47 protein-coding genes and 1 tRNA gene (2 of these 48 running past the window's edge) are annotated in these 57,671 nt (G+C 61.1%); 30 read left to right on the top strand and 18 right to left on the bottom strand.

Annotated features, from left to right (window positions below):
* Positions 1 to 1,399 carry the 5' portion of a nucleoside hydrolase-like domain-containing protein gene (locus DW732_RS00970; RefSeq protein ID WP_117735659.1) on the bottom strand. The gene continues 119 nt to the left of window position 1, outside the view, so only the first 1,399 of its 1,518 coding nucleotides appear in the window; its start codon is at positions 1,397 to 1,399; its stop codon lies beyond the left edge, outside the window.
* 264 nt (positions 1,400 to 1,663) lie between these two features.
* Positions 1,664 to 3,001: a prolyl oligopeptidase family serine peptidase gene (locus DW732_RS00965; protein ID WP_118098187.1), complete on the bottom strand. Its 1,338-nt coding sequence runs from the start codon at positions 2,999 to 3,001 to the stop codon at positions 1,664 to 1,666.
* 484 nt (positions 3,002 to 3,485) lie between these two features.
* Here DW732_RS00965 and DW732_RS00960 point away from each other — a divergent pair, with 484 nt between their 5' ends.
* Both DW732_RS00960 and DW732_RS00955 read left to right on the top strand, forming a co-directional pair.
* Entirely contained in the window at positions 3,486 to 4,913 is a 1,428-nt protein-coding gene (locus DW732_RS00960; RefSeq protein ID WP_118098185.1) for a PTS transporter subunit EIIC, read from the top strand.
* A 226-nt stretch (positions 4,914 to 5,139) separates the two neighbouring features.
* Entirely contained in the window at positions 5,140 to 6,453 is a 1,314-nt protein-coding gene (locus DW732_RS00955) for a DUF4038 domain-containing protein (RefSeq protein ID WP_118098183.1), read from the top strand.
* 151 nt (positions 6,454 to 6,604) lie between these two features.
* Here the strand turns inward: DW732_RS00955 and DW732_RS00950 are convergent, their stop codons facing one another.
* Together DW732_RS00950 and DW732_RS00945 are read right to left on the bottom strand one after the other, a co-directional pair.
* Complete coding sequence (locus DW732_RS00950; protein WP_118098181.1) at positions 6,605 to 7,459, bottom strand: MurR/RpiR family transcriptional regulator; 855 nt, start codon at positions 7,457 to 7,459, stop codon at positions 6,605 to 6,607.
* 89 nt (positions 7,460 to 7,548) lie between these two features.
* Entirely contained in the window at positions 7,549 to 10,164 is a 2,616-nt protein-coding gene (locus DW732_RS00945; RefSeq protein ID WP_158567306.1) for a glycosyl hydrolase, read from the bottom strand.
* Positions 10,165 to 10,261: 97 nt separating this feature from the next.
* Here DW732_RS00945 and DW732_RS09740 point away from each other — a divergent pair, with 97 nt between their 5' ends.
* From DW732_RS09740 to DW732_RS00920, 4 genes are all read left to right on the top strand, one after another.
* Complete coding sequence (locus DW732_RS09740) at positions 10,262 to 11,290, top strand: AraC family transcriptional regulator (RefSeq protein ID WP_158567305.1); 1,029 nt, start codon at positions 10,262 to 10,264, stop codon at positions 11,288 to 11,290.
* A gap of 248 nt (positions 11,291 to 11,538) precedes the next feature.
* Positions 11,539 to 12,978: a glycoside hydrolase family 1 protein gene (locus tag DW732_RS00930; RefSeq protein WP_118098176.1), complete on the top strand. Its 1,440-nt coding sequence runs from the start codon at positions 11,539 to 11,541 to the stop codon at positions 12,976 to 12,978.
* A gap of 140 nt (positions 12,979 to 13,118) precedes the next feature.
* Entirely contained in the window at positions 13,119 to 13,655 is a 537-nt protein-coding gene (locus tag DW732_RS00925; protein ID WP_117735368.1) for a PTS glucose transporter subunit IIA, read from the top strand.
* Between the two features lie 236 nt (positions 13,656 to 13,891).
* Positions 13,892 to 14,449, top strand: coding sequence for a hypothetical protein (locus DW732_RS00920; protein ID WP_118098174.1), 558 nt, complete (start codon positions 13,892 to 13,894; stop codon positions 14,447 to 14,449).
* Between the two features lie 490 nt (positions 14,450 to 14,939).
* Here DW732_RS00920 and DW732_RS00915 read toward each other — a convergent pair whose 3' ends face one another.
* The 8 genes from DW732_RS00915 to trxA form a co-directional block, all read right to left on the bottom strand.
* Complete coding sequence (locus DW732_RS00915; protein WP_118098172.1) at positions 14,940 to 15,608, bottom strand: HAD family hydrolase; 669 nt, start codon at positions 15,606 to 15,608, stop codon at positions 14,940 to 14,942.
* A 105-nt stretch (positions 15,609 to 15,713) separates the two neighbouring features.
* A complete protein-coding gene (hypE, locus tag DW732_RS00910) occupies positions 15,714 to 16,748 on the bottom strand; it encodes a hydrogenase expression/formation protein HypE (protein ID WP_118098170.1) in 1,035 nt (344 codons plus the stop codon).
* A 49-nt stretch (positions 16,749 to 16,797) separates the two neighbouring features.
* Positions 16,798 to 17,910 carry a hydrogenase formation protein HypD gene (gene hypD / locus DW732_RS00905; RefSeq protein WP_118098168.1) on the bottom strand — a complete coding sequence of 371 codons (1,113 nt, stop codon included), beginning with the start codon at positions 17,908 to 17,910 and terminating at the stop codon, positions 16,798 to 16,800.
* A complete protein-coding gene (locus tag DW732_RS00900; protein ID WP_117637955.1) occupies positions 17,910 to 18,170 on the bottom strand; it encodes a HypC/HybG/HupF family hydrogenase formation chaperone in 261 nt (86 codons plus the stop codon). Before DW732_RS00900 ends, hypD begins: the two co-directional genes overlap by 1 nt.
* Before the next feature lie 131 nt (positions 18,171 to 18,301).
* Entirely contained in the window at positions 18,302 to 20,986 is a 2,685-nt protein-coding gene (gene hypF / locus DW732_RS00895) for a carbamoyltransferase HypF (RefSeq protein WP_118098166.1), read from the bottom strand.
* A 103-nt stretch (positions 20,987 to 21,089) separates the two neighbouring features.
* On the bottom strand, positions 21,090 to 21,602 hold the full coding sequence (gene nikR, locus DW732_RS00890) for a nickel-responsive transcriptional regulator NikR (RefSeq protein WP_233539312.1): 513 nt from the start codon (positions 21,600 to 21,602) through the stop codon (positions 21,090 to 21,092).
* Position 21,603: 1 nt separating this feature from the next.
* A complete protein-coding gene (locus DW732_RS00885; protein ID WP_118098164.1) occupies positions 21,604 to 21,852 on the bottom strand; it encodes a hypothetical protein in 249 nt (82 codons plus the stop codon).
* 220 nt (positions 21,853 to 22,072) lie between these two features.
* Complete coding sequence (gene trxA, locus DW732_RS00880) at positions 22,073 to 22,393, bottom strand: thioredoxin (RefSeq protein WP_117742919.1); 321 nt, start codon at positions 22,391 to 22,393, stop codon at positions 22,073 to 22,075.
* A 136-nt stretch (positions 22,394 to 22,529) separates the two neighbouring features.
* Here trxA and DW732_RS00875 point away from each other — a divergent pair, with 136 nt between their 5' ends.
* The 5 genes from DW732_RS00875 to DW732_RS00860 all read left to right on the top strand — a co-directional run bounded on the left by DW732_RS00875 (position 22,530) and on the right by DW732_RS00860 (position 27,130).
* The gene (locus tag DW732_RS00875; RefSeq protein ID WP_117735376.1) at positions 22,530 to 23,105 is read left to right on the top strand and encodes a hypothetical protein; all 576 of its coding nucleotides are present in this window, start codon (positions 22,530 to 22,532) and stop codon (positions 23,103 to 23,105) included.
* 158 nt (positions 23,106 to 23,263) lie between these two features.
* The gene (gene nadA, locus DW732_RS00870) at positions 23,264 to 24,289 is read left to right on the top strand and encodes a quinolinate synthase NadA (RefSeq protein WP_118098162.1); all 1,026 of its coding nucleotides are present in this window, start codon (positions 23,264 to 23,266) and stop codon (positions 24,287 to 24,289) included.
* 28 nt (positions 24,290 to 24,317) lie between these two features.
* Positions 24,318 to 25,721: an FAD-binding protein gene (locus tag DW732_RS09940; RefSeq protein ID WP_199569672.1), complete on the top strand. Its 1,404-nt coding sequence runs from the start codon at positions 24,318 to 24,320 to the stop codon at positions 25,719 to 25,721.
* Between the two features lie 3 nt (positions 25,722 to 25,724).
* Entirely contained in the window at positions 25,725 to 26,585 is an 861-nt protein-coding gene (nadC, locus tag DW732_RS09935) for a carboxylating nicotinate-nucleotide diphosphorylase (RefSeq protein ID WP_117793939.1), read from the top strand.
* A complete protein-coding gene (locus DW732_RS00860; protein ID WP_118098160.1) occupies positions 26,585 to 27,130 on the top strand; it encodes a transcription repressor NadR in 546 nt (181 codons plus the stop codon). The genes nadC and DW732_RS00860 overlap by 1 nt, the downstream gene beginning before the upstream one ends.
* Positions 27,131 to 27,372: 242 nt before the next feature.
* Here DW732_RS00860 and DW732_RS00855 read toward each other — a convergent pair whose 3' ends face one another.
* On the bottom strand, positions 27,373 to 27,558 hold the full coding sequence (locus DW732_RS00855) for a DUF362 domain-containing protein (protein ID WP_006235216.1): 186 nt from the start codon (positions 27,556 to 27,558) through the stop codon (positions 27,373 to 27,375).
* A 506-nt stretch (positions 27,559 to 28,064) separates the two neighbouring features.
* On the opposite strand from DW732_RS00855, the gene dnaK reads away from it, so the two are divergent.
* The 6 genes from dnaK (at position 28,065) to tnpA (ending at position 35,716) form a co-directional block, all read left to right on the top strand.
* Positions 28,065 to 29,954, top strand: coding sequence for a molecular chaperone DnaK (gene dnaK / locus DW732_RS00850; RefSeq protein WP_117793941.1), 1,890 nt, complete (start codon positions 28,065 to 28,067; stop codon positions 29,952 to 29,954).
* 2 nt (positions 29,955 to 29,956) lie between these two features.
* Entirely contained in the window at positions 29,957 to 30,799 is an 843-nt protein-coding gene (locus tag DW732_RS00845) for a nucleotide exchange factor GrpE (RefSeq protein ID WP_118098158.1), read from the top strand.
* A gap of 107 nt (positions 30,800 to 30,906) precedes the next feature.
* Positions 30,907 to 31,872 (top strand): DnaJ C-terminal domain-containing protein, encoded by a 966-nt coding sequence (locus tag DW732_RS00840; protein ID WP_118098157.1) that lies wholly within the window; start codon positions 30,907 to 30,909, stop codon positions 31,870 to 31,872.
* Between the two features lie 71 nt (positions 31,873 to 31,943).
* Positions 31,944 to 32,360 (top strand): heat shock protein transcriptional repressor HspR, encoded by a 417-nt coding sequence (locus tag DW732_RS00835; protein WP_055250809.1) that lies wholly within the window; start codon positions 31,944 to 31,946, stop codon positions 32,358 to 32,360.
* Between the two features lie 333 nt (positions 32,361 to 32,693).
* Entirely contained in the window at positions 32,694 to 34,994 is a 2,301-nt protein-coding gene (locus DW732_RS00830) for a hydratase (RefSeq protein ID WP_118098155.1), read from the top strand.
* A 251-nt stretch (positions 34,995 to 35,245) separates the two neighbouring features.
* Positions 35,246 to 35,716, top strand: a complete 471-nt coding sequence (gene tnpA / locus DW732_RS00825) for an IS200/IS605 family transposase (protein WP_118098153.1) — start codon at positions 35,246 to 35,248, stop codon at positions 35,714 to 35,716.
* 314 nt (positions 35,717 to 36,030) lie between these two features.
* On the opposite strand, the gene DW732_RS00820 is transcribed toward tnpA, so the two are convergent.
* Positions 36,031 to 36,699 carry a hypothetical protein gene (locus DW732_RS00820; RefSeq protein ID WP_118098151.1) on the bottom strand — a complete coding sequence of 223 codons (669 nt, stop codon included), beginning with the start codon at positions 36,697 to 36,699 and terminating at the stop codon, positions 36,031 to 36,033.
* A 232-nt stretch (positions 36,700 to 36,931) separates the two neighbouring features.
* On the opposite strand from DW732_RS00820, the gene DW732_RS00815 reads away from it, so the two are divergent.
* From DW732_RS00815 to DW732_RS00790, 6 genes are all read left to right on the top strand, one after another.
* Positions 36,932 to 37,603, top strand: a complete 672-nt coding sequence (locus DW732_RS00815) for a hypothetical protein (RefSeq protein WP_147326618.1) — start codon at positions 36,932 to 36,934, stop codon at positions 37,601 to 37,603.
* A 130-nt stretch (positions 37,604 to 37,733) separates the two neighbouring features.
* Positions 37,734 to 38,258: a TetR/AcrR family transcriptional regulator gene (locus tag DW732_RS00810; protein ID WP_233505208.1), complete on the top strand. Its 525-nt coding sequence runs from the start codon at positions 37,734 to 37,736 to the stop codon at positions 38,256 to 38,258.
* A gap of 249 nt (positions 38,259 to 38,507) precedes the next feature.
* Positions 38,508 to 40,379: an oleate hydratase gene (locus DW732_RS00805; protein WP_117735387.1), complete on the top strand. Its 1,872-nt coding sequence runs from the start codon at positions 38,508 to 38,510 to the stop codon at positions 40,377 to 40,379.
* 442 nt (positions 40,380 to 40,821) lie between these two features.
* A complete protein-coding gene (clpB, locus tag DW732_RS00800; protein WP_118098148.1) occupies positions 40,822 to 43,449 on the top strand; it encodes an ATP-dependent chaperone ClpB in 2,628 nt (875 codons plus the stop codon).
* A 133-nt stretch (positions 43,450 to 43,582) separates the two neighbouring features.
* Positions 43,583 to 43,777 (top strand): hypothetical protein, encoded by a 195-nt coding sequence (locus DW732_RS00795; protein WP_233539310.1) that lies wholly within the window; start codon positions 43,583 to 43,585, stop codon positions 43,775 to 43,777.
* Positions 43,778 to 43,935: 158 nt separating this feature from the next.
* Positions 43,936 to 45,288 (top strand): ATP-binding protein, encoded by a 1,353-nt coding sequence (locus DW732_RS00790; RefSeq protein WP_118098146.1) that lies wholly within the window; start codon positions 43,936 to 43,938, stop codon positions 45,286 to 45,288.
* 73 nt (positions 45,289 to 45,361) lie between these two features.
* Here the strand turns inward: DW732_RS00790 and DW732_RS00785 are convergent, their stop codons facing one another.
* From DW732_RS00785 to DW732_RS00775, 3 genes are all read right to left on the bottom strand, one after another.
* Positions 45,362 to 46,858, bottom strand: coding sequence for a hypothetical protein (locus DW732_RS00785; RefSeq protein WP_118098144.1), 1,497 nt, complete (start codon positions 46,856 to 46,858; stop codon positions 45,362 to 45,364).
* A 241-nt stretch (positions 46,859 to 47,099) separates the two neighbouring features.
* Positions 47,100 to 48,107, bottom strand: a complete 1,008-nt coding sequence (locus DW732_RS00780; RefSeq protein WP_117735391.1) for a DUF5692 family protein — start codon at positions 48,105 to 48,107, stop codon at positions 47,100 to 47,102.
* Between the two features lie 63 nt (positions 48,108 to 48,170).
* Complete coding sequence (locus DW732_RS00775) at positions 48,171 to 48,833, bottom strand: TetR/AcrR family transcriptional regulator (RefSeq protein WP_117735392.1); 663 nt, start codon at positions 48,831 to 48,833, stop codon at positions 48,171 to 48,173.
* A gap of 189 nt (positions 48,834 to 49,022) precedes the next feature.
* Here DW732_RS00775 and DW732_RS00770 point away from each other — a divergent pair, with 189 nt between their 5' ends.
* The 7 genes from DW732_RS00770 (at position 49,023) to DW732_RS00740 (ending at position 56,164) form a co-directional block, all read left to right on the top strand.
* Entirely contained in the window at positions 49,023 to 51,800 is a 2,778-nt protein-coding gene (locus DW732_RS00770) for an FAD-dependent oxidoreductase (protein ID WP_199569670.1), read from the top strand.
* Between the two features lie 89 nt (positions 51,801 to 51,889).
* Positions 51,890 to 52,318, top strand: coding sequence for a hydrogenase maturation nickel metallochaperone HypA (locus tag DW732_RS00765; protein ID WP_117735393.1), 429 nt, complete (start codon positions 51,890 to 51,892; stop codon positions 52,316 to 52,318).
* Between the two features lie 373 nt (positions 52,319 to 52,691).
* The gene (locus DW732_RS00760) at positions 52,692 to 53,681 is read left to right on the top strand and encodes a PTS sugar transporter subunit IIB (protein WP_117735394.1); all 990 of its coding nucleotides are present in this window, start codon (positions 52,692 to 52,694) and stop codon (positions 53,679 to 53,681) included.
* An 18-nt stretch (positions 53,682 to 53,699) separates the two neighbouring features.
* Entirely contained in the window at positions 53,700 to 54,518 is an 819-nt protein-coding gene (locus DW732_RS00755; RefSeq protein WP_117735395.1) for a PTS mannose/fructose/sorbose transporter subunit IIC, read from the top strand.
* Between the two features lie 16 nt (positions 54,519 to 54,534).
* The gene (locus DW732_RS00750) at positions 54,535 to 55,455 is read left to right on the top strand and encodes a PTS system mannose/fructose/sorbose family transporter subunit IID (RefSeq protein WP_117735396.1); all 921 of its coding nucleotides are present in this window, start codon (positions 54,535 to 54,537) and stop codon (positions 55,453 to 55,455) included.
* 120 nt (positions 55,456 to 55,575) lie between these two features.
* Positions 55,576 to 55,974, top strand: coding sequence for a DUF956 family protein (locus DW732_RS00745; RefSeq protein ID WP_117735463.1), 399 nt, complete (start codon positions 55,576 to 55,578; stop codon positions 55,972 to 55,974).
* 114 nt (positions 55,975 to 56,088) lie between these two features.
* A tRNA-Arg gene (locus tag DW732_RS00740) sits at positions 56,089 to 56,164 on the top strand.
* 535 nt (positions 56,165 to 56,699) lie between these two features.
* Here the strand turns inward: DW732_RS00740 and pknB are convergent.
* On the bottom strand, positions 56,700 to 57,671 hold the final stretch of the coding sequence (pknB, locus tag DW732_RS00735; protein ID WP_117735397.1) for a Stk1 family PASTA domain-containing Ser/Thr kinase. Its footprint extends 990 nt past the window's final position; 972 of the gene's 1,962 nt are visible here — the last part of the coding sequence; its start codon lies beyond the right edge, outside the window; the stop codon is at positions 56,700 to 56,702.

The following is a 57,671-nucleotide window of genomic DNA, read 5'->3' as shown; positions in this document are numbered from 1 at the left end:
CGGCGTCCACCGTGCATTCCTGCCACAGCGACAGATTTTGGGAACCTGCATAGCTCGACGGGTCCACGGCGACATCCCAATGTGCGTCGAAGCCCCGGCCGTCGGGGTCGACGATGGTCGCCGCCAGGGCGACGCGCTCGCCGGTTGCGGCGCTGCGGTCGGCCGTGACCTCGACAACGTGTGCCGGATGCGAGCAGGCCGCCGGATCGTGGGCGCACCATTGCGCGCGGGCGGCAAAGTCCTCCTGATAGGCACGCAGATAGGGATTGGGATTGTCGTCTGCGGGTGTGCTGATGTCGGCAAGGCCGGCGGGCGCGTTCGCGTCTGCATCGGGATGTCCATCAAGAAACATGCGGCCGAGCAGCGTGTCGAAGTCGCGGTCGTCGATGCCGCGCAGGCCAAACGGCAGCAGCGGAATATAGGTCATACTGTCGCCTTCGGCCATAAAGTCGCCGCGCTCAAACTGCATCGCGGGCATGCCTTCCAGGCCCCAATCCAGACGGGCATGCTTGCCAAACTGAAAGCGCTCGGGCTCGTTTTCGTAAACCTTGCCATCGCCATAGAGCATATAGCGCGCCATGAGGGGGCCGTTGCCCTGCGTGAGATTTTGCTCAGGCCAAGGAGCCTTAAACAGCGGCAGTGTATCGGGCTGAGCGATCTTGGCGTCGACATAGCCGCCATACATATAGGGAACACGCCAAAAGATGAGGTCGGGAAAGAGCTCGCGTCCATGGTCGAGCCATGAGTTGTCCTGCCCCACGCCATCGGCCACGCCCAGCACGCGCACCTTCTGATAGACCCGCTGCTGCACGGCGGGCCACTCGGGCGTGCTCTGCCACTGCTCGACGATGGACATGAGCGCACGAACGATGGTGTTCATACCACCCCAGGAAAGGAGCCACAGCGTGCGCGGGTCGTCGTCCATAATGGCGCGGGCGATGACGCGCGAACCAGGCGTCTCCTCGCGAACGTCGCCCTCAAAGGCAACGTTGCCCACATAGGTACGCTCGATCATTTCCGCTGGCGTGGGGAAGGACGGCTCGTCGGCGGCCTGCGCGTTGGCGTTCAGCGTGGGCCAAGCGTCCGAATACTCATTGCTCCAAAGGCTTTCGATCCAGCCCTCGGGGAAGGGACGGTACTCCATGAGCGAGCCGGCCTCGGGATCGGGCTCATGCGGAACGACATCCCAGGTATAAGAGCGCACACCTTTGGTGCGCCAATGCGCATTCACCTCGCCCAGCGTATGGACGCCGTCGCCAAGAAAGTGATACTGCGAAGCCGTGTACACCACAGCCTGCACATCGAGCACATTGAGATACAGAGCCAAATGAACCAAAGAGTTCATATCATCGACTTCCATATCGGTAGTAACAATCACCCGAGTCAAATCATGAGACATAAGAACAGCTCCAACCAAGAATCTTTCAGCCAGTTACGCGCAAGGCAAGACGGGACCCACGCCCCCATCGCCACCGACCCGGCGGCCCACCGGAAGCGCCCGGCCAGCGTTTCGAACAACGTTAACTTAGGGGGTCCTGACCTTTAGTTTTGTAAACATTCCGCAGCGCGGGCCCGTTTATCCGATGCTCCGGAGGAGCAGGATGAACGGGCCCATGCGCGAGGACGTTTACAAAACTAAAGGTCAGGACCCCCGATGGGATGGCTATCTCGAAACCCTGGCCGACCACTCCCAGCAGCCCACCGGCTCGCCGTCGATGAGTACGTTGCCCCCGTCGAAGTCTTGATAACACAGGTCGTTGAACTGGTGGATCCACACGCCGTGATTGAACGTCTTCTTGGGCGAGCCGTCGGCCTCGCGGTACACGCCGGTCAGGTCCTCGACATGGCTAAAGTAGGTGAGGTGCACGTTGGCGTCGGCATCACGCAGGCGCGCCGTGAGCGGCAGCACCGTCTGCTGCGGGCACACGAGCTCGTCGCCCTTGGAGTGCGTAAACCACAGCGGCGTCTTGGAGAGTGCGGCCACGTCCTCGTCCGTGGCGTTGTACCACGGCGCGCAGCAGGGAAGGCCCGCGGCGAAGAAATCGGGGTAGTCGGCGCACAGGCGCAGGGTCATAAAGCCGCCGTTGGAAAGGCCGGCGACCACGATGCGATCGGTGTCGATGCGGTCGGCATGCTCGGCGACAAACTCGTCGATGAGCGCCTTGAGCACGGGGGAGTAGATGCTCTGGTTGGAGCGACCGAGCTGCTCGACGCCGTCGTCCATCCAAAACGTGGGCGACTGCGGCACGAGCACCCAGGCAAAGCCGCCAAAGTAGCGCTGGATCTGCTTTTGCGAGAGCGCTGTCACGCGATTGCCGGTGTAGGCACGCGTCGCGCCCTCGCCCTGTGTGGTGCCCTTGCCCTCGCCGGCGCCGTGCAGGTACACGATCAGCGGCGCCTTCTCGACGGCGGGCGTGTCCTTGGGCGCAAACGGGTTGAAGAGCGCGGAGTCAGCGGGCTCAAAGCTCGGCTCAAAATAGCCGTACTCGAGCGCGATGCCGTCGACGGGCGTCTGCTGCACGGCGTTATGCCAGCCCTTGAGCGCGGGGCAGATGTCGCCGCGGCTGCGATCGAAGACGAGGCCCGCGGTGGGGTCGTCGCCGTCTTCGCCCGGGAGCGCCACAAGCTGCGTCACGCGCAGACGGTTCTTTATATAGCGCGAACCCAGCACGCCACCCTCGATCTCTTTGGTGAGACGCACCTCGGGCGTCTCGAGCGCTACGTGTGTGCCCTTGGGCAGGCGCTGGCCGTTCTCATCACAGGGGTAGGTGGCGAGGACCGGCACGTAGCCCACGGAGGGCGCTGCGTGATCGGTGCCGTGCTCCTTGCGCATCAGGACCTCGCCCGTGCGCTCATGGCGGGCACAGTAGATATTGAACGTGTGCTCGTTCACGTCGTTGGCGCGCACGGTACAGGGCAGGTCGAGTACGACCTTGCTGATCCAGGGGCCAAAATCGCCCAGCGTGGTGACGGTTGCGTAGGTACACGATTTGAGTTCCATGAGCTACTCCTTTGTGCCGCAAGTACTAAACAAAAGCGGCAATACAGACTAAACATGTTTAGTTTAATGCAGAATTGTAGAATGAGCAGATGAACTCGGTAAACGGTAAAACTGAACACGCAATGAACTACTAAACATACGTTTACTATTAACTAGCAGGACTTTTTGTTGAGGATCTAGCTCGTTACAAAGGTGTTTATCAAAATAAAAGCCCACGTAAATAGCCATATATCAATATCTGGTCAAATAGACGATCTTCTACCGTCTAAATACGCTTACCCCCGAATTCCTACCGTTCACCGGACTTCAGACGGCAAAATTGCCACAAATTGGGCACTCCGTGTAAACTAAAGCCCGTAAACGTTCAGTAAACAAATTGTTTACCGCAACGTTAAAGCCCGGGCCGCCGTAAGGGGTTATAGCGGTAAGGGTCCATGCAAGTCGCGGCGTTAGGTACGCCGCATAATTATTGGGGAGGGGTCCCATGGCAGTAGATAACAAACAGATTGCCACCGATGTCCTCGAGCTCGTGGGCGGCGCGGAGAACGTTACCGTCGCCACCAACTGCATGACGCGCTTGCGTCTGACGCTCAAGGACAACAGCAAGGCCGACGTGGAGAAGATCAAGAAGGTCAAGGGTGTTCTGGGTTGCCAGTTCGCCGGCAGTCAGCTCCAGGTCATCATCGGCCAGAACGTGCCGAAGGTGCTCACCGAGTTCGTCGCCATCTCCGGCGTCAAGCAGGGTGCCGCCGTTGACGAGAATCTCGATGCTCCCAAGGAGAAGTTCGAGCTCAAGAACCTGCCCAACATCATCCTCGACTATCTGTCGGGCTCCATGACCCAGCTGATCCCGCTGCTCATGGCCGGCGGTCTGTTCCGCACCATCGCGGCTGTCCTTGGCCCCACCATGCTTGGTGTGCTCTCGGCCGACGACCCGACCTACACCTTCCTCTACACCACGCTGTACGAGGCAACGTTCACGTTTATCCCCATCTATCTGGGCTATGCTGCGGCTAAGAAGCTCGGCGCCAGCCCCGTGCTCGGCATGCTCCTCGGCGGCGCTCTCATGGCCCCGTCCGTGGTGACGGCCGCTACGCAGGAGGGTGGCGGAATCATCTCCGTCTACGGCATCCAGATCGCTGCCGCCAACTATCAGCAGTCCGTCCTGCCGATCATCCTCTCGGTGCCGGTGCTCTACTTCATCGAGAAGTTCTTTAAGAAGGTCATGCCCGACGTGCTCTCCACGGTCTTCACGCCGTTCTGCACCATGATCGTCACGATCCCCATCGCTTTCATCGTCCTCGCTCCGATCGGCAACGAGCTCGGCAGCCTCATCGCCAACATTCTTTTCGGGCTTGCTGACCTTGGCGGCATCGGTATCCTGATCGTGATGGCCATCCTCGGCGCCTTCTGGCAGCTCTTCGTGGTCTGCGGTATGCACATGCCCGTTATCCTGCTCGCTCAGGTGCAGATCATCGCTGCTGGCTACGATCCCTTCGTCTTCGTTTCCACCAACTGCGCTATGGCCGCTGTCTGGGGCTGCGCCTTCGGTGCCTTCCTCAAGATGAAGAACGCTGACGAGAAGAGTCTTGCCCTGGGCTACGTCATCTCCGCCATCGCCGGCGGCGTCACCGAGCCCGCGCTCTTCGGTATCCTCATGCGCTTCCGCCGCACCATGCTCGGCATGTTCATCGGCGGTGCCATCGGCGCTGTGTTCTCGGGCCTCATGGGCGTCACCTATTACCTCGCAGGCGGTGCCTCCAACTTCCTGGTCTTCACCAACTACCTGCAGGGTGGCCAGATGAACACCGTCTGGGCTATCGTCGGTATGGCAATCTCCTTTGCTATTGCCGCTGCCGTCGTCTTTGTCACCGGCTTCTCCAAGGAGGAGCTCGCCGAGATGGAGGCCTAGTCGCCCCAGCCTTGGTCTAAATAAGACCCCCTACACGACAGGGCTCCGCTTGGCATAAGCCCGGCGGGGCCTTCCTGTAGACTTTTTAGGAGAGACGTAAGGGCCCTGTGCTTCGCGTGCGTTCAATTTGAGCTGAGCAACTGCAGCCGCAGACCCTACTGTGATAATGCGGCAGGCGACTTCTTTACCTCCCTCCTAGCAAGTCTCCCCAAGAGAAAGGTGCCATATGAGCTTGGGAAAACTGACCGTCAATACCCGTGAGGACGGGTTCCTCTGCGGCGGCAAACCATTCTTTTGGTTTGCCGATACGTGCTGGAGCGCCTTTACGAGCATCACCGAGGACGATTGGGATTACTACCTCACCCGCCGTGCCGAGCAGGGCATGAACGTACTGCAGATCAACACCCTTCCGCAGTGGGACCGCTGCCTGCCCGACCTGGGCATTTGGCCCTATGCGAGCGAGGACGGCGTGCACTTTGATTGGAGTGCACCCAACCAGGAGTACTGGGGCCGCGCCCGCCGCATGTGCCAGGCAGCCGTGGAGCACGGCATTCGCCCGGCGCTCGTGCTCATGTGGTGCAACTACGTGCCCGGTACCTGGGGCTCCGTGATCGCCGAGCGCCTGGGTGCCGAGGTCATGCCGCGCGAGGAGGTTCGCGCCCACGTTGCCCGCGTCGTCGAGAACCTGGGCGAGTTCGACCCCGTCTACGTGGTGACAGGCGACACCGACTTTAAGACCGACGAGGCTATCGCCTATTACGGGGACGCACTCGACGAGGTCACCAAGCTGGCTCCCGAGTCCTTGCACACCATGCATATCAACCGTGGCAACCGCGCCCTGCCCGAGCAGTTTGCCGATCGCTTGGACTTCTACATGTTCCAGCCCGGCCACAACTATAGCGGTCAGGAGGAAGCTTGGAAGCTGCCCGAGGATTTTCGCGCGCAGTATCCCAAAAAGCCGATGGTCAATTCCGAGCCCTGCTACGAGCAAATGGGCGCGAGCCGCAACGTGTACTGGCGTTTTACCGCGCAGGATTGTCGCGCGAGTGTTTGGTCGAGCATTCTGGCCGGTGCCAGTGCCGGCATTACCTACGGTGCGCACGGCGTGTGGAACTGGCAGACCTCTCAGAGCCGTGGCAGCGTCCTTGGCGAGGGCTTTGACATGCCGTTCCGCTGGCAAGAGTGCCTGCAGTTTGCGGGCGTGTGGGACTTTGGCCTGATCGAGCACGTGCTGCGCGGCCTGGGTGCCACGAGCGCGGATGGGGCGGTAGCTGTTGAACCCGCGCAGGAGCTGCTCGACGATGCACGCGAAGCCATCCGTGTGGCGCGCGTGGGCGAACGCGTGGTGGTCTATCTGCCGAGGACCACGGCCGTCAAGCTCAAACTCGAGGGCGGCGCCACCGCCTGGAATGCTGTGGCGTTTGACCTGGAGAATAAACGCGTGGCCAACCTGCCGGTTATGTCCGTCGACGATGCCGTGCGCGTGGCCCAGCATCCCTTCGAGCACGATGCACTCCTGGTGGTCTCGCCCGCTCAGTAGCGCGCGGTTCCAACGCGACCAGCGGCAAAAGGGCCCGAGTAACGACTACAGAATGAGGGTGGATAATCTCCCGTTTTTGGCCTGTGCGCAGGCTCAGAGTGGGAGATTATCCACCCTCGTCATTTAAGTGTCCAAAAATCCACGCTCGTCGCTACTTGAGTCCGGGCAGGCGGGTGTAGGGGAACGAGCGCTCGAGGAACTCGGAGCAGCGGGCGTAATCTTTGGCAAAGTAGCTGCTGTAGAGCGAATCGAGCACGTATTGCACGGCGATGTGACTGGCAAACTGCGTGATGCGGTGGCTCAGGCTCTCGATATCGCTCACGGTGAGATAGGCGGCAAAGCCGGGGTGAATGCGGGCACAGTATGGCGTGCCGATGACGATGACCGGGACATGTCGACTGCAGAGGATCGGCAAGATCTCCTTGAGGTTGGGGGCAAGGCCGCTGTAGGAGATGACGATCGCCGCATGGTCGGGGCCCGAGGCGAGCGCCGTGCGCACTTGGGCCTCGATATTGTCGTAGCACGTCGAGTTCTTACCGGCGGAAAGCAGGCGATCGCGGAACATTCCCGCCGGATACAGGTTGTGCGAGCCCGTGTAGATGTCCACGGTGCCGGCGCGTAAGACGAGCTTGGCGGCGTAATCGAGCTGTGCCGGGTCGAGGATCTCGCGCGTCTCGGAAAGCGTGGTCTCGTACAGTCGCGCCATGCGCTCGGAGATCTCCTGGGCGCTGGAGGTCGCATCAAAGGGAAAGTTGATATCCACCTCGGGGGCGGAGTCTGCGCGCGAGACTGCGCGCATCAGCTCGACCTTGAGTTCTTTGAAGCCCTCGAGGCCGAGCTTTTTGCAAAAGCGGTGGATGCTCGCAACGGAGACATTGGCCTGGCGCGCAAATTCCTTAATGGAGAGCCCGCGGACGTCCTCGCCCATGGCGAGAACCGTTTGCCCGAGTTGCTGCTCGGTGGGGGTGAGCTCCTTGCCTTGGGTGATTTTGCGCTTGATGTCCATATGACTCCTATACGTTCGTATCGCGATGTATCAATCATAGCGGTAAACAAAACGCCGGGGAGCAAGCCGGGCGTTGTTGTGTGGGGCCGTTAGCCAAGCAGGCGGACGGGGCCGAGCAGGCCACTGGGCTCGGAGGGTTCGGTGAGGGCGAAGATGTCGGGGATGGCGTGGTCGAGGGTGTTGATCACATCGATTGTGAGCGTGTGCTCGCCGGCGGCAAGGGTGCCGAGCTCAAAGTGGTAGGGCGGACAGATGCGGCAGCCCAGATTAGCGCCGTTAAGCGCGACCGTGGCGGTCTCAAAGACCTCGCCCAGGTCGAGCGCGGCGCCGGCGAGGTTCTCAGCAACGGCAAAGCTTGCCTGGTAGCGGAAAGTGCCTGCCTTGCCGGGGAATTCGGCGCAGGAAAGATCGTGCAGGTCGCCAAGCTCGACGGCCTCGCCAAAGACCAGGTGCGTGGCATCGGCGCCGGGCGCGGCAAAGGAGACGTTCCAGGGGCCGTCAACGCGCGTGACCTCACGCTCGGCATCGGAGCCTCCGCGCTCGTCGGCAGCGGGCGCCTCGGTCCCGAGCACCACAATGCAGCTCTCGTAGGGCGCGAGCTCAAGCGTGCCGTCAAAGGCGACGGGTGCGCTGCCGTTGAGCAAATCGAGGCGCACGCCGTGCACGGGCGCGCCGTCAGCGAGCTCAACATGCGTGTGAATGCCCTGCTTGGGATGCTCGTTTACCAGCATGAGGTAGCTCTCGTCGGCGCGGTCGTAGCGAAGCGCGCGCAGCCACGGCTGCGGATCGGTGCACGCCACGGTCTGTATGCCGGCTGCGGCGAGCACGCTCGCAAGCTCGGAAGTGGCAACAACGCGCACGCCTGCAAGCTCGTTGGCCTCCACAGGGGCAAAGCCCGCGCGGCTGGCAGTTTCGCCGTCATAGCGCTTGCTCGGCAGCTTATCCAGGGCATATACGCCAACGCCTGCGGCCGCAGCGCGCGCGGCAAAGTTGAGTACGGCCCCGCCGGCATATTCGGCGCCGGGCATCACCAGGCAGCGGTACGCCTGGCCGTTCACGCTAAAGCCGCTGCCGTCTGCGGCGAACTCCACGACGTAGCGCCCGGCGTCATCAAACGCCTCGGCCGGCACGATATCGAAATCGACCTGCGCACGCACAAGCTCGGCGGCGGCATGCTGCATAAACGAGGCCTCGCCCGCCCACTCGGCGTCGGCGTGGTACAGAAGCGCCACCGGCGTGACGGCTCGTCCACCCGAAAGCAGGCTCGAGGTGCGGTTCATGTAGCTCATGAGCTTGCCAAAGTGCGCAAACTGGGGGTTCTGACCGTGCGCGTAAAAGTGCGGCGGGCAGTCGAAGTCGGGGAAGGCGGCCATGCTAAAGGCGTGCGGCACAAACCAGTTGACGCCGCGCACCATAAAGTGGTCGGCGATCCATTTCATCTCGCGCAGGCCCTCGTGCCAGCCAAAAGCGCCAAACACCTCGGCCATGCAGCGGCCCTGCTTTTTGGGGTCGAGATGCGCTGCCGAGGAGCCCAGCTTGGGCAGCACGTAGTTGTAGAACTCCAGGTCCCACACGCCGCGGCCGTAGGAGTGGAGCCCTTGGTCCATGCCGGGGATGAGCTGGTTGATCACGATGTCCACGCCCGCCATGTCCTGACCGCCCACGGCGCGGAAGTAGTGCCCGGCGCCCACGCCCAGGCGCGCGTGGCAGTCCTTGTCCTCGATAACGTGGCCGATGTACTGCACGCCGCGCGCGCGGCACCAGTCTCCGAGCTGGTCGCAGAAGCACTCCTTATAGAGGGTGCTCGCGATGTCCATGTACACGTGGCGCACGTGCGCGCCGGCGTCCTTGCGATCCCACAGATGCGGGAGCTCGTCCAGGTAGCGCTCGCCCAGCGCCGCGCGCAGGCGGCGCTCGAGCTCAGCCGACCAGGGCAGGGGCGCGGTGGCCTTACCGATGAGTGTGTCGGAGATACCATCGGCGCCGGTGACGCCCTTCTCGTTGGCAAAGCCGGGTTCATCGGAGAAAAAGCCCAGGATGGTCTCGCCAAACTCATCGCCCAGATGCGCAAAGTGCGGCTCGTACACGGCATTGATGAGCTGCGCCACCGAGGCACGGTCGACCATGTTGATGTAGTCCTCGTTGTAGGAGGTCTTGCCGCTCGTGAACATCACGCACACCTGCGTAATGCCGGCGGGCGCGTCAAAGACCAAGCGGCAGGGCGTGCCGTGCTCGTCCTCGATTATGCGGTGCTCGACCTCGACGGTGCGCCCTGCCTGCATAAACGTAACGCCATAGAAGCGCTCCGTCTTGTCGAACATGTTGGTGAGCACGATGCTCGCCTGCGGCGTGGGGCCCACCACGTCGATGGTGCGGTGGGTGAGAACGACCTTGCGGAGCTCGGGCGCCGCCTCCTTGACGGCGCCGTTGGCGTATCCGGTGGGAAAGTGTGCGTCGTCCAAGATCCAGATCTTGAGGCCCAGCTGCTTACACGTGTCGATCACAAAGCGCAGGTCGCGCCACCAGCCCTTACCGCAAAAATCGGGATGCGGACGACTCTCAAGGCAGACCTCGTGGATATCGGCGCCGGCAATCTTTTCCAAATACTCGGCAATGGTCTGTTGGCTCTCGCCCTTCATCCACAAAAACGGGAGCACGTGGTTGTCGTAGGTACCGTTGAGCACCTGCTGGTAGTACGCGGTCATGGATCCTCCTTGCAAGCCGATGGTGGGCAGCGTATGTTGCATGACTCCATTCTGGCGTACAGGCGGCGGCGTGCTAATATCCGAATCACGGCAGAATATGACCGAATCAACGATTGGTGGGGCCATGGAGATCTTGGAGCTCGAGCGCCGGCTGAGCGAGCTGAGCGCCAGCGAGAGGCGATATAGGGACGAGGCTCCCTTTGACTGGTCGATCATGACCGAGCGTGTTGAGGTCGACGGACGGTCGGTGCGAAAGATCGGGCAGATTGGGACGGAATATACTCAGGCCGGAATGCCAGCTGGCCTGATGATCAGGAGAAACTCGCGCTTTAACGCGGTACCCGAGCACGTGCATGACTACGTTGAGATCAGCTATGTGTACCGGGGGCGCTGTCCGCAGGCGGTTGCGGGGGAGAAGCTCGTGCTCGAGCGCAACGAGGTGCTGCTGCTCGACGCCGCCTGCCCGCATGCGGTGGCGGCGCTCGGCGAGGAAGACATCATGTTGAGTATGACCGTTTCACGCACCTTTTTACAGCGCAGCCTCGAGGCGAGCCTCTCGCGCGAGAGTGCAGTATCGCGGTTTTTGTTTAACGCGCTCAACAGTGAGACCGACCATCGCGGGCACGTGCGCTTTCGCTGCGGGGAGAGCCGGCGCGTGCGGCGCTACATGCAGGAGATGCTCTGCGAACACTACGAGCCGGGCCTCAACAGCGCCGAGATCGTTCTGCGCCTGTTTCAGCTCCTGTTGGCCGAGCTCATGGATTGCTACGAGCGCGAGCTCGTGCGCGGCGCGGCGGCGGGGCGCGATGAGTCGGGGCGCGCGGCCTCGCTTGTGGCAGGGGTGCTCGGCTATATCGAGCGTTCGTTTGCCGCCTGCTCGCTCGAGGAGATGGCGGCACGCTTTCATGTGAGCCCCAACTACGCGTCGGCGCTGCTCAAGCAGCATATGGGAAAGACCTATCGGCAGCTGGTCCAGGAGCGCAGGCTCGCGCGTGCCGTGGAGCTCTTGCGCGCGGGTGCCACGGCCGAGGCGGCGGCGCGCGCCGTTGGCTACGAGAACATGAGCTTTTTCTACCGCAAGTTCCGCGCCGCCTACGGCTGCACACCGGCAAAATACCGTGGATGAGCAAGACGGAACGGGCTTTTAGCTATCGATATGCCACATCTAAATAGGTTGTTTCGTTTCATCCACCCGGGCTGGAGGGTGGCCGTCAGGTCGATTTTTGCCTCGTCTAGGCCTCGGTATCAAAAAGTGTCAGCCAGCGGACGCGCCGGGGCGAAAAGAAGTGTCCAATGCAGCGCCTCCGCGCCTTCGGCGCCCGGGCGCGCGCGATACTCAGCTCAGCACATAAAACCCGCTGCGAGGAGGCACATATGGGATTTCCCGAGGGATTCTTTTGGGGCGGCGCCACGGCCGCAAACCAGTTTGAGGGCGCATGGAACGTTGACGGCCGCGGCCCCAGCGTAGATGACCACTTCCTGGGCGGCAGCTACAAGGAGCCACGTCAGATTACGCTCGACATCGACCCCAACCGCTTCTACCCCAATCACGACGGTATCGACTTCTACCATCACTACGAGGAAGACATCGCGCTCTTTGCCGAGATGGGCTTTACCATGTTCCGCATGTCCATCTCATGGAGCCGCATCTTCCCCAACGGTGACGATGCCGAGCCCAACGAGGCCGGCCTCGCCTTCTACGACCGCGTCTTCGACTGCCTGCGCGCACACAACATCGAGCCGCTTGTTACGCTCAGCCACTACGAGATGCCCTATGCCCTGGTCGAGAAGTACAACGGTTGGGAGAGCCGCGAGCTTATCGGCTTCTTTGAACGCTATGCCCAGACCGTGCTCGAGCGCTATCACGACAAGGTGACCTACTGGCTCACCTTCAACGAGATCAACTGTGGCACCCTGGACCTGGGCAACCTCTTTGAGACCAGCATGATTCGCGGCTACGAGGGCCCGGCCTCCGGCGCCCACACCACCCCGCAGCAGCGCTTCCAGGCCCTCCACCACCAGTTTGTGGCGAGCGGTCGCGCCATCCGCTATGCGCACGAGCACTTCCCCAAACTCAAGATGGGCAACATGGACTGCTTTATCCTGTCCTATGCCGCCACGTGCGACCCGGCCGACGTCTTTGCCACCCAGCAGGAGATGAACACCATGAACTGGTACTGCTCCGACGTGCAGGTGCGCGGCAAATACCCGTTCTACGCCAAGCGCTTCTGGGCCGAGAACGGTATCGAGCTTAACATCGCCGACGGCGACCTGCAGGACATCGCCGACGGCAAGGTCGACTTCTACACCTTTAGCTACTACATGTCGGGCACCGTGGGCACCCACAAGGACCACGAGATGACCGAGGGCAACATGACCCTTGGCGGCAAGAACCCCTACCTCGAGAGCACCGACTGGGGCTGGCAGATTGACCCGACGGGCCTGCGTATCGCCCTCAACGAGATCTACGCCCGCTACGAGATTCCGCTGATGGTGGTCGAGAACGGCATGGGCGCCTACGACGAGGTGGAGGAGGACGGCTCCATCCACGATCCGTACCGTATCGCCTACCTCCAGAGCCATGTCAAGGCCATGGGCGAGGCCATCGAGGACGGCGTCGACCTGATCGCCTATACCTGGTGGGGTCCCATCGACCTGGTCTCTGCCGGCACCGGCGAGATGCGCAAGCGCTACGGCTTTATCCACGTCGATAAGTACGATGACGGCACCGGCACTTACGAGCGCCGCCGCAAGGACAGCTTCTTCGCCTACCAGAAGATCATCCAGTCCAACGGTACCGAGGGCCTGGCTTAATCGACAAGATGAGTGCCACCGTGGAAAAGCCTCGGGATGGGCTCGCGATTCGAGTCCCCACCTTAGCATTTGAACCATTTGGCACTATAATCACCATAGGCATGCGCATAACGTTGCGCTTAATCAAGAGGAGAAAACCTATGGGTCTGTTTGACATGTTCAAGAAGAAGGCTGAGCCCGCGGCTGCCGCTGCTCCGGCCTCCATCTCTGCTTCTGCCGGCGCCGACGTGCTGTGCTCGCCCGTCAAGGGCAAGGTCATCAAGATGGCCGACGTGCCCGATCCCGTCTTTGGTGGCGAGGTTCTGGGCAAGGGCTGCGCCGTGTGGCCCGAGGACGACCTGGTCTATGCCCCCTGCGACGGCAAGGTGACCGTCACCATGGGTCACGCCGTGGGTCTGCAGTCCGATAATGGCATCGAGGTCTTGGTGCACGTTGGCGTCGATACCGTCAACATGAACGGCGACGGCTTCGAGGGCTTCGTCAAGGCCGATGACGTCGTGAAGGCTGGCCAGCCCATGCTCAAGATCGACCGCGCCAAGATCGCCGCTGCCGGTTACAAGGACTGCGTCGTGGTGGCCGTGTCCAACACCGCCGAGTTTGCCGATGTCGAGCTCGCCGTCGAGGCTGACTCCGCTGTCGCCGCCGGCGATGCCATCGTCAAGGTCGTCCGCAAGTAAGCTGCGGCATCCAAAGGGTGTGCAAGGGTGGTCGGGTTATCCGGCCGCCTTTTTTATTGCACCGCGGGGAAGCGTTTTATTGCACGTTGGGCGGGCTCGCAAACCGTTCGGACGCTAAAACGAACCGACCGCGCCTTCGTGCCGTCGAGGGTGTTTATAAGTGGATAGTATGGGCTTACTTATTACAACGTGCGCCGCGTCCGGGAAGCGCGGTGCCGCTCATTGGGAGGAACAACATGAAAAAGAAGCTGCTGCTTGCGCCCCTCATGGCCGTCTTGGTTGCATGCGCGGTCGTACTTTCTGGTTGCGGAGGCCCTTCGATCGAGGAACTCATCACCGAGGATCTTACGACTCAGTTTGACGAGGTCAAGAACGGTGGCGACGAGTTCCTTTCTGGTCTGGAGGAGGCTTCGGGCGACGAGTTCGAGCAGTTGGGTATCGATCCCAAGGAGTATGCCAAGACCTATCTCGAAGGCTTTGACTACGAGATCGGCGACGTGACGGTCGACGAGGACAAGGGTGTCGCGACCGCCGAGGTCTCCATCACCTGCAAGTCCATGAACAAGATCGTCGAGGACTTCTCCACCCAGTATCAGGAGAAGGTCGCCGCGCTTGATACGGTTCCCTCCGATGACGAGCTGTACAAGATGGCCGGTCAGGTTATGGTCGATGTGACCAAGGCCACCGAGCCCAGGAAGACCACGGTTATCTTCAAGTACACCTGCAACGACGACGGCGAGTGGTCTGCCGACGACTCCGTCAACTCCGAGATGATGGATGCAATGCTGAGCTAGGGGAGTTACGCGGTAGTTTGTTACGGCGTTTTACCAAACGCCGTAACTGCTCGACGCTGCAAGCCCGCCAGAGCGGCAATCTGCCTTTCAACTTCGGCGGCATGACCAGAAGGTCAATGCCGCCCTCTTTTCATGCCGATTTGTCGCTCTGGACGTCGCTCGCTGTCCGTCCTCTACCTGCGGCGTTGCCATGGTAGTCATTGGGTCGGCACTTGGGGACGTTCCTTTTCTGCCGGCAGTTGGGGACACTCCTTGTGCCGGCGTTGCATCGAGTGGTCGGGAAAATGCGACCCGGTTTTTGGCCGAATAATGGGTCGCGGTTTCCGAATGGGGCGGGTTGCGGAAAGTGCGACCCGGAATAGTGTTCCAAAACGGGATGCTGTTTCCCCGATGGGGCCCAACCGGAAAATGCGTCCCAGTTTGAGGCATCAAAACGGGACGCATTTTCCGCGCGGCAGCATCGCCGCGACCGAGCAGCGCGCCAGCTTCGTTACTCGCCCAAGATTAGCTCGGCGAGTTCGTCCTGCGTATCTACCACGTAGTCGGCGCCGGCGGCTTCCAGCTCTGCGCGGCCGCGGAAGCCCCAGCTGACGCCCGCACTCTTAAGACCGGCGTTGTGGCCGGTTAAAACATCGACATTGGAATCGCCCACATAGAGCGTGGTCGCCGGATTGGCGCCCAGCTCTTCCATCACATGCAGTGTGACGGGTGCTTCGGGCTTGGGCGGAAACGAATCAACACGGCCCTGCACCAGCGCAAAGCGCTCAGAACCAAAGTACTTCTCGATAAGCGGAGCCGCCGAGATGTGGTCCTTGTTGGTGAGCACGGCGAGCGTGACGCCCGCGGTGCTCAGGCGGTCGAGCATTTCGATCGTACCGGCATAGGGCGCGGTGTGGTCCTCCTTGTGCTCGCCGTAATAGGCCCTAAACTCGGCAAGCGTCTGCTCAAACATACGCCCGTCGCCCGCATACTCGGCGGGCATAAAGCGCTCAACCAGCTTGAGCATGCCGTTTCCCACCTTATAGCGGTATTCGTCAACGGCAAACGTGGGCCAGCCGTGCATCTCACAGGTATGGTTACCGGCGGCTGCCAGGTCCTCGAGCGTGTTGAGGATGGTGCCGTCCAGATCAAAGATCACATGGGTAAAAGCTGCTGCCATGGGTGCTCCTGCCGCTTGAGTTGTAAAACGCACCCCATGATACTGGGCATGCGTGCCGGGCATGTTTGGAATCTGAATATCTTTAATAGCCCTGAGCCTTTGTCGTTAGCAAATCCTCGGCAGCTGCTCTCCCACAAGCATGTCGAGGATACGGGTCGAGCCCCAGCCGGTGCGTACGCGCACGGCGGGGCGGGTGCCCTTGGCAAGCGGCAGCACGCGGCCGATGATGGCAGCGTTCTCTCCGTAGCGGGCGGCGCGCATGGCCGCCAGCGCGGCATCGGCTTGCTCGGCCGGCACCGCGGCGACCATCTTGCCCTCGTTTGCCACCTGCAGCACATCGTAGCCGAGCATCTCACATGCCGCCTGCACGTCGGGGCGCACGGGCACGGTATCCTCGTCGATTTCCATGGCGACGCCGCTGGCCTGGGCAAACTCGTTGAGCGTGGATGCCAGGCCGCCGCGCGTGGGGTCGCGGAAGCAGCGGGTGTCGGGGGCGGCGGCGAGCACGTCGGCAATCAGATGATTGAGCGGCGCAGCGTCGCTTTCGATGTTGCTCGAAAACGCCAAGCCCTCGCGCTGGCTCATGATGGCGATGCCGTGGTCGCCTAGCGTACCCGATACCAGGATGGCGTCGCCGGGCCGACAGTTTGCACCGCTGAGCACCACGCCCGCGGGCACTTCGCCCACGCCGGCGGTATTGATGTAGACGCCGTCGGCACCGCCACGCTCGACCACCTTGGTGTCGCCGGTGATTATGGACACGCCCGCCTCGCGCGCCGTTTCGGCCATGGTCTGCACAATCTGGCGCAGCTTGTCCATGGGGTAGCCCTCTTCGAGGATAAAGCCGCATGAGAGGTAGCGCACATTAGCGCCCGAGGTCGCGACGTCGTTGACGGTTCCGCATACGGCGAGTCGGCCGATATTGCCGCCGGGGAAGAACTGCGGCGTTACCACAAAGCTGTCGGTCGACATGGCGATTCGCCCGCTTGCGGGCAGTGCGGCGACACCGGCATCGTTGCCTGCAAGCAGCTCAGGCGACCCAAAGGCATTCAGAAAGACCTCATCGATAATGCGCTTCATCATCTGGCCGCCAGAGCCGTGGCCCAGCAGGACAGTGCTATCGGTGACACTATGGGACATATCGAAAACTCCAATCGTGGGAGGTGTCAGTGCGCGGAGGGCGTTCGGGCTAGACTCGGTAACGGTAGTACGCCGCGCAACTGCCCTCAGAGCTCACCATGCAGGGGCCGACGGGATGCTCGGGTGTACAAGCGTGGCCGAACAGAGGGCAGTCGCTCGGCGTAATGGCTCCGCGCAACACGTCGCCGCAGCGGCACCCACGTGGCTCGATTGTCGCTTCAACAGGCACGTCAAAGCGGGTACGGGCGTCAAAGTGCGAAAACTCGGGACGAATGACGAGGCCCGAGCCGGCAATCGGCCCCAGACCGCGCCATGTGGTGTCGCACGGCTCAAACACCTGCTCGACCAGTTGGCGCGCCACGGGGTTGCCGTTCGCATTGACACCGCGGCGGTAGGCGTTGTCGATCGCCGGCCTGCTCTCGACAACCATCTGGACCAGCATGCAAATACCCTGCAAGATGTCGACCGGCTCAAATCCCGTTACCACGCCTGGGGTCTTAAACTCGTCGACCAAAAAGTCAAAGGGAGCCAGGCCCGTGATGGTGGCGACGTGTCCCGGCAGGATAAAGCCGTCGATAGTGGTCTCGGGATCGTTGGCGATGGCGCGCAGCGCCGGCGGCGTGGTCTTATGGGCGCAGTAGACCGAGAAGTTCTGCAGCCCGCGCGCGTCTGCCTCCAAAATGGCGGCGGCGATGGTGGGCGTCGTGGTCTCAAAGCCGACACCCATAAAGATGACCGGGCGTTCGGGATTTTGCTCGGCAATGTCGAGTGCGTCGAGCGGGGAGTACACAATGCGAATATCGCGCCCCGACGCCTTTTGCGCGGCGAGCGAGGTAGACGACCCGGGCACGCGCATCATGTCGCCAAAGGAGGTGATGATGGCGCCGTCCATCTTGGCGAGCGCGATTGCATGGTCGATATTGCGGTTGGCGGTAACGCAGACGGGGCAACCCGGACCGCTCAGAAGTTTGAGCCCGGCAGGCATAATGGAGCGAAAGCCATAGCGCCCGATGCTCACGGTATGCGTGCCGCAGACTTCCATAAGGTTGATGGCGCGGTCGCCGACAAGCTCATGAATGCGCTCGATGAGCTCGCGAGCCAGCTTGGGGTCGCGAAATGCCGAAAAGTCGATACCGGAGCGAACCGGCTGCGCCGCCGTCACTAGTATGCCTCGGCCGGGTTGGTGGCGAGCTGGTCCTCTTCGGCCAGCTCGGTCATGGTATTGACGAGCTCGAGTGTCTCTTGGGCTTCCTGCTCATCGACAATCTGAATGCCAAAGCCGGCGTGTACGAGAATATAGTCGCCCACCCGTGCCGTCGGCACGAGGCGCAGCGAAACGGGGCGCTCGATGCCCATCATGTCGACGGTGGCCTTGAGGTCGTCGTCGCGTTTGACTACTTTACCGGGAACGGCAAGGCACATAATGTTCCCCTTTTATACGTTTTGCGCTGGATAGGCGCTTAATTACCCATCAGATGATGGTAGCGCTCGCGGGAGTCACGAGCAAACGCGTTACACCTGTGAGACGGCGGCGCGCAGGCTGGCAAAACAGCCTATCGCAACGCCGTCTGCGCGAGGCGAGCGCGAGCGATGGCGGCCTGACCGTAGGCGATGCAGCCGTCGTTGACGGGTACAGCGTGGGGGACCAAAACGGCAAGACCGACGTCTTTGAGTTCGTGGGTAAGGAGCTGAAGCAAAAGTCGGTTCATGAACACGCCGCCCGAGAGCGCGACGGTATCGATGCCCTCGCGCGCGCAGATTTCGCGTGCGATTCGTGCCGAAGAGCGCGCGATGGCGATATGGAACCCGAGCGCGAGCCGGTCGGCGGATTCTCCGGTCTCGATTCTGCTCAAAAGTGCCTCAAAAAGTGGCTTGGGGTCCAGAACGAAAGGGCTGTCCGAGGCAGCCTGGACAGTTAGTTCAGATACGTATTTTTTAGAGCGGCTCTGGGTGGCAAAAGTCGTCTGTGAGGACTCAAAATGGGTCGATTTGGGGCCTGTGCCGGGTGCGCTTGTCGCAAATAGGGTGTCCGGAGAGCCTTTTTTGGCAAAATCTGAGGCAAAAATACCAGATAGGGGGTTAGTAGTTAATACGTATCTGAACAAACTGTCCAGCGACGTTGAGACGGATGCCGATACGCCCGCCTGATTGCCAGCGAAACGGCTGATTTCGCCGTCAAGCGCGCGCCAGGCGGCGGATTCGAGTTCTATGGCGGGTTCGCCCTCGTAGGTTGCCTTGTCGCAGATGCCCAGAATCGCTGCCGCGGCATCAAAGAGACGCCCCATGCTGCTGGTACGCGGGCTGTTGATACCGCGCTCGATCATGGTGGCTGTCACGCTGCGCGTTTGCTCGTCGAGGCTGTCCAAAAGCCGAGCGGTGCCTGGGTGCTCGAGTAGGCAAAGTTCGCTGAGCAGGGCAAAGGCGTTGCGTCGAGCGTCGCGTACGGACGCTACGCCACCGGGTAGGGCCCAAGTGCGCAGATGCGCTGCGCGCTCAAAGTCAGCAAGGTCGGCGACAAGAAACTCGCCGCCCCAAATGGTCCCATCGGTGCCGGCGCCGGTGCCGTCAAAGGCGATGCCAAGGACACGCGCGTCGGTTGTAAGCTGGGCCGCGGCGATAGCCTCGACCATTACGCTTGCGATATGCGCATGATGGTGCTGCACCTCGACGAGCGACTGATTGCATTTTCGTGCCTGCTCGCGCGCCCACTGGCTCGATAGATAGCTGGGGTGTAAATCGCAGACCAAGGCGGCGGGCGCCAAGTCAAAGAGATCTTCCAGGCGCGTGCGCGCGGCGTTCCAGGCATCGAAGGTCTTGCCGTTTTCGACATCGCCGATATGCTGCGATACAAAACAGGTAGCCTCGCCGTTCGTCCCTTCACGTGTAAGCGCAATCGTAGCCTTTTGTTGTGGCCCGCAGGCGAGCACGCAGGACGGAGCGCCGTCGAGCGCCGGCAGCGGTAACGGCTGCGGAGCGTATCCGCGGGCACGGCGCACGGGCATAATGGCGCCGTCGACCACGCGCACCACGGAGTCGTCGTAGCGCGAGAGGATCGCGCGGTCGTTGCCGAGCAACGCGTCGGCGATGCCGGCGGCAACGAGGTGTTCCCAGGCAAGATCGTCGTCGGTCTCGATGGGCTCTTCGCTCAGGTTTCCGCTGGTCATGACAAGTGCGCGCATGCCGCGCGACGCGGTTGCGGCGAGCAGCAAATGCTGAAGCGGGGTGTAGGGGAGCATAACGCCAAGCTCGGGCAAGTCGTGCGCGACAGATGACGCGAGCTCGATGGCGTCGGGCGAGCCATGGGAGTCGTTGCCGGCTGCACGGCGGTGCAACAGCACAATGGGACGAACACTGCCAGCCAGCAGGTCGCGCTCAACACTATCGATATGACACAGACACTCGGCGTCGGCAAGACCGCGCACCATAACGGCAAGTGGTTTGTTGCTGCGGCGTTTGCGACGGCGCAGTTCGCGCACCGCTTGTTCGTTGGCGGCGTCGCATGCCAAGTGGAATCCGCCCAGGCCCTTGATGGCGACGATGCCGCCGCCGGCCAGCAGCTCGGTGCAGCGGTCGATGATCGCATCGCTGGCCTCGCGCGTGGAGCCGATAGCCGGCGTTGCGTCGACGGCCGCTGGCACCACGCCGCGATCCGCCTCACGCCACGTAATGTGCGGTCCGCACTCAAAGCAGGCATCGGGCTGCGCATGAAAGCGCCGGTCGAGCGGGTCAGCATACTCTGCGGCGCAGGTGGGGCACATAGGAAAGTGATCCATCGACGTGGCCGCTCGGTCATAGGGCAGCGAGCGGATGATGGTAAAGCGCGGCCCGCAGTTGGTGCAGTTGATAAAAGGATAGTGATAGCGCCGATCGGCGGGGTCGAACAGCTCACGCAGGCAATCGTCACAGGTGGCGATATCGGGCGAAATGAGCGTGGTGTGAGCGGTTTGATCTTGCGATGCCACAATGCGAAAGCCCTGCTCGTTGGCGGCATCCCAGCCGCCGGGCGCTAGATCTGCAACCTCGACATGTTCCACGCGGGCCGCCGCGGGCGCATGCTCAGAAAGCGCGCCGACAAAACCGTCGAGCGCCTCGCTCAAGGCGTGCGCCTCGATATGCACGCCGTCGCCTGCATTGAGCACCCATCCGCAAATGCCATGCGCCATGGCCTCGCGATACACAAACGGCCGCATGCCAACGCCCTGCACAATGCCCGTCACATGAATATGCACATGCCGCATGCGACCTTCCCTCATCAAAACCTACCAAAAAGGGACAGGTTTATTTTGGTAGGTAAAACTTCTAAATCTGCCAAAACAAACCTGTCCCTTTTTGGTAGGTGCGCTACAGCCCCAGGCTCTGCCTGGTTGCGGCACACGTGAGCTCGCCGTGCTTAACGCCGCGCAGGCCCAGCAGACGGTCGGCCAGCTCGTAGACGCGCTCGCCGCGACCCTTAAGTGCCAGAATCTCCAAGCAGTTGTGGTGATCCAGATGCACGTGCATCGTCGATACGATCTCGTCGGTGTAGTCGTGCTGCACCTCGTCCAGACGGCGCGTCAGATCGCCGGTGTGATGGTCGTAGATCATGGTGAGCGACCCGATAACATGCTCATTGGGCGTGCGCATCTGCTCCTTGGCGATCGATGCGCGAATCAGGTCGCGCACCGCCTCGGAGCGGTTGGCCACGTCGCCGCGGCGTGCGATTTGCTCGTCAAAACGGCGCAGCAGGTCGTCGGGTGCGGTAACCGAAAAGCGGACCAGCTCGGAGCCGGAGCCACTACAGTGGCAGCCCGCGTCACCGTCCGCCCCGTGCGGATGCACGTGCTCGTACCCGCAGCCGTGCTCGTGTTCGGCCACCTTACACCAGCTTCACGGAGCCGACGGAGTTGTGGTCGGCCTCGATGGCCTCTTCGTAGCCCTCGAGTGCGTCGTGCGCCTCGTGCAGCGCGGCCATGGCGGCCTCGAGCTTGGTGCCGATGCGCTCCATGTCAAAATTCTCGGTCGCATGCAGCAACTGATGGCTCCACTCATGAGCGAGCTCGATGGTGTCGTCGACCTGCTTGACGCTCATGGCAAGCTGGCTCATGTTCATTCCAACATCATGCATGGGAAATCTCCTTTTGTATGGGGCAGTTCAGTGGTTCAGATTTTACTACGCCCGCTCTGCGTGCAGCTGCATAAGAAAACGGGTACGAGCCTGTGCGACCCGCACCCGTTCACTGGGGGCTGTTTGTGGCTACCATACTATCCGTGGTCGCACGCGGTGCACCCAAAAGTCCGGTGAGCGGCGCAAAACCGCTCATGGACGGCAGCACATGACCGGCGTATTACAGGTGCTTCTCCAGCAGCGCTTGCAGCCTCGCCTTGGGTAGAGCGCCAACCGAGCGGTCAATCTCCTCGCCGTTCTTAAACACAATCAGCGTGGGGATGCTCATGACGCCATACTTCATGGCCAGGTCCTGGTTGTCGTCGACGTTGCATTTGGCAACGGCAAGCTTGCCCGCCAGCTCGTCGGCAACCTCGTCAACGATGGGCGAGAGTGAGCGGCAGGGACCGCACCACGGTGCCCAAAAATCGACAAGCACGGGCATGCTGTCGTTAACGACGGAATCGAAATTCTCGGGGGTAATCTGCTTAATGTCAGCCATGGTGACCTCCATAATGTGATGCGGCTCAGCCGCGTAAAACTCAGTACGACCGTGCTTATACCCAGCCGCCCGCAAAGCAACCACTCGCAGGTGGCTCTTTTATATAATGGTTGGCACGCAAACGATTGGAGAGCGCATGTCCACGTCACAAAGCCAGAAAAAAGAAGCCATCGCCCAGGCGGCTGAGCAGGAGCTCACATCGCTTGCGATCCGTGGCGTGCGTATCGCGGGCAACGCGTGCTCGCCGATCGTACTGGTCAAAGGCGATTTGGACGAGGCCGAACGTTTGGGTGGCGAGCTTGCCGCCGGCCCGGATGGCGCGGCGTTGCGCAAGGCGCTTGGGGCCATCGGCTACGCGCCCGAGGATTTTTGCGTGCTGGCAAGCGTCGCCGGCGCGGGTGACGGAGCGGTCGCGGTGGGCGAGACTCTGCCGTGCGAGCTGTTCCGCGAGGCGCTTGAGGCCTTGGACCCCGAGGCGGTGCTACTGCTCGACAACAACGCGGCTGATGCCATGCGCGAGACCTACGCCGATATGCTCGTGGCGATCGATGACTTCGATACCGCCATGCTCAAGCCCGGCCTGGTCGCCCATGTGCAGGGCCGCCGCGTGCTCGCGCTCGACGGCTTTGAGGCGGCACTCACCGACAAGGCCGCTAAGCAGCGCATGTGGGCCTACATCAAACAACTGACCCCGGCCGCCGCACCGCTGTAACGGTCTAGTTGGCCCATAGTCCCAATTACGGGCGACACGGGTACGTCCATCATTGAATTTTAATTTCAACTTTACACCTAGGTTTACAGCTGTCTTGTCAGCTGTAAACCTAGGTGTCATACTAAAGCCCCAAGATTCGCCAAAAGAGAGGGGCCTTGATGGCACAGAGCGCGAACATGGATGCATCGGAGCTTGCACGCGATATCGCGGCCGGCCTAGCATCGGCAACGACGGCAACGGAGCGCGCGGCATTGGTGCCCGCAGAGCTCGTCGAGGCCATTCGGCAACTAAAAACCCAACGCGACGCGGTGATCTTGGCACACTATTACGTGGCGCCCGAGGTGCAGGCCGTAGCCGATTACGTCGGCGACAGCTTCTACCTGGCAAAGCTCGCCAAGAGCCTGCCGCAGCAGGCCATCGTGCTGTGCGGCGTGGAGTTTATGGGCGAGAGCGCCAAGCTGCTCAATCCCACTAAGACCGTGCTGCTGCCCGAGCCAGGCGCGGACTGCCCCATGGCTCACATGGTCAAGCGCGAGACGGTCGACGCCGCCCGCGCCGAGTATGGCGACGACCTGGCCGTGGTCTGCTACGTCAACTCGACGGTCGAGATCAAGAGCTGGAGCGACGTGTGCGTCACCAGCTCCAACGCCGTTAAGATCGTGTCCGAGCTGCCGCAGCAGCATATCCTGTTCATTCCCGACCAAAACCTGGGCCGTTTCGTAGCCGAGCAGGTGCCGCAAAAGCACGTCATCCTCAACAACGGCTACTGCCCGCGCCATCACATCATCACCGTCGAGCAGATCGTCGACGCGACGGAGGCCCACCCCGACGCGCTCGTGCTGGCGCATCCCGAGTGCAAGGCCGACGTCCTGGCCGAGGCCGACTACATCGGCTCCACCGCTGGCATTATCAAGTACGCCGAGGAGTCGGACGCGAGCGAGTTCATTATCGTGACGGTCCGCGGTGTGCTCTACGAGCTCGAGGGCCGCTGCCAGGGCACCGGCAAAAAGTTCTACTTCCCCGCGGTGCAGCCCACCTGCGTCAACATGGATCTCATCACGCTCGAAAAGCTCGTGCGCTGCCTGGAGACGGGTGAGGGCGAGGTGCAGATCGGCGTGTCGGACGAGGCTGCCGACCAGGCCAAACTTACGCTCGACCGCATGCTCGAGTACGCAGCACGCTAGAACAATGTGGCATGAGGGACGGTTTCTTATGTCACATTCAAGGGAGAGGATTCCTGTGGAAACCAAGCAATACCCCGATATGGAGTGCGACGTCGTCATTGCCGGCTGCGGCGTAGCTGGCCTGTACGCGGCGCTCAACCTGCCGACGAGCACGCGCGTGATCATGCTCTCCAAGGGCGCGGTCGACGAGTGCGATTCGATGCTCGCACAGGGCGGCATCTGCGTGCTGCCCGAGGGCTCGGACTACGATGCCTTCTTTGAGGACACCATGCACGCCGGCCATTACGAGAACCGCCGCGAGAGCGTCGACATCATGATCCGCTCGAGCCGCTCGGTCATCAACGACCTGCTAGCGATGGGCGTGGATTTTGAGTGCAAGGCCGATGGCGGCCTCGACTTTACCCGCGAGGGCGCGCACAGCCGTCCGCGCATTGCCTTCCATGCCGACATTACGGGCAAGGAGATTACGACCAAGCTGCTTCAGGCCGTCCGCAAGCTGGACAACGTGCAGATTCTCGAACACGTTGCCATGACCGACATCCTGATGGCCGAGCGCGATGGGGCCACGGTGTGCACTGGTGTCGTCGCTGTTGCCGTGGACGAGGACGATTCAGCTCGCCCCGCCGACGAGCTGGCAAATGCCGCTGAGGGCGTGCATGTCGGTAAGCCGTTTAAGATCCATGCCCGCCATACGCTGTGGGCGACGGGCGGCATCGGTGGCGTATACGACCATTCGACCAACTACCCGCAGCTCACGGGCGACGCCTGCTACATCGCGCAGGAGCACGGCATTAAGATGGAGCACCTGGACTACGTGCAGATCCACCCCACGGGGCTGTTCTCGCCGCAGCCGGGTCGCACCTTCCTGATCAGCGAGAGCTGCCGTGGCGAGGGCGCGATTTTGCTCAACGCCGCCGGCGAGCGCTTTACCGACGAGTTGCAGCCGCGCGATGTGGTCGCCGCCGCTATTCGCGAGCAGATGAAGCTCGACGGTACCGAGCACGAGTGGCTGAGCTTTGCCCCCGTCGAGCGCGACGTGGTGACCGGGCACTTTGCCAACATCCGCGCGCGTTGTCTGGAGGACGGCCGCGACATCTTGGACGAGCCCATTCCCGTTACGCCCACGCAGCACTACTTTATGGGCGGCGTGTGGGTCGATAAGGACGGCCGCACCTCGATGCCCGAGCTCTATGCCGCGGGCGAGACAGCCTGCAACGGCGTTCACGGCAAGAATCGCCTGGCTTCAAACAGCCTGCTCGAGGCGCTGGTCTGGGGCCGCCGTGCCGCCTGGTACATGCGTACCGGCGAGTCGCTGGCCGTGGAGCAGGCGGGTGACCCCGCGCTCGATGGCCGCCATCGCGCTCTGAGCGCCGACACCCTGGCAATCGATGATTTGGCCCGTGCCGTCGGCACGCAGGCCGTGGAGGAGTAGGCCATGAATCCCATTACCATGAAGCTCGTCGTCGATGATCTGATTCTGCAGGCTCTGCGCGAGGACATTACGTTTGAGGACGTGAGCACGGCGAGCGTGTGCCCCACGGCGCGTCCCGCCACGGTGGAGCTCATCGCAAAGGCCGATGGCATCATCGCCGGCTTGGATGTGTTTGCTCGCACCTTTGAGCTGCTGGATTCGCAGAGCTCGGTGCTGCTTGATGTTGCCGACGGTGACGAGGTGCACGCCGGCGACCATGTGGGTCAGGTGCGCGGCGACGCGCGCGTGCTGCTTTCGGGCGAGCGCGTGGCACTCAACTACCTGCAGCGCATGAGCGGCATCGCTACCTACACGCACAGCATGGCCGCAGCGCTCGAGGGAACCAAGACCGTGCTCGTCGACACGCGCAAGACCACGCCGGGCATGCGCGTGTTTGAGAAGGCGGCGGTTGAGATCGGCGGCGGCAGTAACCACCGCTACAACCTGTCGACGGCCGTCATGCTCAAGGACAACCATATCGATGCCGCCGGCGGCGTGACGCGTGCGATCGAGATGGCGCGCGCCCATGCGTCGTTTACCACGACGGTCGAGATTGAGTGCGAGAACCTGGACATGGTACGTGAGGCCGTGGAGGCCGGTGCCGATATCATCATGTTCGACAACATGACCCACGACGACATGGCTGCCGCGATTGAGCTTATCGCCGGCCGCGCCAAGACCGAGTGCTCGGGCAACGTGGACGCGAGCAATATTCGCGCGCTTGCCGACCTGGGCGTCGACTTTATTAGCTCGGGAGCGCTGACGCACTCCGCGCCGATCCTCGACCTCTCGCTCAAGCACCTGCGTCTGTTGGACGGTAAATAATGGACGCCCGCGAGCGTCGCCGTGCCATCATGGCTGTGCTCGAGGGAGCCAAAGAACCTGTCTCGGGCAGTGCACTTGCCCGCGAGGTGGGCGTGAGCCGTCAGGTCGTGGTTCAGGATATTGCCCTGCTGCGTGCCGATGGGCACGACATCGTGGCCACCAATCGCGGCTACGTGCTGCAGGAGGCTCCGAGCAGCCCGGCGGTACCCACGCGCCTGGTCAAGGTGCACCATGGCGTTGAGCAGGCAGGTGACGAGCTCACGAGTATCGTCGACGCGGGCGGCGCCGTGCTCAACGTGATCGTCAACCACCGCGTGTATGGCAAGATCACGGCCGACCTGGACATTCGTAACCGTCGCGATATCGAGCGCTATCTGGAGGGCATTGCCAGCGGCAAGAGTTTCCCGCTGCTGACGGTGACGAGCGGCTACCACTTCCATCGCATCGCGGCGGAAGACGAGCAGACCCTCGACGAGATCGAGACTATGCTCAAGGAGAAAGGCTACCTCGCAGACCTTATGCCTTACGAGGGCGACCTATCGTAGCCGACGCTGCAAACGCCCCTAAGCGGCAATCTGACGTTCAATCGTCGGTCGCGTACCAAAATACGCTTCCCTCCTCTTTCACGTCACCTTGCTCGCTTAGGGGCGTTTTCGCTGACTTATGCTCAACCTGCGGCGGTGCCAAATTAGTTATCCGCACAAACAAAATAAGGAGGCCTCCGCGGCGATGCGAAGGCCTCCTTTTTGTACACGGTGTACTTTTGAGTGTGCAAGTGGGGGAGTTGTTACTCCTCGACGATCTCGGTGATCGCGCCAGCGGGGCAAGCGTCCTGGCAAGCGCCACAGGCGACGCAGGAGTCCTCGTCAGCGACGGTAGCGACGTCCTGGAGTTCCAGAACGCCAGCGGGGCAGGAGTCGACGCAAACGCCACAAGCGATGCACTCGTCGGCATCAATTACGGGATGAGCCATGGTAGTTTCCTCTCTGTTGACCGACGCTACAGACGATGCGCGTCGGTTTGATTCGGGCAAAAACATACCACGGGAGCGACCGTTTGCAATACCCTCTGGCCGGCATCTTCATACCGTTCGCCGAGTATGCCGCGGCTTACTAAAAAATGCGCAGGTGGGGTCGCCGAGCTGCGCAAATGTTAGCTAAAGGTGACTCAAAATATTGAGCGATTGGGCAAGTTATCCTGCCATTTGTGGACGGGCTAGAAATGGCATGCGGAGCTCCGGGTCGCAAACCTCAGCCATCTCTACATAGATCTCAATAGATCTGCCGAGAACTCAAACAGTGCATCTACCTGAGCTTTTACGAACCTAAACTCTGAGCAATAAGAAATCTTATATGAATTGACTTAGATTTTGTATATTCCGGCCCATAAGGGGATACACTACATCCTGAAAGACAAGCCGAAGCACCGCGCGACAGACCGCCGAGGCGGCGCAAACGCACAAGAGAGAGGGAATTTCTAATGGGCAAGATTCTTGGTATCGACCTTGGTACTACTAACTCCGCTATGGCCGTCCTCGAGGGCGGTTCTCCGACCATCATCGTGAACGCCGAGGGCGACCGCACCACCCCGTCCGTCGTGGGATTCCGTGCCGACGGCGACCGCGTCGTGGGTAAGGCCGCTAAGAACCAGGCTGTCACCAACCCCAAGAACACCGTGTTCTCCATCAAGCGCTTCATGGGCCGCAAGTACTCCGAGTGCACCTCCGAGCTCAAGACCGTGCCGTATGAGGTTAAGGAGGGCCAGGGCGGCCGTGCCGTCGTCGACATCGAGGGCAAGGATTACACCGCCGAGCAGGTGAGCGCCATGGTGCTCGCAAAGATGAAGGCCGACGCCGAGAAGTATCTGGGCGAGACCGTCACCGACGCCGTCATCACCGTCCCGGCCTACTTCAACGACGCCCAGCGTCAGGCCACCAAGGACGCCGGTAAGATCGCCGGCCTCAACGTCAAGCGTATCGTTAACGAGCCGACCGCTGCTGCTCTGGCCTATGGCCTGGACAAGCAGGGCTCCGACCAGCGCATCCTGGTCTTCGACCTGGGCGGCGGCACCTTCGACGTCTCCATCCTCGACCTCGCCGACGGCGTGTTTGAGGTCCTGTCCACCTCGGGCGACAACCACCTGGGCGGCGACGACTGGGATCAGCGCGTCATCGACTGGATGGCCGACAAGTTCCAGCAGGAGAACGGTGTCGACCTGCGTCAGGACCCCATGGCCCTGCAGCGTCTGAAGGAGGCCGCCGAGAACGCCAAGAAGGAGCTCTCCGCCGCCCAGCAGTCCACCATCAACCTGCCGTTCATCACCATGAACCAGTCCGGCCCGCTGCACCTCAACTACACGCTGACCCGCGCCGAGTTCGAGAAGATCACCCGCGACCTGCTCGAGCGCTGCAAGCAGCCTGTCACCAACGCCCTGCGCGACGCTAAGCTCAAGCTCTCTGATCTGACCGAGGTCATCCTCGTCGGCGGCTCCACCCGTATGCCCGCCGTCCAGGAGCTCGTCAAGACCATGACCGGCAAGCAGCCCAACATGTCCGTGAACCCCGACGAGGTCGTTGCCGACGGCGCTGCCGTCCAGGGCGGCGTGCTCACCGGCGACGTCGAGGGCATCCTGCTGCTCGACGTTACCCCGCTGTCGCTGGGTGTCGAGACCATGGGCGGCATCATGACCAAGATGATCGACCGCAACACCACGATCCCGACCTCCAAGACCGAGGTCTACTCCACCGCTGCCGACAACCAGACCAGCGTCGAGATCAACGTGCTCCAGGGCGAGCGCGAGCTTGCCCGCGACAACAAGTCGCTTGGTAAGTTCCAGCTGACCGGTATTCCGGCCGCCCGCCGCGGCGTGCCGCAGATCGAGGTCACCTTCGACATCGACGCCAACGGCATCGTCAAGGTCTCCGCTAAGGACAAGGGCACCGGCAAGGAGCAGCAGATCACCATCTCCGGCTCCACCGCGCTTTCCGACGACGAAGTCGATCGTATGGTCAAGGACGCCGAGGCTCATGCCGAGGAGGACAAGAAGCAGAAGGAAGAGGTCGAGGTCCGCAACCAGACCGACAGCCTGTGCTACTCCACCGAGCAGACCCTCAACGAGCTGGGCGACAAGGTTTCTGCCGATGTGAAGTCCAAGGCCGAGGCCGCTATCGCCGACGCCAAGAAGGCGCTCGAGGGCTCTGACGTCGAGGCCATCAAGGCCGCTGGCGAGTCCCTGCAGTCCGTGGCCTACGAGCTGGCTCAGGTTGTCTACGCCGACGCTCAGCAGCAGACCGACGGTGCCGCCGGCGCCCAGACCGACGACGATGTGGTCGACGCCGACTACGAGGTTGTAGACGACGAGGACAAGTAATCATGTCCGCCCGTAAAGCTCGCACGGAGGCGGCTGCCGCCAGCGCCGCCCCCGTTGACTCTGAGGAGAAGGACGTGAAGATTCCCGTAGAGGCCGTAGACGATACCGAGGCCAACGAGGCCCCGGCCGCCGAGGCTGCCGAGAACCAGGTAGAGGATTCCAACAAGGAGGCGACGATGACCGAGGACGAGATGGTGGAAGCCGCTATCCGCGCCGGTGAGGAAGCCGCCGACAACGACTTTAAGCTCAAGTTCGAGCAGGCCCAGAAGGAGCTTGCCGACGTTCGTCATGAGCTCGATGCTGCGGCAGAGGCTCAGAAGGCCGCCGAGAACAAGGCAAAGGACGCCACCGAGCGCACCGCCCGTCTGCAGGCCGACTGGGAGAACTTCCGTCGTCGCACCGCCAACGAGCGCATCGCCGAGCGCGAGCGTGCGACCGAGAAGCTCGTCACCGCGCTGCTGCCGGTGGTCGACGATATCGAGCGTGCGATCGACCATGCCCGCAGCCAGGAGCTTGCCGACGACTTTAAGCAGTTCGTCGACGGCGTCGATGCGGTGCATGCCAAGCTGCTCGATGTGTTTGCGCACGAGGGCGTTGAGCCCATCGACCCCAAGGGCGAGGCGTTCGATCCGCTCGAGCACCAGGCCGTGGGTCGCGTCGAGGACGCGTCGCAGTACGACGAGACCGTCAACGACGTGTACCAGAAGGGCTACCGCATGGCGGACCGCATCCTGCGTTCCGCGATGGTGACGGTGACCTACGGTGGCGAGAAGCGCCCCGCACCGGAGCCCGAAGCGGCGCCCGAGGATGCTGCGGCCGACACGGCCGAGAGCACCGAGGAGTAATTGAGAAGGGCCCCGGGGCAACACCCGGGGCCCTTTCTGGCCTAGTGCCATATGACAGTATGAGCCGCCGCCCGTTGGACGGTGGATGAAACAGGAGAGGAGCTACGATGGCTGCAGGCAAAACCTTCTATGACATCCTGGGCGTATCCAAGAGCGCCTCCGACAAAGAGATCAAGAGCGCGTTTCGCAAGCTCGCGCAAAAATATCACCCCGATGCCGGCGGCGACGAGGCCAAGTTCAAGGAGATCAGCGAGGCCTACGAGACGCTTTCGGACGAGAAGAAGCGCAAAGAGTACGACCAGATGCTCATGTTCGGCGGCATGCCGGGCGCGGGCGGCGCGTATAGCAGTGGCTACGGCGCCGGTGCCGGCGCGAGCGGCTGGGGTGATATCTTCGACAGCATCTTTAGCGGCAACGGCGCCTGGGGCAGCGATTGGGGCTCGGGCTTTGCCGGGGCCGCGGGTAATGCCGGTGCCGGCGCGGGCCGCAGTCGCGCGCGCAAGGGCGGCGACCTGTCGCTGACTGTCGACGTAACGGCCGAGGACGCATTCCGCGGCGTGACGCACAAGGTCACCTACCGCATTCCCTCGACGGGCGAGCAGCAGACCATCACGGTCTCGGTGCCTGCGGGCGCCGTGGATGGCGGCAAGCTGCGCTACAAGCGTCGCGGCGAGTACGGCGTCGCCGGCGGCGAGCGCGGCGACCTGGTCGTGACCACGCACGTGGAGGAGCACCCGCTGTTTAAGCGCAAGGGCGCCGATGTGACCATGGAGGTGCCGATTTCGGTCTACGAGGCGGCACTCGGCTGCACGGTGGACGTGCCCACGCCCGGTGGCGCGACGGTTCGTCTGAAGGTGCCCGCGGGTACCCAGACGGGCAAGAAGTTCCGCTTTAAGGAAATGGGCGCGCCCGACGTTAAGCACCGCGGCCGCACGGGTGCGCTGCTCGTCGAGATCAGGGTGCAGGTTCCCACGAACCTATCCGATGACGAGCGCGACGCGATGACCAAACTGCGCGAGGCCGACACGCGCGACTATCGCGAGAAGGTCAACCGTTACAAGGCGACGTACTAGGGCGCCTGTGTGCCCGCCCGCGTCCGCGGGCTTATGATGTAGACGTGCGAAACGGAAAGGGGTCAGGTAGCATGGCCGAGGACAATAGGAACAAACCGCTGTACATGATCAGCGTGGCGGCTGAGCTGACCGGCATGCACCCGCAGACTCTGCGCGTCTACGAGTCCAAGGGCCTGGTGAACCCCCAGCGCTCGGGCGGCAACACGCGCCTGTATTCGCGTGCCGATATCGAGCGCCTGGAGCTCATCAACCAGCTGACCGATGAGGGCATCAACCTTGCCGGCGTGGTGCGCATTCTCGATATGAAGGAGCGTGCCGAGGAGCGCGAGCGCGAAAACGAGAAGCTCCGCGCCCGCGTGCGCCAGCTCGAGGACGAGCTGCACGAGTACAAGATGCAGAAGAAGATCACCGCACTGGCCCCGCGCGATGGCTCGGTCAACCCCGAGCAAGTCATGCGCAAGTTACTGGGCACGGGCGGCGACCTGTAGTTCCGCCGGCGCCGCCGGGTACTCATTGGGGACGTACTTAAATGAGTGCCCGCAGAATGAGAGTGGATAATCTCCCGTTTTTGGCCCATGTGCAGGCTCAAAGTGGGAGATTATCCACTCTCGTCATTTCGGCACTTGGGGACGTTCCTTTTCTGCCGGCACTTGGGGACATTCCGTGCGCCAAACCCGTCTTCCCGCCCCCCGGCTTGCCTTATGCTTTACTGAGATAAAGTGAACGCGCAGATTCGTAGCCCACTCGCAACCGTTCTATGGCACGATATTGAACGAATGTATGCTATGCGCCCAAATCTTTTGGGCAGAGTGGGAGACAGTATGGTCAAGCTGTACGAGGACGGCATCTACCTGCGCCGTGGCAGCGAGGTCGTGCCTGCGGCCGAGGCTGCTGAGCGCGGTATTACGCAGACGCCCGAGGATGCCAAGCGTGGCACCATCGCGTATTCAATCCTTCAGGCACACAATACGTCCGGCAATCCCGAGGCGCTCAAGATTCGCTTCGACGCCATGGCGAGCCACGACATCACCTTCGTCGGCATCATCCAGACGGCGCGTGCCTCGGGCATGGAGCAGTTCCCGCTGCCCTACGTGCTTACCAACTGCCATAACTCGCTGTGCGCTGTGGGCGGCACCATCAACGAGGACGATCACGTCTTTGGCCTTTCCGCGGCCAAGAAGTACGGCGGCATCTTCGTTCCGCCGCACATCGCCGTCATCCACTCCTTTATGCGTGAGAACTTCGCCGGCTGCGGCAAGATGATCCTGGGTTCCGACTCACATACCCGCTACGGCGCCCTGGGCACCATGGCCGTGGGCGAGGGCGGCGGCGAGCTGGCCAAGCAGCTGCTGCGCGACACCTACGACGTCGCTTATCCCGGTGTCGTTGCCATCTACCTCACGGGCGCCCCGCGCCCCGGCGTCGGCCCGCACGACGTGGCGCTCGCCATCATCCGTGCCGTCTTTGCCAAGGGTTACGTTAAGAACAAGGTCATGGAGTTCGTGGGCCCCGGTATCGCGAGCATGACGACCGACTACCGCAACGGTGTCGACGTCATGACCACCGAGACCACCTGCCTGTCGAGCATCTGGGCCACCGACGAGGACACGCACGCGTTTTTGACCATGCACGGCCGCGGCGACGACTACCGCGAGCTCAAGCCCGCCGATGTTGCCTACTACGACGGCTGCGTCGAGGTTGACCTGTCGAGCATCAAGCCCATGATCGCCCTGCCGTTCCATCCTTCCAACGGCTTTGAGATCGACGAGCTCAACGAGAACCTCGAGGACATCCTTCACGAGGTGGAACTCGAGGCCGCCAAGATCGGCGAGGGCAAGACGCACTTTAGCCTGCTCGACAAGATCCTCGACGGCAAACTGCACGTGCAGCAGGGCGTTATCGCCGGCTGCTCGGGTGGCAACTACGACTCCGTGGTGCAGGCTGCCCGCGTGCTCAAGGGCGCCAATACCGGCTGCGGCGAGTTCTCGCTGTCGGTCTATCCTACAAGCCAGCCCGTGGCGCTCGAACTTACGCGCCGTGGCTATATCTACGACCTCATGGAGGCCGGCGCGATTGTGCGCACGGCGTTCTGCGGCCCGTGCTTCGGCGCCGGCGACACGCCTGCCAACAACGGGCTGTCCATCCGCCACACCACGCGCAACTTCCCCAACCGCGAGGGTTCCAAGCCGGGCAATGGCCAGCTGAGTGCCGTGGCCCTGATGGACGCCCGCTCCATTGCGGCGACCGCGGCCAACGGCGGCGTGCTCACCCCGGCGACCGATCTGCCCGAGGAGACTTGGGACGAGGCCTGCGAGTACACCTTCGACGACGCTCCCTACAAGAAGCGCGTATACTGGGGCTTTGGCAAGGCCGAGCCTGCAGATGAGCTGGTCGAGGGTCCCAATATCAAGCCGTGGCCTGCGATGGAGCCGCTCGGCGACGACATTCTGCTCAAGGTGTGCTCCAAGATCATGGACCCGGTCACCACGACCGACGAGCTCATTCCCTCGGGCGAGACGAGCTCCTTCCGCTCCAACCCGCTGGGCCTGGCCGAGTTTACGCTCAGCCGCCGCGACCCTGCCTACGTGGGCCGCTCCAAGGAGGTTGACGCTGTGGAGAAGCGTCGCGTTGCCGGCGAGTCCGCGGGTGACCTGTCGGTGCTCGATGTCGAGCTTGCCGGTGTGTTTGAGGCGCTGGCCGGCGCGGGTGTCGCGGCCGATGCCAAGGCGACCGAGTTCGGTTCCATGATTTACGCCAAGAAGCCCGGCGACGGCAGCGCCCGCGAGCAGGCCGCGAGCTGCCAGCGCGTGATCGGCGGTCTGGCCAACATCGTCCACGAGTACGCCACCAAGCGCTATCGCTCCAACGTGATGAACTGGGGCATGGTGCCCTTCCAGATGGAGACAGAGCCCAACTTTGAGGTGGGCGACTATGTCTTTGTGCCGGGTATCCGTGCCGCGCTCGATGGCGACCTGAAGAACATCGCCGCCTACGTGGTGCGCGCCGACGGTGCGGTCGAGCAGATTGAGCTCTACATTGCCGATATGACGGCGGAGGAGCGTGCCATCGTCAAGGCCGGCTGTCTGATCAACTACAACAAGTTCAAGGCCGCTGCCGAATAACGCACTTAATTGTCCGCCCGGGGCTTACCCTTTCCCGCCCGCTCACGCGCTTCGCGAGGGTCGCGTTCGGGAAAGGGTAAGCCCCGGGCTACATTTAAAGGCTTTAGCCTGTGCGGGGCGCGCAGCGCGCCGCATCAGAAACCACCCGCTATGCGGGTGGGGACAACCGGCTTTACAAAGCCGCCCCCTCGCCGGACACTTGCGATTGTTCAGGCCGCAAGGAATCCGAGTCGAGAGGGCGGTGGTGGCGTATGGCCCAGAAGGCCTACAGCCTGTCGCACACGAAGTGGATGTGCAAGCACCACGTCGTGTTCACGCCGAAGTATAGGCGCAAAGTCATCTACAACCAAATAAGGTCCGACCTTGGGGAGATCTTCAGGAAGCTCTGCCAGTACAAGGGGATAGAGATCATCGAGGGACACCTGATGCCCGACCACGTCCACATGCTGCTGGCGATACTGCCGAAGTACAGCGTGTCCAGCGTGATGGGCTACCTGAAGGGGAAGAGCTCGCTGATGGTATTCGACAGGCACGCGAACATGAAGTACAAGTTCGGCAACAGGAAGTTCTGGGCCGAGGGCTACTACGTTTCCACCGTCGGCCTGAACGAGGCCACGATCGCGAAGTACATCCGGGAGCAGGAGAAGGCCGACATCGCGCTCGACCGGCTGAGCGTCAAGGAGTACGAGGACCCCTTCGATAGGGGGCCGGGGCGCAAATAGCGCCGGTTTGACCGGCCCGTCACGGGTCAACCTGCAGTGCGGCCCGAACCCCGTGAGGGCCGGCGCCTTTAGACGCGTGCCGGAAATCCAAGGGTTATGCCCTAAGAGCAAACCACCCCTTTTAGGGGTGGTTTTGATTTCTGCGTTCTCGTTGGGTCTTGAGGGGCGCCAAAAATAGACTTGCTTGATGCCGCCCCTGTTATCGGGGCGGCCTCTTTTTGTCGAAAACCGCCACAAAGGGGACAGGCGCCTTTGTGGCGGTGGGGCGAGCTCGATATTGCCGCGCTCGTTGAGGGACAGTTCAATAAATGTCCCTACAGGATTTCATCCGGGTTGGCGGGTTTGGTTGTTTTGGGGATGCCGAGTTTGGATGACGCGAAATCGTCAACATTGTCCTTAATTCCGTCTTTGGTGTAGACAGTGACCATATAGGTGCTGTGTCCGAATTCGCCCTTGTCGCGTGTTGCCCAGGCATCCCAGTAGGCGGTCCCGTTTCGCCCTTTGATTTTTCCGACACGGCGGAGTTCTGTTCGCTTTAATTTCTGGTTGCTATAGATGGTTCGACCGGCCTCCTCGGTGAGCCCGCACTGTCCAAGCATCTTGTCGAGGACTTGGTTCATGTGGCGCTCATCGGTGTTTGGTGCGTAGTCGTAGGCGAGGGTGATGGAGTCGAGTGGCTGGTCGTTGATTAGATAGTTTAGCGCCTGAGGTCCAAGGCAGAAATAGGGGGAGCATCCGTCGATCTGACCGAGCAGTGGCAACTTTGACTGCCAAATTCCGGTGGGAATTCCATCTTCGTAAAACACGCCGCGACAGATAAAGGAGAGCGAGGTGGCACGCGAGCCGGCGTCGACCATTCCGCATAAATCGAAGGGCGAGGTGATACCAAGGGAAAAGGGCGTGATGACGATAAGGAAGAGCATCACGATGGGTATGGCGAGAATGGCGATGACGTTGCGACCGGTGGAATGAGGCGGCTTCATATGCGCTCCTCGAGACTAAGAGCAGGCAAGCTCGATGACAAATGAATAATCTCAGCTAACAATTCAATTTTAATCTCATAACGTGTGACAGCTGGCCGTCGAAACCGAGAACCACCACAAAGGTGCCTGTCCCCTTTGTGGTGGTGAGGAGCGCGCGGCTTCTTTTGGTAATATTGCTGGCTGGCGGTATCATTAGCGCACGTCGCAGGTTTGTATTGTGAGGTGTTTTGCCGTGAGCCGTTCAACCCGTATTGGATTGATTGTCTTGGCGCTTGCGATCGCCGTGGTTGGCGCGGGCGTTGTCGGCATGGCATTGCTACCTGCTGCGGTGACGGAACCGGTGGTTAAGCCTGTGATTCAATCTATCGAACTTCTGACCGGCGACGACAAGCCCGAGACCATTACTGTTGATTTTGATGAGCAACCGGCTGCGCTGGGAATTAGCAATTATCCGCGCATTCAGCTTGGGGCCATGCGCTATACCACGGATACAAGCCTGATCGATAGGGCGTCCGAGCTACTCAAGGGTAAAACCTTCAAGCGTTGGTATGGATATGCGTCCTATCGAGCAAAGGCGAACGACATGGTTGGCGGATACCGCTCGTCCATCGAGTTGGACACCACGAATGGCGCCAAGTTATGTGATGTTTCGTACGATCCGGGCTACGAGGGCAATGAGGGTCCGAGCATCTACATCATGGACGGCGATGTCGCCTATGTCATGGAGGGCGACCAGACCGAGCTCAACGATTTTATGGGCAAGTGTATCCAAGATGCCTATAAACAGACCTGCTTACCCGACCCGCAGACTGCACGCGATAGTGGATCTGCCCGTACATGGCTGTTCGAGGATGAGATGCCCTGGAACGCCGAATCGGGAAGCACGGGTTCGGCGAAAGAGTAGAGAGCGCGACCACCACAAAGGTGTCTGTTCCCTTCGTGGATGGTGATTGCATGCGGGGTACCATGGGAATATTTCATGATTCAACTTTGATGGCGGGAGAGCAATGGCTGGACAACTGACAAAGCGCGCGTTGGAAGATTCTCTTAAGCGACTACTGCTTCAAAAGCCACTGACTAAGATCACCATCGCGGACCTCACTGAGGACTGCGGGGTCAGCCGCATGACGTTCTACTATCACTTTCAGGACATCTACGACCTGGTTGAATGGGCATGTGAGGAAGACGCCGGCCGCGCGCTCGCCAACAACAAGACGGCCGATACCTGGCAGGTGGGCCTGGAAAACATCATGCTCGCGGTGCGCGACAACAAGCCCTTTATCATGAACGTCTATCACTGTGTGAGCGCCGAGCGCATCCAGCGTTTTCTGCAGCCCGTGACATTCGACCTGATCGAAGGCGTGGTCGAAGAGCACGCCGCGGGCAAGAACATCTCACAAGGCGACAAGGACTTTCTGTCCCGCTTTTTCGCACATGCATTTATAGGTGTAATGCTCGACTGGATTGCCGCAGGCATGGCCGAGGACCCGAGCACAGTAGCCGAGCGCGTTTCCAAAATATGCGAAGGCCAGATTGACGCAGCGCTGGCGAGATTTTGACTATTTCACGTTGGAGCGCAAAGCGACCAAGTGCGTCATGCCGGGCCGGGTTTCGGTTTGGGAAGTTAGCGAAGCCCACTTCCCAAACCGAAACCCGGCCCGGCATGACCTTGGGAGACCAAAGCCAAGCAGATTTGTACAATCCGCCCCCGTTGATTAAAAATCGTACAAGGTGACGATCTTGTATCGGCTAGGCTGCGTTGATCAGGGCAAAAGCTTGTTAACGAACTTCGTTAGCAAGGAGGAACCATGTACTATTCAAGTGGAAACTACGAAGCCTTTGCTCGTCCCAAGAAGCCTGCGGGCATCGACCACAAGAGCGCCTACATCATCGGCACCGGCCTGGGCGCGCTTACCGCAGCCTGCTATCTGGTGCGCGATGCGCAAATGCCCGGAAGCCACATCCATATCCTCGAAAAGGACCCCGTTGCGGGCGGCGCCTGCGATGGTGCCGACATCCCCGGCGTGGGCTATGTCATGCGCGGCGGCCGCGAGATGGACAACCACTTTGAGGTCATGTGGGATCTTTTCCGCTCCATTCCCTCGATTGAAGATCCGGACATCTCCGTGCTCGACGAGTACTACTGGCTCAATAAGGAGGATCCCAACTACTCGCTGTGCCGCTCGACTAAGAACCGTGGCCAAGACGGCGGCACCGATGGCAAGTTCGGCCTGTCGGACAAGGCAGCGACCGAGATCATGGATCTGTTCTTTACGCCCGACGAGGAGCTGGCGAACCGTCCCATCACCGATTTCTTTGACGACGAGGTGCTCAACTCGAATTTCTGGATGTACTGGCGCACCATGTTCGCCTTTGAGAACTGGCACTCGGCGCTCGAGATGAAGCTCTATATCCGCCGCTACATCCACCACATCGCGGGTCTGCCCGACTTTAGCGCCCTGCGCTTCACCCGCTACAACCAGTACGAGTCGATGATTCTGCCCATGCAGCGCTATCTCGAGGCGCACGGCGTGCAGTTCCACTTTGACACCAAGGTCGAAAACGTGGTGTTTGAGGTGGGCGGCGGCGAGGGTCCGCGCCGCGCCGTCACTGGCACCGGCCAGGACACGATTCAGCGCATCCAGCAGGCCGCCTTTGCGCGCAACCCCTACAGTACGAGCACCAAGAAGGTCGCGCGTCGCATCACCGTGACGCATGCAGGCGAGATTTCGAACATCGACCTCACTGAGGATGACCTGGTCTTTATCACCAACGGCGGCTGTGTGGAAAACTCGACGATCGGCGCGCAGGATAAGCCCGCCGCATGGGATCCGACGATTCGCCCCGGTGGCGGTTGGGACATGTGGCGTCGTATCGCAGCGCAAGATCCGAGCTTTGGTCATCCCGATAAGTTCTGCGGTGACCCCGAGAAGAGCAACTGGATGAGCGCCACGGTCACCACGCTCGACGGCGAGATTGTGCCCTATATCCAAAAGATCTGCCATCGCGATCCCTTTACCGGGCACGTCGTGACCGGTGGCATTGTGACCTGCGAGGATTCGGGCTGGCTTATGAGCTGGACGATCAACCGCCAACAGCAGTTCCGCGATCAGCCCAAAGACCAGCTTTGCGTGTGGGTGTATGGCCTGTTTACCGACAAGCCCGGCAACTACGTCAAGAAGGCCATGCGCGACTGCACCGGCGAGGAGATTTGCCAGGAATGGCTGTATCACCTGGGCGTTCCCGAGGATAAGATTGTTGAGCTGGCGGCAAATCACGCCAACACCGTGCCCGTCATGATGCCCTACATCACCGCCTTCTTTATGCCGCGTGAAGCAGGCGACCGCCCCGACGTGGTGCCCGATGGCGCCGTGAACTTCGCGTTCCTGGGCCAGTTTGCCGAGACGCCGCGTGACACGATCTTTACGACTGAGTACTCCATGCGCACCGGCATGGAAGCCGTCTACACGCTCTGCGATGTCGACCGCGGCGTACCCGAGGTCTGGGGTTCGGTCTTTGACGTGCGTGACCTCCTTATGAGCAGCGTTAAACTACGCGACGGTGAGCCCATCACCAGCATGAAGCTGCCCATGGTCGAGCGAATTGCACTCAAAGAAGTGCTCAAGAAGGTCGAGGGCACCGACATCGCCAAGCTCCTCAAAGAGTACGGCGCAATCTAGCGCACAAGAACCACCACATTGGGGAACCTTTGTGGTGGTTTCTGTTTGTCTCGATCTGTAACATCTTGGCCGCTAAAAGTGGGCCTGGTGTTACAGATTTAGATTTTCGATTCGGGTGTCTTCTGTTTGTCTCAATCTGTAACAGGTAGAGCTCTATTTGCCGAGTAGATGTTACAGATTGAGACAAACGGGTGCCGCTGGTCATTTCGTCTCAATCTGCAACATCTAGAGCCAGAAACAGCCGCTAGATGTTACAGATTGAGATAGTAAGGGGACGAGGCCGTAGCGGGTGAGCGTGCCTGCTCCCTATCTCTCAATCACTCAGAAAATCTTATATATAGAGACTTAGATTTGTGTATAAGATCGTACAAACCTGGCAACAATACTTCTCGAACAACGTGAAGCCGCCCCGTAGGGCGGCCGCCCCAAGAGAGGTGATTCCATGAGAATCGATAAGCTAGCAATGACGTCGCGCGAGGCGTTACAGACCGCCATGAGCACGGCTGCCGACGCACAGGCCGGCGCGGTGGAGCCGATTCACCTGTTGTCTGCCCTGCTCGGTGCCGGCGAGCGCAATATCTCCGTGATCATCGAGCGCATCGGTGCCGACCCGGCCCAGCTTGCGCACTCCACCCAGGACGCCATCGACCGCGCGCCCAAGGTTTCGGGCGAAGGCCAGCAGATGGGTCTTTCCAACGAGCTCGTCCGCGTGATCGAAAAGGCCGAGAAGAAGGCCACCAAGATGGGCGACAGCTTTGTGGTGACCGAGCATCTGCTGATGGCGCTTGCCGAGGACAAGGGCGAGGCGGGCCGCGTGCTGCGCGACGCCGGCGTTACCAAGGAGCGCATCGAGCAGGTCTACGAGGAGCTGCGCGGCGATGACCGCGTGACATCTGCTGAGGACAAGACCCAGTTTGAAGCGCTGGAGCAGTACGGCCGCAACATCTGCGACCTCGCCCGTGCCGGCAAGCTCGACCCGGTCATCGGTCGTACCGACGAGATTCGCCGTACCATCCAGGTTCTGTCCCGCCGCACCAAGAACAACCCCGTGCTCATCGGCGAGCCGGGCGTCGGCAAGACGGCCATCGTCGAGGGCATCGCCCAGCGTATCGTGGCCGGCGACGTGCCGAGCACCCTGCGCGACCGCGACCTCATCGAGCTCGACATGAGCGCGCTGGTCGCCGGCGCCAAGTACCGCGGCGAGTTCGAGGACCGCTTGAAGGCCGTGCTCAAGGAGGTGCAGAAGTCCGAGGGCAAGGTCATCCTATTCATCGATGAGCTCCACACCATCGTGGGCGCGGGTGCCACCGAGGGCTCCATGGACGCTGGCAACATTCTGAAGCCGGCGCTTGCCCGTGGCGACTTGCACGCGATCGGCGCGACTACGCTTGACGAATACCGCAAGTACATCGAGAAGGACGCGGCGCTCGCCCGTCGTTTCCAGACCGTAATGGTGAGCGAGCCTACCGTCGAGGACACCATTTCGATTCTGCGTGGTCTGAAGGAGAAGTACGAGATTTTCCACGGCGTGCACATCACCGATAGCGCGCTCGTGGCCGCCGCCGACCTCTCCGATCGCTACATCGCTGACCGCTTCCTGCCCGACAAGGCCATCGACCTGGTCGATGAGGCCGCAAGCCGCCTGCGCATGGAGCTCGACAGCATGCCGGTCGAGATTGACGCCACCACGCGTCAGCTCACCCAGCTGCAGATCGAGGAGCAGGCGCTCATGAAGGAGACCGACGACGCCTCCAAGGAGCGTCTGGAAGCCCTGCGCCAGGAGATTGCCGAGATCCAGGAAAAGCTCAACGTGCAAAAGGCCGGCTGGCTCAACCAAAAGAACGCCATCGACCACGTGCAGGAGCTCAAAGGCCAGCTCGATGAGGCCAGGAGCGAGGAGGAACGCGCGACGCGCAACGGCGATCTGGGCCGTGCGTCCGAGCTACGCTACTCCGTGATTCCGGGTCTGCAGCAGCAGATTCAGGATTCCGAGGCCGCGCTCGAGGCGCAAAAGCAGCAGGACGGCGAGGGCCTCAACGAGCAGGTGACCTCCGATGAGATCGCCGAGGTCGTGAGCGCCTGGACCGGCGTGCCCGTGTCCAAGATGATGCAGGGCGAGCTCGACAAGCTCAAGGGCTTGGAGGGTGAGCTGCATAAGCGCGTCATCGGCCAGGACGAGGCCGTCTCCGCCGTCGCCGCAGCTGTGCGCCGCAGCCGCGCGGGCCTCTCCGATCCGGACAAGCCCATCGGCAGCTTCTTCTTCCTGGGCCCCACCGGCGTGGGCAAGACCGAGCTCGCCAAGGCGCTGGCCGAGTGCCTGTTCGATGACGAGCGCGCGCTCGTGCGCATCGACATGTCCGAGTATATGGAGAAGTTCAGCGTCCAGCGTCTGATCGGTGCGCCCCCGGGATACGTGGGTTACGACGAGGGCGGCCAGCTCACCGAGGCCGTGCGCCGTCGTCCATACTCCGTGATCTTGCTCGACGAGATGGAGAAGGCCCATCCGGATGTCTTTAACGTGCTGTTGCAGGTGCTCGACGACGGCCGTCTGACCGATGGTCAGGGTCGCCAGGTGTCCTTCAAGAACACGATTATCATCATGACGTCTAACGTGGGCTCCAAGGCCATCGCCGATCTGTCCGGCAAGGACGAGGAGGAGATGCGCCATCAGGTCGACGCCGCCATGGCTCAGACCTTCCGCCCCGAGTTCCTCAACCGTATCGACGATATCGTGGTGTTCCATCCGCTCGGCATGGCGCAGATCGAGAAGATTGTCGACATCCAGCTTGCCGATGTCCGCGCACGTCTGGCCAAGGAGCGCATGACGCTTGCCATCACCCCGGCGGCCAAGCAGATGCTCGCCGTGGGCGGCCTGGACCCCGTGTTCGGTGCCCGTCCGCTCAAGCGCCTGGTCCAGCGCGAGGTCGTGGACGCCATCGCCGCCGCCATCATCGACGGCACGGTGCGCGAGGGCGATCAGGTGACGGTCGATGTCGACAAGGACGGCGGCTTTACCGTCGTGTGCGACAACACGCCGACGGCCACCTACGAGGTCCCCGACGCCGAGTAGATTTTCGGGACATGCCTTAAAATCTACCAGCCGTCTCTAAACGCCAAGGGCGGCGGATCCAATGGGTCCGCCGCCCTTTTTCGTGCGACAATCGATGATGTTGAGCATGAGTACATGGCGAGGAGATATGCAGATGATAGACAAGAATAAGACAAGCGCGCCGGCGACCGATGCCGCACCCGCCACACCCAAGCCTGCGCCTAAGCCGGCACCCAAGCCGCGCGACCCCTACATCCGTGCCGAGAACGAGGACGACGACGGCTACGATCCCTACAGCGATCGCCGCCCCGAGCGCGAGCCGATGTTCGAGGCCGACCCCTGGCGTTAAGTAGCTAATTTGGGCGTCGTGGGCTGCTAGTCTTGGACCTTGATGCTCGGCAACAGTAAAACTTGATTCTCCATTAATCAAGTTGCACGTAATCTTGCTCTTTTACTAATCAAGAATCAGTATAATTTTGATTAGCTAGAGAGCAAGATTGGAGAATCATGGCATTCAACGACTTGATCGCCCAGAAAATAAAGGACTTTGAACAGCAGGGGGTTCCACAGGTCTTTGAGCGAGACCTTGATCTGGGAAACCCACAGGAGCCAAAGCGCGACAACATCGTAAATGTGGTTGTGGGGGCCCGCCGTTGTGGAAAGACGTATCGCCTGTATCAGGAGATGCTGCGGCTTCGGGGCCGGGGCGTCGAGCTTGACCGGATGCTTTACTTTAATTTTGAGGACGAGCGCTTGCGCCCGTATGAGCCATCGCTGCTGGCGGACGTGCTCGACACGTTCTATGCGCTGCATCCTGCTGCTCGAACCGAGGGCGCTTACATTTTCTTTGATGAGATCCAGGAAATTCCCGAATGGGGTGCGTTTTTGCGGCGTGTAGTCGATACGGAGAAAGCGACCGTCTATGTGACGGGATCTTCTTCTAAGATGCTGTCCTCAGAACTTAAGAGCGAATTCAGGGGTCGTTCTCTTATACGAGAGCTTTTTCCGTTGAGCTTTTCGGAATACGTTCGATATAAGACGGGGAGCGTTTTCGAGCCAGATGCGACCTTTTCCCCAAGTGATGCAGCGCTGCTTCGACATCATCTGATCGGATATCTTGAACGAGGGGGATTCATCGCGACGCTTGAGCAGACGCCCGCAGACGCGATTCAGCTGCTACAGGAATATGCTTCGCGAACGGTCGCTATGGACGTCGTTGAGCGTTACGACGTCAAGAACCCTCGCCTGGCATCGCTGTTCCTAACGCGGTGTATGGCATCTTCGGGACGAGAGCTGTCGGTGAACAAAGTGTACAACGAGTTCAAGAGCAGGCAGATACCCGTCAGTCGTAATTCGCTCAGCGACTTACTTGAGTATTATGAGGATGCCTACCTGCTGTTCTCCGTGCCGGAGTTCACGCGTTCACTGGCAAATAACATGCGGTCTGCGTCTAAGGTCTACGCTGTCGATCCCGCGATGTTTGGAGCATTCTCTCCCGCATCGGCATTGGACCAGGGCCAGAGGCTCGAGACCGCAGTGTTCAACGCGCTAAGAAGAAGGACTCCCGCGGTGAGGATCGGATCGGTCTGCCGCCTGCTGATCAAAGAGAAGAGCAAAAGCCATGAGGTGGACTTTGTGGCTGGGGACGCACTTCTCATGCGGGCTTATAGCCTGATCCAGGTTAGTGTGGAGATGGCAAGCGAGAAAACGCGCGAGCGCGAAATTGCCGCGCTTGATGCCTCGATGGCCCAATTCGATCTTGGTGAGTCGACAATCGTTACCATGGATGAGCAGGCCGATATTCCATGCGAGCACGGTGTGGTACACGTTGTTCCCGCATGGAAGTGGCTCCTTGCCTAATCATCTACGGATCTGTGGGGCCAGGACCTCCTGGCCCCTTCATCACGGTTGGGGAGCACCATGATGCGCCCGGCTAGTCCTGGGCCTTGATGCTCGGCAGCAGAATCTGGGCGAGGTAGTCGCACTCGAGCTTGGTGGCAGCGTCGGCATTGCCGTCTTTGCCGACCAGCACGTTCTTAATCTGGCTGTAGGTGTAGCGGTTGCCGGTCGTGAGCTCGACAAGCTCAATGGCCGTGTCCATGGGGTAGGTCGACACGGGATTCTGCGTCCGCCCGTTGATGGTCTGGGGCACCACATACGGATAGACGGGGCCGCTGGCGTAGACCGTGTAGCCGTTACCAAGGTTTGCCGTGCCCAAAACCGTATCGCCCTCATCGGGCGTAAAGCTCTCGCCGTCGCGCACCGCGACGAGCGTCACGATCGGCGTATCGCTGTCGCCGGCAAGATAGATGCATAGCGTGCTGCCATTCTGCCAAGTCTCGACCTTGCCGTACCACTCAACGGGAATATCGAACTGATACAGGTTCGTTGCCTTATGCCGAGCATCGGCGTCGCGGGCTGCCTGCGCCTCGCTTGCGCTCACGGCGTTGGCGGCGGCATCACGGCGAGCGGTTGCCGCCTGCTGAAGTATCTTGGCGGCCGCGGCAGAGCTACAACCGCCCTCCTCGGCATATTTGGCGGCGGCATCGATCTGGTCGTCGGTTACCGTGTCGGCCGAAGGCACCTTGAGCTTAAAGGTAGCCTGGGCACTTAAATCCTGTCCATCGCTCTTAACGGTGACCTGCGTCTTGGTGGTCGGGACGGTATAGATGGTGCCGTCGGCCGCGATGGGGGAGGCAGCGATGGAGAGCGTGTAATCGCCGGGCAGCAGTTTGATGCCGCGGCCGTGCTCGTCAACATAGAGCGTTTCGCTCACGGAGGAGCCGTCAGAATCCTGCCCATTCACCTGTACGGGAATCTTGGAGCCAGTGGAACAGTCGAGGCCCGCGGCATGCACGCCAATCTGCACTGACATCATTGTGTGGGCATTGGCGGCGACAGCGGCAACCTGCTCTTGCTGATATCCGTTCCAGGCAGCATAGCCTGCACCGCCGGCGACGAGCGCGACGGCCACAACGCCGGCAACCATTAGGTTGCGGCGCTTGGGCGACATCTTGCGATGACGAACCTCAGCTTCGCGTGCCGAGGGAACGGACGGCAGGGGAATATCGCCCATGGCGATGGTCTCGTCCACGGCTGGTGCGGAACCTAGGCCAGGAAGCTCACGGGTCAGCGAATCCTCGGCCGGCAAGCTGTTGAGCAAGACGGTTTCCTCGCCCGTGTCGGATTCGGGCTGGTTGCCGGCCTCGCTTTCGGTGTCTTCGTGATCTGCCTCATCTTCGGCAGGCTCAACATCGTCTGCATCCTGATCATCGGACTGCGCCTCGGCTTCCGGCTCATCCTGCACGTCAACGCCCGAAACGTCAAACGCAATCTCGCCAAGCGAAACTCGGTCTAGGCTCTCCAGGGCCTCGGCACATGCCTCTGCATCTTGGGCCGAGTCCTCTTGGCCCCTCGTCTCATCTTTCATATATCCCCCAAGCTCAATATCGGGACAACAATGTACCCAAAAACAGGGTCATATAGAGCTGCCAGGCAATTGGAAATCTGATTTTATCTGTGCGAGAGGTTTTGAATATGTGCGTGGATGCGCGCAACAACAAAAAGCCCCCGGAAAGCGGACGAATCGCTTTCCGGGGGCATGCAATACGTTGCATTGCGCGGAGTCGGCCAGGCGACTTCACATTCAAGCGGCGTTTGCGTCAGGCGCGCTACTCGGCGTGCGCGTAATCGACCTTGGCGCGGCGGGCGGTAGCCTTCTCCCAGTCGCTGGTGCCCTCAAAGACATCCTGCTTGTAGGGATTGCGGCCGAGCTTCTTGGCGCGGTAGGCGATGTAGATAATCGCGGCGATGTTGGCGATCAGCGCGACGACCGAGACCGCGGTGGCGGCGCCTGCGTCGAGCGTGGAGTGGGTCACAAAGATGGACTCCTCCTGGAAGTAGGGGAACACCTGGGCAAACATGCACCAAATAGCCAGCGTAAAGGCGCGGTTCTGAATCCAGCCACCCTTGTTCCAGATAAAGGCGGCGACGGTGGGCGCCAGCAGCAGCGCAAAGCCGCAGAACCAGGAGTGGGTGGGCAGGCAGTTGTAGGTGTAGCAGAAGTTCCAGATATCGTAGGCGATGATGTAGACCCAGGTCATGTCGGGCCACAGCATGTCGGTCTGGTCCTCGGAGGCGTAGACGCTCCACCAGCCGGTCATGCAGAAGATGTTGATGATGCCGGCGATGCCGTTGAACACGTTGTTCCAGCCGGCAAGCTGCGTGGCACCTTCGGAGGTGACCCAGGTGGACTCGCCCAGGACAAAGAAGTGATAGGCGCTCTCAAAGTCGGACACGACGGCGATCATGATGTTGATGGCGACAATCACAAACGGCCATGCGCGGAACCAGTGCGCCTTGCCGATCTTGCCCCACTGGTACTTAATGGCAATGAAGCCCCAGCAGCCGGCGAGCGCTGCGTACACCTTGGCGTAGTGGAACCAGCTGTTCTGGTACACATGAGTGGGGTTGGTGAGCGCCCACTCGGCACCCTGCGAAACGCCGATGGCGATGGCGACGCAGTAGATGGTCATGGCCAGCGGAGCCACGCCAAAGATGATGGCCGCGCCGAGCTTGGTGCGGCGGCCGACCTCGTTGAGCACGATGAGGCCAATAAAGACCATGGCCCAGCCGGCCCAGTGGATAAGGGTATTGCTACCCCAAACATCGAACAGCATGCTGCTCTCCTTTCACACGCCCGCGGCCCCTCTTCTGATCGCGGGCAGTTTGGCCAAATGTCGTCAGTTCTGGGGCTTGCGCTCCGGATACTTGGCGGTATAGCCCTCGATATGGAGTGTCGAGGCGATGATTTCCTTGACCGTCTCGTCGGGCACATCGGGGTGCGTGCGGATATACATCAACAACCCCATAATGAGGGTGTAGAACGTCTCGTAGACATGGTCAATGCGGAGCTCATGATGGGCGACAAAATCCACCACGGTGGTGTCGCAGATGTATTGCGCCACGCGCTGGACCACGTTGTGCAGAAAGCCGCCGTAGAGCGCGCCGCTGCTGGAGGTCAGGGTGCTCGGCAACTCGTGGCCGCTCACGACCAGGCGTTTAAAGAGCGGAGCGACGGTGTCGAGTGCGCCTTCGATGTCGCCAACCGTGCGGCTGGCGTTCCACTGTTCGAGCTCGGCGATAAAGCCGTCGATTGCCTCGTCCATAACGGCGGTGACGGCGGCGTCCATATCGGCAAAGTAGTGGTAGAACAGTGAGCGCGTGCAGCCAGCCCGCTTGGTCACGGCCGATACCGAAAGATGGGACACGCCCAGCTCAGCGCTCACGGCGCTCACGGCGGCGAGAATCTCGCGTCGGCGCTCGTCACCCGTCAGGCGCTTTGCCGTGCTGTCGGACGCGAGGACGGCATCAGCGACAGAGATGTTTGCCGTGTTATCGCTCATACGTTTGCCGCCTTTCATCCGTTTGGGCCCGACCGTTCGCCTAACAGTCTTGAATATTGTTGACGGTTCGTCAATACTGTTTTTGACACAATGTCAACAATAGCGGGTGAACGGCATGGGGGGCATGTCGAGCCCGTACAAAGAGGGGCGCCGCGGTCTCGCCGGGCTGTGGCAAGAGAAGGGACGACTATGATTCTCAACGGACCGGGGATTAGCTATACCGAGCCCGATATCGGAGCGGAGTTTGTGCCGCCGCTGCCGGAGCATCCGCGCGAGGCTATCGTCAAACTGTGCGAGCACTGCACCAACCGCCTGTTGCACCGCGACGAGCTGCTGGGCTACGAGTACTGGTCGTTTGCCGAGGCCGCAACCGACGAGCAGGCCGAAGTGCTCTGCAAGATGAAGATGCGCCGCCCCTACACGCTGCCCGAGATGGTCAAGATCACCGGTATGCCCGAGGCCCAGATCGAAAAAATGCTCGACGACATGAGCTACACGGGTCTGCTCGAGTACAGCTGGGAAAATCCCGAGCGCGTCAAGCAGTGGGTGCTGCCCATGCTGGTGCCGGGTTCTGCCGAGTTCCTCAACATGCGCATGGGCCAGCTCGAGGAGCATCCGGTCTATGCCAAGTTCTTTGAGCAGGCGTCCAAGGGTCCGCTGTCCCGTGCTACGCCGATGGTGCCGCCCGGAGGCGCCGGCATCGGCATGCACGTGATTCCGGTCGAGAAGGCCATCGACGCCTCGAGCACCTCGGTGCCGATTGAGCACATCGAGCACTGGCTTGACAAATACGACGGCAAGTATGCCGCCAGCACCTGCAGCTGCCGCGCGAGCCGTCGCGTGATGGGCGAGGGCTGCGCCGACGATCCACGCGACTGGTGCATTGCCGTGGGCGATATGGCCGACTATGTGGTCGAGACCGACCGCGGCCACTATGTGACGCGCGAGGAGGTCTACGACATCCTGCGCCAGGCCGAGGACAACGGCTTTGTGCACCAGATTACCAATATCGACGGCGAGAACAAGATCTTCGCTATCTGCAACTGCAACGTCAACGTGTGCTACGCCCTGCGCACCTCGCAGCTGTTCAACACGCCCAACCTGTCGCGCTCTGCCTATGTCGCCAAGGTCGAGAAAGACAAGTGCGTGGCCTGCGGTCGCTGCGTTGAGGTATGCCCGGCCGGGGCCGCCAAGCTCGGCCAGAAGCTCTGCAGCAAAAAGGCTGGCGGACAGGTGCCCGAGTATCCGCGCCAGGAGCTGCCCGATGCCACCAAGTGGGACCACACCAAGTGGTCGCCCAACTACCGCAACGTCAACCGCATCGAGACGCATGAGTCCGGCACGGCGCCCTGCAAGACGGCCTGCCCCGCGCATGTCGCTGTTCAGGGCTATCTGAAGCTTGCGGCGCAGGGTCGCTATGACGAGGCGCTGGCGCTCATCAAGCGCGAGAACCCGCTGCCCGCAATCTGCGGCCGCGTGTGCAACCGCCGCTGCGAGGACGCCTGCACCCGTGGCCGCGTGGATGCCGCCGTGGCGATCGACGAGGTCAAGAAGTTTATCGCCCAGCGCGACTTGGATGCCGCGACCCGTTATGTCCCGCCCGTGGTGACGCCGACGCGCGCCGGCGGCTTCGATCAGAAGATCGCCATCATCGGTGCCGGTCCGGCCGGTCTGTCCTGCGCCTTCTATCTGGCCGAGAAGGGCTACAAGCCCGTCGTGTTCGAGAAGAACGAGCGCCCGGGTGGCATGCTCACCTACGGTATTCCCAGCTTTAAGCTGGAGAAGGACGTTATCGAGGCCGAGGTCGAGGTTATTCGCCTGATGGGTGCCGAGTTCCGCTATGGCGTGGAGGTCGGTCGCGATGTGACGCTCGACGAGCTGCGCGAGCAAGGCTTTAAGGCCTTTTATGTGGCCATCGGCTGCCAGGGCGGCCGCCTAGCCGGTATTCCGGGCGAGGACGCCGAGGATGTGACGGTGGCCGTCGACTTTTTGCGCGAGGTCAACAGTGGCAAGATCGACGCACTGCTCGGTCGCACCATCGTGGTGGGCGGCGGTAACGTGGCCATCGATGTCGCGCGCAACGCCTGCCGTCTGGGATCCGAGCATGTTGAGATGTTCTGCCTGGAGAGCGAGGCTCAGATGCCCGCCAGCGAGGAGGAGCGTCGCGAAGCCGTCGAGGATGGTGCTCACATCAGCTGCGGCTGGGGTCCCAAGGAGGTTCACCTGGACGATGCGGGTCGTGTGTGCGGCATCACCTTCAAGCGCTGCACGCGCGTCTTTGACGACGAGGGCCGGTTTGCGCCCGAGTACGACGAGAACGACCTGCGCCGCGTCGATGCCGACCGCGTCGTCATGTCGATTGGCCAGTCCATTGTGTGGGGCGACCTGCTGGCTGGCTCCAAGGTGGAGCTTGGCCGCGGCCAGGGTGCTCTTGCCGATCCGCAGACGTACCAGACCGCTGAGCCCGACATCTTTGTGGGCGGCGACGTCTACACCGGCCCCAGCTTTGCCATCGACGCCATCGCTGCCGGTCACGAGGCCGCTGTGTCCATCCATCGCTTTGTGCAGCCGGGCTCCACGCTCACCATCGGCCGCAACCAGCGCCGCTACACCGCGCTCGACCGCGACGATGTTGTGATTGAGAGCTATGACAACGCGAGCCGCGAGGTGGCACGTGTCGACCGCGAGCGCGAGAAGGCTGCGCCCTTTAGCGAGTACGTCGAGACCTTTACCGAGGAGCAGGTGCGCGCCGAGACCGCTCGCTGCCTGGGCTGCGGTGCCTCGATCGTCGACCCCAATAAGTGCATCGGCTGTGGTCTGTGCACCACCAAGTGCGCGTTCGATGCCATCCATCTGGATCGCGACCGCCCCGAGTGCTCCACGATGGTCAAGTACGAGCAAAAGCTCCCCAGCCTCGGCAAGTACGCTTTGAAACGCGCGATCAAGATTAAATTTGGGAAGAAGTAAAAGAAACTAACAAGTCAGTGAGCGGCGCGGAGCGTCGCTCACTGACGTTTAGTTGACATCGCATCAACCGTTGTTGAAAGGTTTCTACCTTGCACGAATTGGGAATCGTTTATCATATCATTCGCGATGTCGAGAATGTGGCGCGCGCCAATGGTGTGAGTCGCGTTTCGAGCGTGACGCTGCTCCTGGGCGAGGTCTCGGGCGTCGTTCCCGATCTGCTGCTTGACGCTTGGCGTTGGGCGGCAGATAAAAAGCCCATCGCGCAGGGCGCGGAGCTTATCGTGGAGCCCGTCGAGGCCGTGACGCATTGCGACGCGTGCGGCTGCGACTACGCGACGGTCGAGCACGGCAAGACCTGCCCCCATTGCGGTAGCGGCGAGACCTATCTGCTGCAGGGCCAGGAGGTCATGATCAAGCAGATCGAGACCCCCGACGAGGACCCGACAGACGCTGCCCCCGATGGCCTCTCCGATGCCCCCGATGCCGTCGACGCCGCCAACCCCCTCCACATCGCCTAATTTAGTCGTTGGGGACGTTCTTAAACGACTAGTCATTAAAGAACGTCCCCAACGACTACTTTGCTAGAGCATATTTCTTACCATTAGTCAAGCACCATCTGTTTAAACGAAATGGCCTCAACCCGAGCACATTTGTGTCTGTTTAAAACCGGCAATAATGAACAGCGTGCTCAATTCGGTCATGTAAATTGATCAGCTATCAATCCTCAGCAGCAAATCAGTCAAAATACTGGAATGTAATCAGCTTGTAACAAAACAAGACGTTTAAACAAATAATGCTAGCTTTTGCAGTTTTTCATATAATTCTGCAGTATTTGCAGCTATACTCTTTTTTGTCGTGTAGGAATTACGTAGACAAAAAGGAGGTTATGTGATGGTAAGTATTGTTCTTGCTAGCCATGGTGACTTGGCGGCTGGAATCAAGCAGACGGGCTCGATGGTCTTTGGCGATCAGCCGTCTGTAGCCGTGGTCTCGCTCGAGCCGAGCATGGGCCCCGACGACTTCCGCGCCAAGGTCGAGGAGGCAATCGCTTCCTTCGAGGACCAGGAGCAGGTGCTCTTCCTCGTTGATCTGTGGGGCGGCACGCCGTTCAACCAGATCAGCGGGCTCATCGAGGGCCACGATTCCTGGGCTATCGTCACCGGTGTCAACCTGCCTATGCTCATCGAGGCATATTCGCAGCGCTTTGACGCAAAGAACACTGCACATGCGATCGCAAAACATCTCGTGACTGAGGCTAAGGCCGGCGTGCGCGTCAAGCCCGAGTCTCTGGAGCCCGAGGAGAAGAAGCCGGCTGCGGCCGCTGCTGCTCCTGCAGGCGCCATCCCTCCGGGAACGGTCATCGGCGACGGGCACATCAAGATCGCCCACGTCCGTATCGACACCCGTCTGCTTCATGGTCAGGTGGCCACCACGTGGACCAAGCAGATCAACCCCAACCGCATCATCGTGGTTTCCGACGGCGTTGCCCACGACGAGCTCCGAAAGACCATGATCGAGCAGGCTGCCCCTCCGGGAGTCCATGCCAACGTCGTGCCCATTAAGAAGATGGCCGAGGTCGTCAAGGACACGCGCTTTGGTGACACCAAGGCCATGCTGCTCTTTGAGAACCCGCAGGATCTGCTCAAGGCCATCGAGGCCGGCGTCGATATCAAGGAAGTCAACATCGGTTCTATGGCTCACTCCAAGGGCAAGGTCGTCGTCACCAACGCTGTCGCTATGGGCGATGACGATGTCAAGACCATCGAGGCTCTCAAGGCCAAGGGCGTCAAGTTCGAGGTCCGCAAGGTTCCTTCGGATTCCTCCGAGGATCTCGACGCCATGTTGAAGAAAGCTAAGGCCGAACTGGCCGCTCAAGCATAGTAAAGGAGGGTCCGATACATGTCCGCGCTTACTATTGTTCTAATCGCGATTATCGCGCTGCTTGCCGGTATGGAAGGCGTTCTGGATCAGTTCCAGTTCCATCAGCCGCTCGTTGCGTGCACGCTTATCGGTCTCGTAACCGGTCACCTTCAGGAGGGCATCCTCCTGGGCGGTTCGCTTCAGATGATGGCCCTTGGTTGGGCTAACGTCGGCGCCGCCGTCGCACCTGACGCCGCCCTGGCTTCTGTCGCATCTGCCATCATCATGACACTTGCCCTTAACGGCGGTGTTACTGATTCCGGCAAGGCCGTTACCGCCGCCATCGCCGTCGCCGTGCCTCTGTCCGTCGCCGGCCTGTTCCTGACCATGATCTGCCGTACCCTGGCCACCGCTATGGTCCACGGCATGGACGCCTGCGCCGAGAAGGGCGACTTCGCCGGTATCGAGCGTTGGCAGTACGCTGGCATCCTCATGCAGGGTGTTCGTATCGCCATCCCGGCAGTGCTTTTGTGCATCATCCCGGCCGAGGCCGTTACCAACGCGCTTAACGCTATGCCCGACTGGCTGTCCGGCGGCATGGCTGTCGGCGGCGGCATGGTCGCTTCCGTCGGTTACGCCATGGTCATCAACATGATGGCCACCAAGGAGACCTGGCCGTTCTTCATCCTCGGTTTCGTCCTGGCTGCCATCCCTCAGCTCACGCTGATCGCCCTGGGCCTCATCGGCATCTCCCTCGCCCTCATCTACCTTGGCCTTAAGGACCTGGCCAAGCAGGGTGGCGGCATGGGCGGTGGCTCCGGCGACCCGCTCGGCGACATTCTGAATGACTACGAGTAGGAAGGGAGTGATACATATGGCAGAGAACAAGATTCAGCTTTCTAAGTCCGATCGTCAGAAGGTTTGCTTCCGTCATCAGTTCCTTCAGGGTTCGTGGAACTACGAGCGTATGCAGAACGGTGGCTGGTGCTACTCGATGATCCCTGCGATCAAGAAGCTCTACACCAGCAAGGACGACCAGATTGCCGCGCTTAAGCGCCATCTGGAGTTCTATAACACTCACCCCTATGTTTCCGCCCCCGTCATTGGCGTTACCCTCGCCCTCGAGGAGGAGCGCGCCAACGGTGCTCCGATCGACGACGTCGCCATCCAGGGCGTCAAGGTCGGTATGATGGGCCCGCTCGCCGGCGTCGGCGACCCCGCCTTCTGGTTCACCCTTCGCCCGATTCTGGGCGCTCTGGGCGCTTCCCTGGCCCTGTCCGGCAGCATCGCCGGTCCGCTGCTGTTCTTCTTCGCGTGGAACATCATTCGTTACGCCTTCCTGTGGTACACGCAGGAGTTTGGCTACAAGGTCGGCTCTTCCATCGCCAAGGATCTCTCCGGCGGTCTGATGGGCAAGGTCACCGAGGGTGCTTCCATCCTGGGTATGTTCATCATCGGTGCCCTGGTCGAGCGCTGGGTGTCCATCTCCTTCACCCCGGTCGTCTCCAAGGTCACGCAGTCTGCTGGCGCCTTTATCGACTGGGCTAACCTGCCCTCCGGTTCTGAGGGTGTCAAGGAAGCACTGACGATGTATAACTCCATCGGTGCTAACGCCCTTGATCAGGTGAAGGTCACCACGCTTCAGGCTAACCTCGATCAGCTCATCCCCGGCCTTGCTGCCGTGTGCCTGACCCTTTTTGTCTGCAAGCTCCTCAAGAAGAAGGTCAGCCCGATCATCATCATCCTGGCTCTCTTCGCCGTCGGCATCATCGGTCGCGTCTGCGGCTTCATGTAAGCACGCTTCGGCTTAAGACAGAGAGTTGCTAGGCAAGGGCTTTTAAGCCATTGAAACGGACCGCACCCGGTGGGTACACTGGATGCGGTCCGATTGTTTTATTTGGAGGGCGAGGCGCGCATGGCGCAATCTCAGAACAGCACGGTCGATCTAGCAACGCCGGCAACCTGCCTGATGGGTCTTACCAGTCACGGTAACGTAATGGTGGGCAATAAGGCGTTTGAGTACTATAACGAGCGCAATCCCGAGGACTTTATTCAGATCCCGTGGGACGAGATCGACTATATCGCCGCCGAGGTTTTGCGCGGCACCAAGAAGATCACGCGTTTTGCGATCTTTACCAAAGAGAACGGCCACTTTACGTTTTCGACGCGCAATGACAAGGAAACGCTACGCGCGGTGCGTAAGTACATTGACGAGGACAAGCTCGTTCGTTCGCCCGATTTTATCGACGTGACCGCTAAAGGCGCCAAGAGCATCCCCTCCGTCATCAAAAACCTCTTCCACAAAGGCAACTAGTCATTGGGGACGTTCTTAAACGACTAGTCATTAAAGAACGTCGCAGATGACTATCTCGAAGAGCGGCTATGCGCTGCATGGTAGTGGCGCAAATCTGCTACACTAGTACAACATGCCTCCGTAGCTCAGGGGATAGAGCACCGCTCTCCTAAAGCGGGTGTCGACGGTTCGAATCCGCCCGGGGGCACCAGAGGAATATCGAGCCCGGTACCGCAGCGGTGCCGGGCTCTTCTGGTCTAAGGGCAGGATTCGGACCGTCGACACCCGCGTCACTCATTTCCCCGCGGGGGGAGTTTTCGAATCCGCCCGGGGGCACCAGAGGAATATCGAGCCCGGTACCGCAGCGGTGCCGGGCTCTTCTGGTCTAAGGGCAGGATTCGGACCGTCGACACCCGCGTCACTCATTTCCCCGCGGGGGGAGTTTTCGAATCCGCCCGGGGGCACCAGAGGAATATCGAGCCCGGTACCGCAGCGGTGCCGGGCTCTTCTGGTCTAAGGGCAGGATTCGGACCGTCGACACCCGCGTCACTCATTTCCCCGCGGGGGGAGTTTTCGAATCCGCCCGGGGGCACCAGAGGAATATCGAGCCCGGTACCGCAGCGGTGCCGGGCTCTTCTGGTTCAATGCCATGTCAAAAATGAAGCGCCCGCTTGCTGGGGGAGCAAGCGGGCGCCTGTGAGCGAATATGTTTGCGGCGAGAGCCGTAATGAGCGGTTGGGTGGCGACTAGTTGGTCGTACCGGAATCGTCGCCCGTGCTCGTGCCCGAACCCGAGCCCGAGCCAGAAAGTGCAACCGTCAGCGTAATCGTGCTGTCGGTGGACTGCTTGCCGGTGGGGGAGACGCCCGTAACGGTGGCATCCTCGTTACCGCTCACGGGATTGCCGTTCTGGTCACAGAAGCCAATGTTATAGAAACCGGCGTTGTTGAGCGCGGTGACGGCGGCAGAGATGCTCTTGCCGTACAGGTTGCCCGGAACGCTGGCCTTGCCGGACTTCTTGGCAATGACGACGGTAATCGTGGCACCGGGCTTCTGCTTGCCGCTGGGGTTCCAGCTGATCACGGTGCCCTCGGTAACCGAGTCGTTCTCCTGGTAGCTCACGTCGACGCCAAAGCCTGCCATATCGAGGGCGTTTCGCGCCTGGGCCTCGGTCATGTCGGTCAGGTCGGGGACGGACGTGGTATCCGGGCCGCTCGAGACCTTGTACGAGATGGTCGTGCCCTTCTCGACTTCCTTACCGGCTTCGGTGACCTGCTCAAAGACCTGGCCCTCATCGGCCTCGTTGGCCTCCTCGGTGGCGTTGCCCTTTAGGCCAACGCTTGCCAGTGCCGCCTCTGCCTGGTCCTTGGTTAGACCGACAAGCTGGGGAACCTCAACCTTCTCGGAGGGCTTGGGGCCCTTGGAGATCACCAGGTTCACCTTGGTGCCTTTGGGCTTCTTGGTGTTGCCGTTGGGGGTCTGCTCGGCAACCTTGCCCTCGTCGACATCGTCGTTATAGCTCTGGTCGATGGTGCCGACCTCAAGGCCTTCCTCCTTGATCAGCTCGACGGCAGTCTGCTGGTCCTTGCCCAGCACGTCGGGCACGGTGACCTGTTCGTCGCCAAAGAGTCCTGTGGCAAAGGCCACCACGATGCCGATGACGGCAACAGCTGCCACCACGGCGGCGATGATCTTGTTTTTGTTGGACTTGGGCTTTTC

The organism is Collinsella sp. AM28-11LB, from assembly GCF_003469895.1.
Classification (GTDB): Bacteria; Actinomycetota; Coriobacteriia; order Coriobacteriales; family Coriobacteriaceae; genus Collinsella.
This window is presented reverse-complemented; position numbering and strand designations above follow the sequence as displayed.

Coding starts and splice junctions, on each gene's coding strand:
- DW732_RS00845 (WP_118098158.1), top strand. CDS start 29,957: ATGTCCGCCCGTAAAGCTCGCACGGAGGCGGCTGCCGCCAGCGCCGCC.
- DW732_RS00830 (WP_118098155.1), top strand. CDS start 32,694: ATGGTCAAGCTGTACGAGGACGGCATCTACCTGCGCCGTGGCAGCGAG.
- hypF (WP_118098166.1), bottom strand. CDS start 20,986: ATGCGGCATGTGCATATTCATGTGACGGGCATTGTGCAGGGCGTTGGC.
- DW732_RS00900 (WP_117637955.1), bottom strand. CDS start 18,170: ATGTGCCTTGCCGTTCCCGGTAAAGTAGTCAAACGCGACGACGACCTC.
- DW732_RS09940 (WP_199569672.1), top strand. CDS start 24,318: ATGTCACATTCAAGGGAGAGGATTCCTGTGGAAACCAAGCAATACCCC.
- DW732_RS00780 (WP_117735391.1), bottom strand. CDS start 48,107: ATGCTGTTCGATGTTTGGGGTAGCAATACCCTTATCCACTGGGCCGGC.
- DW732_RS00745 (WP_117735463.1), top strand. CDS start 55,576: ATGGCGCAATCTCAGAACAGCACGGTCGATCTAGCAACGCCGGCAACC.
- DW732_RS00760 (WP_117735394.1), top strand. CDS start 52,692: ATGGTAAGTATTGTTCTTGCTAGCCATGGTGACTTGGCGGCTGGAATC.
- DW732_RS00875 (WP_117735376.1), top strand. CDS start 22,530: ATGTCCACGTCACAAAGCCAGAAAAAAGAAGCCATCGCCCAGGCGGCT.
- DW732_RS00785 (WP_118098144.1), bottom strand. CDS start 46,858: ATGAAAGATGAGACGAGGGGCCAAGAGGACTCGGCCCAAGATGCAGAG.
- DW732_RS00805 (WP_117735387.1), top strand. CDS start 38,508: ATGTACTATTCAAGTGGAAACTACGAAGCCTTTGCTCGTCCCAAGAAG.
- DW732_RS00840 (WP_118098157.1), top strand. CDS start 30,907: ATGGCTGCAGGCAAAACCTTCTATGACATCCTGGGCGTATCCAAGAGC.
- DW732_RS00965 (WP_118098187.1), bottom strand. CDS start 3,001: ATGGAACTCAAATCGTGTACCTACGCAACCGTCACCACGCTGGGCGAT.
- DW732_RS00955 (WP_118098183.1), top strand. CDS start 5,140: ATGAGCTTGGGAAAACTGACCGTCAATACCCGTGAGGACGGGTTCCTC.
- tnpA (WP_118098153.1), top strand. CDS start 35,246: ATGGCCCAGAAGGCCTACAGCCTGTCGCACACGAAGTGGATGTGCAAG.
- DW732_RS00855 (WP_006235216.1), bottom strand. CDS start 27,558: ATGGCTCATCCCGTAATTGATGCCGACGAGTGCATCGCTTGTGGCGTT.
- DW732_RS09740 (WP_158567305.1), top strand. CDS start 10,262: ATGACCGAATCAACGATTGGTGGGGCCATGGAGATCTTGGAGCTCGAG.
- DW732_RS00860 (WP_118098160.1), top strand. CDS start 26,585: ATGGACGCCCGCGAGCGTCGCCGTGCCATCATGGCTGTGCTCGAGGGA.
- DW732_RS00960 (WP_118098185.1), top strand. CDS start 3,486: ATGGCAGTAGATAACAAACAGATTGCCACCGATGTCCTCGAGCTCGTG.
- DW732_RS00770 (WP_199569670.1), top strand. CDS start 49,023: ATGATTCTCAACGGACCGGGGATTAGCTATACCGAGCCCGATATCGGA.
- DW732_RS00775 (WP_117735392.1), bottom strand. CDS start 48,833: ATGAGCGATAACACGGCAAACATCTCTGTCGCTGATGCCGTCCTCGCG.
- DW732_RS00820 (WP_118098151.1), bottom strand. CDS start 36,699: ATGAAGCCGCCTCATTCCACCGGTCGCAACGTCATCGCCATTCTCGCC.
- DW732_RS00835 (WP_055250809.1), top strand. CDS start 31,944: ATGGCCGAGGACAATAGGAACAAACCGCTGTACATGATCAGCGTGGCG.
- DW732_RS00915 (WP_118098172.1), bottom strand. CDS start 15,608: ATGGCAGCAGCTTTTACCCATGTGATCTTTGATCTGGACGGCACCATC.
- DW732_RS00930 (WP_118098176.1), top strand. CDS start 11,539: ATGGGATTTCCCGAGGGATTCTTTTGGGGCGGCGCCACGGCCGCAAAC.
- DW732_RS00795 (WP_233539310.1), top strand. CDS start 43,583: ATGATAGACAAGAATAAGACAAGCGCGCCGGCGACCGATGCCGCACCC.
- nadC (WP_117793939.1), top strand. CDS start 25,725: ATGAATCCCATTACCATGAAGCTCGTCGTCGATGATCTGATTCTGCAG.
- DW732_RS00885 (WP_118098164.1), bottom strand. CDS start 21,852: ATGCATGATGTTGGAATGAACATGAGCCAGCTTGCCATGAGCGTCAAG.
- DW732_RS00920 (WP_118098174.1), top strand. CDS start 13,892: ATGAAAAAGAAGCTGCTGCTTGCGCCCCTCATGGCCGTCTTGGTTGCA.
- dnaK (WP_117793941.1), top strand. CDS start 28,065: ATGGGCAAGATTCTTGGTATCGACCTTGGTACTACTAACTCCGCTATG.
- DW732_RS00925 (WP_117735368.1), top strand. CDS start 13,119: ATGGGTCTGTTTGACATGTTCAAGAAGAAGGCTGAGCCCGCGGCTGCC.
- clpB (WP_118098148.1), top strand. CDS start 40,822: ATGAGAATCGATAAGCTAGCAATGACGTCGCGCGAGGCGTTACAGACC.
- DW732_RS00750 (WP_117735396.1), top strand. CDS start 54,535: ATGGCAGAGAACAAGATTCAGCTTTCTAAGTCCGATCGTCAGAAGGTT.
- DW732_RS00755 (WP_117735395.1), top strand. CDS start 53,700: ATGTCCGCGCTTACTATTGTTCTAATCGCGATTATCGCGCTGCTTGCC.
- trxA (WP_117742919.1), bottom strand. CDS start 22,393: ATGGCTGACATTAAGCAGATTACCCCCGAGAATTTCGATTCCGTCGTT.
- hypE (WP_118098170.1), bottom strand. CDS start 16,748: ATGTCCCATAGTGTCACCGATAGCACTGTCCTGCTGGGCCACGGCTCT.
- DW732_RS00950 (WP_118098181.1), bottom strand. CDS start 7,459: ATGGACATCAAGCGCAAAATCACCCAAGGCAAGGAGCTCACCCCCACC.
- DW732_RS00790 (WP_118098146.1), top strand. CDS start 43,936: ATGGCATTCAACGACTTGATCGCCCAGAAAATAAAGGACTTTGAACAG.
- DW732_RS00945 (WP_158567306.1), bottom strand. CDS start 10,164: ATGACCGCGTACTACCAGCAGGTGCTCAACGGTACCTACGACAACCAC.
- nadA (WP_118098162.1), top strand. CDS start 23,264: ATGGCACAGAGCGCGAACATGGATGCATCGGAGCTTGCACGCGATATC.